The sequence below is a fragment of the Marinobacter sp. V34 genome, assembly GCF_055524115.1.
The window spans coordinates 1-57671 of the sequence record NZ_JBUPZY010000016.1; the positions used below are offsets into that span (position 1 = coordinate 1).

Annotated in this window: 53 protein-coding genes, 1 other RNA gene and 1 pseudogene (1 of these 55 running past the window's edge); 12 read left to right on the forward strand and 43 right to left on the reverse strand. The window is 56.9% G+C overall.

Translation table 11 applies throughout. The features are described from left to right. The 3 genes and pseudogenes from AC0B60_RS19295 to AC0B60_RS19305 all read left to right on the forward strand — a co-directional run. The coding region (locus AC0B60_RS19295; RefSeq protein ID WP_465087513.1) for an alpha/beta fold hydrolase at window positions 1-440 on the forward strand (440 nt) is incomplete at its 5' end. An 802-nt stretch (window positions 441-1242) separates the two neighbouring features. After that, the gene (locus AC0B60_RS19300) at window positions 1243-2220 is read left to right on the forward strand and encodes an MBL fold metallo-hydrolase (protein WP_465087514.1); all 978 of its coding nucleotides are present in this window, start codon (window positions 1243-1245) and stop codon (window positions 2218-2220) included. Window positions 2221-2412: 192 nt separating this feature from the next. Continuing rightward, window positions 2413-2679: pseudogene (locus tag AC0B60_RS19305) on the forward strand (ISNCY-like element ISMaq5 family transposase); the annotation flags it as partial. Window positions 2680-3442: 763 nt separating this feature from the next. Here the strand turns inward: AC0B60_RS19305 and AC0B60_RS19310 are convergent. Next, window positions 3443-4231 carry a thioesterase family protein gene (locus AC0B60_RS19310; RefSeq protein WP_273064815.1) on the reverse strand — a complete coding sequence of 263 codons (789 nt, stop codon included), beginning with the start codon at window positions 4229-4231 and terminating at the stop codon, window positions 3443-3445. A gap of 197 nt (window positions 4232-4428) precedes the next feature. On the opposite strand from AC0B60_RS19310, the gene AC0B60_RS19315 reads away from it, so the two are divergent. Next, entirely contained in the window at window positions 4429-5940 is a 1512-nt protein-coding gene (locus tag AC0B60_RS19315) for a DEAD/DEAH box helicase (RefSeq protein WP_465087515.1), read from the forward strand. 17 nt (window positions 5941-5957) lie between these two features. On the opposite strand, the gene AC0B60_RS19320 is transcribed toward AC0B60_RS19315, so the two are convergent. The 4 genes from AC0B60_RS19320 to AC0B60_RS19335 form a co-directional block, all read right to left on the reverse strand. Then, window positions 5958-6473, reverse strand: a complete 516-nt coding sequence (locus tag AC0B60_RS19320) for a dihydrofolate reductase (protein WP_465087516.1) — start codon at window positions 6471-6473, stop codon at window positions 5958-5960. Window positions 6474-6910: 437 nt separating this feature from the next. Continuing rightward, entirely contained in the window at window positions 6911-7750 is an 840-nt protein-coding gene (locus tag AC0B60_RS19325; RefSeq protein ID WP_465087517.1) for a thymidylate synthase, read from the reverse strand. Further along, entirely contained in the window at window positions 7747-8535 is a 789-nt protein-coding gene (gene lgt, locus AC0B60_RS19330) for a prolipoprotein diacylglyceryl transferase (protein WP_465087518.1), read from the reverse strand. Before lgt ends, AC0B60_RS19325 begins: the two co-directional genes overlap by 4 nt. A 15-nt stretch (window positions 8536-8550) precedes the next feature. Then, window positions 8551-9345 (reverse strand): sulfite exporter TauE/SafE family protein, encoded by a 795-nt coding sequence (locus AC0B60_RS19335; RefSeq protein ID WP_465087519.1) that lies wholly within the window; start codon window positions 9343-9345, stop codon window positions 8551-8553. Between the two features lie 86 nt (window positions 9346-9431). Between AC0B60_RS19335 and AC0B60_RS19340 the strand changes: the two genes are divergently transcribed. The 4 genes from AC0B60_RS19340 to dxs all read left to right on the forward strand — a co-directional run bounded on the left by AC0B60_RS19340 (window position 9432) and on the right by dxs (window position 13491). Beyond that, window positions 9432-10217, forward strand: coding sequence for an NRDE family protein (locus AC0B60_RS19340; protein ID WP_465087520.1), 786 nt, complete (start codon window positions 9432-9434; stop codon window positions 10215-10217). 48 nt (window positions 10218-10265) lie between these two features. Continuing rightward, the gene (locus AC0B60_RS19345; protein WP_036203780.1) at window positions 10266-10520 is read left to right on the forward strand and encodes an exodeoxyribonuclease VII small subunit; all 255 of its coding nucleotides are present in this window, start codon (window positions 10266-10268) and stop codon (window positions 10518-10520) included. Beyond that, on the forward strand, window positions 10520-11419 hold the full coding sequence (locus AC0B60_RS19350) for a polyprenyl synthetase family protein (protein ID WP_465087521.1): 900 nt from the start codon (window positions 10520-10522) through the stop codon (window positions 11417-11419). The genes AC0B60_RS19345 and AC0B60_RS19350 overlap by 1 nt, the downstream gene beginning before the upstream one ends. Before the next feature lie 137 nt (window positions 11420-11556). Continuing rightward, window positions 11557-13491 carry a 1-deoxy-D-xylulose-5-phosphate synthase gene (dxs, locus tag AC0B60_RS19355; protein ID WP_075194906.1) on the forward strand — a complete coding sequence of 645 codons (1935 nt, stop codon included), beginning with the start codon at window positions 11557-11559 and terminating at the stop codon, window positions 13489-13491. 18 nt (window positions 13492-13509) lie between these two features. On the opposite strand, the gene ribA is transcribed toward dxs, so the two are convergent. The 6 genes from ribA to AC0B60_RS19385 all read right to left on the reverse strand — a co-directional run bounded on the left by ribA (window position 13510) and on the right by AC0B60_RS19385 (window position 20967). Beyond that, window positions 13510-14124, reverse strand: coding sequence for a GTP cyclohydrolase II (gene ribA, locus AC0B60_RS19360; protein WP_007154564.1), 615 nt, complete (start codon window positions 14122-14124; stop codon window positions 13510-13512). An 83-nt stretch (window positions 14125-14207) separates the two neighbouring features. After that, window positions 14208-14696: a cyclic pyranopterin monophosphate synthase MoaC gene (gene moaC, locus AC0B60_RS19365; RefSeq protein ID WP_465087522.1), complete on the reverse strand. Its 489-nt coding sequence runs from the start codon at window positions 14694-14696 to the stop codon at window positions 14208-14210. An 83-nt stretch (window positions 14697-14779) separates the two neighbouring features. Next, on the reverse strand, window positions 14780-15739 hold the full coding sequence (locus AC0B60_RS19370) for a Nudix family hydrolase (protein ID WP_465087523.1): 960 nt from the start codon (window positions 15737-15739) through the stop codon (window positions 14780-14782). A 2-nt stretch (window positions 15740-15741) separates the two neighbouring features. After that, entirely contained in the window at window positions 15742-16959 is a 1218-nt protein-coding gene (argJ, locus tag AC0B60_RS19375; RefSeq protein WP_465087524.1) for a bifunctional glutamate N-acetyltransferase/amino-acid acetyltransferase ArgJ, read from the reverse strand. Window positions 16960-17086: 127 nt separating this feature from the next. Continuing rightward, on the reverse strand, window positions 17087-19837 hold the full coding sequence (secA, locus tag AC0B60_RS19380; RefSeq protein WP_465087525.1) for a preprotein translocase subunit SecA: 2751 nt from the start codon (window positions 19835-19837) through the stop codon (window positions 17087-17089). 176 nt (window positions 19838-20013) lie between these two features. After that, window positions 20014-20967 carry a M23 family metallopeptidase gene (locus tag AC0B60_RS19385; protein ID WP_465087526.1) on the reverse strand — a complete coding sequence of 318 codons (954 nt, stop codon included), beginning with the start codon at window positions 20965-20967 and terminating at the stop codon, window positions 20014-20016. A gap of 293 nt (window positions 20968-21260) precedes the next feature. Between AC0B60_RS19385 and AC0B60_RS19390 the strand changes: the two genes are divergently transcribed. After that, window positions 21261-21707 (forward strand): DciA family protein, encoded by a 447-nt coding sequence (locus tag AC0B60_RS19390; protein WP_286748534.1) that lies wholly within the window; start codon window positions 21261-21263, stop codon window positions 21705-21707. Between the two features lie 11 nt (window positions 21708-21718). On the opposite strand, the gene lpxC is transcribed toward AC0B60_RS19390, so the two are convergent. From lpxC to rsmI, 18 genes are all read right to left on the reverse strand, one after another. Further along, window positions 21719-22633 carry a UDP-3-O-acyl-N-acetylglucosamine deacetylase gene (gene lpxC / locus AC0B60_RS19395; protein WP_007154571.1) on the reverse strand — a complete coding sequence of 305 codons (915 nt, stop codon included), beginning with the start codon at window positions 22631-22633 and terminating at the stop codon, window positions 21719-21721. 196 nt (window positions 22634-22829) lie between these two features. Continuing rightward, window positions 22830-23987: a cell division protein FtsZ gene (gene ftsZ, locus AC0B60_RS19400; RefSeq protein ID WP_465087527.1), complete on the reverse strand. Its 1158-nt coding sequence runs from the start codon at window positions 23985-23987 to the stop codon at window positions 22830-22832. A 100-nt stretch (window positions 23988-24087) separates the two neighbouring features. Further along, window positions 24088-25323 carry a cell division protein FtsA gene (ftsA, locus tag AC0B60_RS19405; RefSeq protein ID WP_465087528.1) on the reverse strand — a complete coding sequence of 412 codons (1236 nt, stop codon included), beginning with the start codon at window positions 25321-25323 and terminating at the stop codon, window positions 24088-24090. Window positions 25324-25359: 36 nt separating this feature from the next. After that, window positions 25360-26199 carry a cell division protein FtsQ/DivIB gene (locus AC0B60_RS19410; RefSeq protein WP_465087529.1) on the reverse strand — a complete coding sequence of 280 codons (840 nt, stop codon included), beginning with the start codon at window positions 26197-26199 and terminating at the stop codon, window positions 25360-25362. Beyond that, the gene (locus tag AC0B60_RS19415; RefSeq protein ID WP_465087530.1) at window positions 26192-27169 is read right to left on the reverse strand and encodes a D-alanine--D-alanine ligase; all 978 of its coding nucleotides are present in this window, start codon (window positions 27167-27169) and stop codon (window positions 26192-26194) included. The genes AC0B60_RS19410 and AC0B60_RS19415 overlap by 8 nt, the downstream gene beginning before the upstream one ends. Beyond that, entirely contained in the window at window positions 27162-28607 is a 1446-nt protein-coding gene (gene murC, locus AC0B60_RS19420) for a UDP-N-acetylmuramate--L-alanine ligase (protein WP_465087531.1), read from the reverse strand. The genes AC0B60_RS19415 and murC overlap by 8 nt, the downstream gene beginning before the upstream one ends. Beyond that, on the reverse strand, window positions 28600-29685 hold the full coding sequence (murG, locus tag AC0B60_RS19425) for an undecaprenyldiphospho-muramoylpentapeptide beta-N-acetylglucosaminyltransferase (RefSeq protein ID WP_465087532.1): 1086 nt from the start codon (window positions 29683-29685) through the stop codon (window positions 28600-28602). Before murG ends, murC begins: the two co-directional genes overlap by 8 nt. Next, window positions 29678-30880 carry a putative lipid II flippase FtsW gene (ftsW, locus tag AC0B60_RS19430; RefSeq protein ID WP_465087533.1) on the reverse strand — a complete coding sequence of 401 codons (1203 nt, stop codon included), beginning with the start codon at window positions 30878-30880 and terminating at the stop codon, window positions 29678-29680. The genes murG and ftsW overlap by 8 nt, the downstream gene beginning before the upstream one ends. Then, on the reverse strand, window positions 30880-32220 hold the full coding sequence (gene murD, locus AC0B60_RS19435) for a UDP-N-acetylmuramoyl-L-alanine--D-glutamate ligase (RefSeq protein ID WP_465087534.1): 1341 nt from the start codon (window positions 32218-32220) through the stop codon (window positions 30880-30882). Before murD ends, ftsW begins: the two co-directional genes overlap by 1 nt. A 14-nt stretch (window positions 32221-32234) precedes the next feature. Further along, a complete protein-coding gene (gene mraY, locus AC0B60_RS19440) occupies window positions 32235-33320 on the reverse strand; it encodes a phospho-N-acetylmuramoyl-pentapeptide-transferase (RefSeq protein ID WP_007154581.1) in 1086 nt (361 codons plus the stop codon). Next, entirely contained in the window at window positions 33305-34696 is a 1392-nt protein-coding gene (locus AC0B60_RS19445; RefSeq protein ID WP_465087535.1) for a UDP-N-acetylmuramoyl-tripeptide--D-alanyl-D-alanine ligase, read from the reverse strand. Before AC0B60_RS19445 ends, mraY begins: the two co-directional genes overlap by 16 nt. After that, on the reverse strand, window positions 34693-36177 hold the full coding sequence (locus tag AC0B60_RS19450) for a UDP-N-acetylmuramoyl-L-alanyl-D-glutamate--2,6-diaminopimelate ligase (RefSeq protein ID WP_465087536.1): 1485 nt from the start codon (window positions 36175-36177) through the stop codon (window positions 34693-34695). Before AC0B60_RS19450 ends, AC0B60_RS19445 begins: the two co-directional genes overlap by 4 nt. Before the next feature lie 4 nt (window positions 36178-36181). Further along, entirely contained in the window at window positions 36182-37921 is a 1740-nt protein-coding gene (locus AC0B60_RS19455) for a peptidoglycan D,D-transpeptidase FtsI family protein (RefSeq protein WP_465087537.1), read from the reverse strand. 30 nt (window positions 37922-37951) lie between these two features. Next, window positions 37952-38359: a cell division protein FtsL gene (gene ftsL, locus AC0B60_RS19460; RefSeq protein ID WP_465087538.1), complete on the reverse strand. Its 408-nt coding sequence runs from the start codon at window positions 38357-38359 to the stop codon at window positions 37952-37954. A gap of 2 nt (window positions 38360-38361) precedes the next feature. Then, window positions 38362-39342, reverse strand: coding sequence for a 16S rRNA (cytosine(1402)-N(4))-methyltransferase RsmH (gene rsmH / locus AC0B60_RS19465; protein ID WP_465087539.1), 981 nt, complete (start codon window positions 39340-39342; stop codon window positions 38362-38364). After that, the gene (mraZ, locus tag AC0B60_RS19470; RefSeq protein WP_007154587.1) at window positions 39339-39791 is read right to left on the reverse strand and encodes a division/cell wall cluster transcriptional repressor MraZ; all 453 of its coding nucleotides are present in this window, start codon (window positions 39789-39791) and stop codon (window positions 39339-39341) included. Before mraZ ends, rsmH begins: the two co-directional genes overlap by 4 nt. Before the next feature lie 306 nt (window positions 39792-40097). Further along, window positions 40098-40459: RNase P RNA component class A (gene rnpB, locus AC0B60_RS19475), an RNA gene on the reverse strand. A 65-nt stretch (window positions 40460-40524) separates the two neighbouring features. Further along, complete coding sequence (gene rsmI, locus AC0B60_RS19480; protein WP_465087553.1) at window positions 40525-41415, reverse strand: 16S rRNA (cytidine(1402)-2'-O)-methyltransferase; 891 nt, start codon at window positions 41413-41415, stop codon at window positions 40525-40527. A 102-nt stretch (window positions 41416-41517) separates the two neighbouring features. Between rsmI and AC0B60_RS19485 the strand changes: the two genes are divergently transcribed. Genes AC0B60_RS19485 through AC0B60_RS19495 form a run of 3 tightly spaced genes read left to right on the forward strand, consistent with a single transcriptional unit; the run spans window position 41518 to window position 44434 of the window. After that, entirely contained in the window at window positions 41518-43446 is a 1929-nt protein-coding gene (locus tag AC0B60_RS19485; RefSeq protein ID WP_465087540.1) for a penicillin-binding protein activator, read from the forward strand. A 20-nt stretch (window positions 43447-43466) separates the two neighbouring features. Further along, entirely contained in the window at window positions 43467-43841 is a 375-nt protein-coding gene (locus AC0B60_RS19490; RefSeq protein WP_465087541.1) for a YraN family protein, read from the forward strand. Between the two features lie 2 nt (window positions 43842-43843). Further along, a complete protein-coding gene (locus AC0B60_RS19495; RefSeq protein ID WP_465087542.1) occupies window positions 43844-44434 on the forward strand; it encodes an SIS domain-containing protein in 591 nt (196 codons plus the stop codon). Between the two features lie 68 nt (window positions 44435-44502). Here AC0B60_RS19495 and AC0B60_RS19500 read toward each other — a convergent pair whose 3' ends face one another. The 14 genes from AC0B60_RS19500 to AC0B60_RS19565 form a co-directional block, all read right to left on the reverse strand. Continuing rightward, entirely contained in the window at window positions 44503-44925 is a 423-nt protein-coding gene (locus AC0B60_RS19500; RefSeq protein WP_465087554.1) for a ClpXP protease specificity-enhancing factor, read from the reverse strand. 56 nt (window positions 44926-44981) lie between these two features. Further along, the gene (locus AC0B60_RS19505) at window positions 44982-45611 is read right to left on the reverse strand and encodes a glutathione S-transferase N-terminal domain-containing protein (protein WP_465087543.1); all 630 of its coding nucleotides are present in this window, start codon (window positions 45609-45611) and stop codon (window positions 44982-44984) included. Between the two features lie 108 nt (window positions 45612-45719). Continuing rightward, entirely contained in the window at window positions 45720-46475 is a 756-nt protein-coding gene (locus tag AC0B60_RS19510) for a cytochrome c1 (RefSeq protein WP_465087544.1), read from the reverse strand. After that, window positions 46475-47707: a cytochrome b gene (locus AC0B60_RS19515; RefSeq protein ID WP_465087545.1), complete on the reverse strand. Its 1233-nt coding sequence runs from the start codon at window positions 47705-47707 to the stop codon at window positions 46475-46477. Before AC0B60_RS19515 ends, AC0B60_RS19510 begins: the two co-directional genes overlap by 1 nt. Then, window positions 47707-48303 (reverse strand): ubiquinol-cytochrome c reductase iron-sulfur subunit, encoded by a 597-nt coding sequence (gene petA / locus AC0B60_RS19520; RefSeq protein ID WP_286748554.1) that lies wholly within the window; start codon window positions 48301-48303, stop codon window positions 47707-47709. The genes AC0B60_RS19515 and petA overlap by 1 nt, the downstream gene beginning before the upstream one ends. 241 nt (window positions 48304-48544) lie before the next feature. Further along, window positions 48545-48937 carry a 30S ribosomal protein S9 gene (rpsI, locus tag AC0B60_RS19525; protein ID WP_007154597.1) on the reverse strand — a complete coding sequence of 131 codons (393 nt, stop codon included), beginning with the start codon at window positions 48935-48937 and terminating at the stop codon, window positions 48545-48547. 12 nt (window positions 48938-48949) lie between these two features. After that, window positions 48950-49378, reverse strand: a complete 429-nt coding sequence (rplM, locus tag AC0B60_RS19530) for a 50S ribosomal protein L13 (RefSeq protein ID WP_007154598.1) — start codon at window positions 49376-49378, stop codon at window positions 48950-48952. Window positions 49379-49661: 283 nt separating this feature from the next. Continuing rightward, complete coding sequence (locus AC0B60_RS19535; protein ID WP_465087546.1) at window positions 49662-50450, reverse strand: TatD family hydrolase; 789 nt, start codon at window positions 50448-50450, stop codon at window positions 49662-49664. Between the two features lie 29 nt (window positions 50451-50479). After that, a complete protein-coding gene (gene prfC / locus AC0B60_RS19540) occupies window positions 50480-52060 on the reverse strand; it encodes a peptide chain release factor 3 (RefSeq protein ID WP_465087547.1) in 1581 nt (526 codons plus the stop codon). Window positions 52061-52160: 100 nt separating this feature from the next. Further along, window positions 52161-52664, reverse strand: a complete 504-nt coding sequence (gene rimI / locus AC0B60_RS19545; protein ID WP_465087548.1) for a ribosomal protein S18-alanine N-acetyltransferase — start codon at window positions 52662-52664, stop codon at window positions 52161-52163. A gap of 3 nt (window positions 52665-52667) precedes the next feature. Continuing rightward, window positions 52668-53471 (reverse strand): hypothetical protein, encoded by an 804-nt coding sequence (locus AC0B60_RS19550; protein WP_465087549.1) that lies wholly within the window; start codon window positions 53469-53471, stop codon window positions 52668-52670. A 27-nt stretch (window positions 53472-53498) separates the two neighbouring features. Next, entirely contained in the window at window positions 53499-55049 is a 1551-nt protein-coding gene (locus AC0B60_RS19555) for a 2-isopropylmalate synthase (RefSeq protein WP_465087550.1), read from the reverse strand. Between the two features lie 82 nt (window positions 55050-55131). Next, the gene (locus AC0B60_RS19560; RefSeq protein ID WP_465087551.1) at window positions 55132-56847 is read right to left on the reverse strand and encodes a protein kinase domain-containing protein; all 1716 of its coding nucleotides are present in this window, start codon (window positions 56845-56847) and stop codon (window positions 55132-55134) included. Next, window positions 56844-57671, reverse strand: the 3' portion of a protein-coding gene (locus tag AC0B60_RS19565; RefSeq protein ID WP_465087552.1) for an MFS transporter. It continues 642 nt past the right edge of the window; the window shows 828 of its 1470 coding nt (coding positions 643-1470); its start codon lies off the right edge, out of view — the gene reads right to left on this strand; it ends in the stop codon at window positions 56844-56846. The genes AC0B60_RS19560 and AC0B60_RS19565 overlap by 4 nt, the downstream gene beginning before the upstream one ends.

The window sequence follows — 57671 nt, forward strand, 5'->3', positions numbered from 1 at the left end:
GTTTTGCGCTGGCGGCCGGCGCAGCACGTCGGCGCAGTGTATTCGAGTCGCACGCTATGGCCCTGAGCAATTATCGTGGCCGCGGCGGCTTCAAGACCTGGCCCGAGGCATGGCTTGAAGCCTACGTCCAGCATGCCTTCGTGCCACAGGACGATCAGGTCCGCCTGGCCTGTTCACCGGACTGGGAAAGCGCCATTTTCGCCAATACCGAACACAACCCCTGGCCCGGTATTCGCAGTGTGAAGTGTCCGGTTATTGCGCTGGCTGCAGAACGCCAGTCAACCTTTTCGCCAGCAGCGCGCAAACGCTTTCGCACCTTGCAGCCTTCAGCCGACGTGAGCGTTCTTTCCGGAACAACCCACTTCCTGCCGATGGAGCGACCGGATGCGGTTTGCGATGCCGTTTTGCAGGTTTTGTCGCCCCAATACCATCCGGTTTAACCGTTTTTGTTCAACCAGATGGGAGTTTTTGTCAATGCGTACTAACGTTCGTGGCCTATAATAACGACTCGGTTCTACATCTCGCAGTTTTTCACAAAGTATAGGTGATTTGTTATGACAACCCATAACCTGCCTTGGTTTTCTGAGGAACCAAATTTGCGAAATCGAATGCTCGACAACTATGGCTTGTTCGTTTTCGAAGAAAACCGGCGCATCAAGTTTGACTTCCCACCGGTCAACCGTGAGCGAGGTCATCAAAGTAATGCGGGAAATTGCTGAGGGTAAGAATATAAAAGTTCAGCCTATCAATGTGGCACAAACCGCCCTGACGTGGCTGTTGCACCAGAAGTCTGTAATCAGTGTCATCATTGGTGCCAAGCGGCCTCATCACCTAGCTCCAAGACAATATCCGGGCGGCTCAGATCCGATTTTTCGAAGACGAACTCTCAGGCCTAGACGATGCTAGCCCCTTGTCAGAAGAGAGCCAAGGTTGGATGATGAAAATGATGGCAGGGTATCGTGATCATATGAAGAAATGAAGGCTCAAGCTTGCCTTGGCATAAACGCTTATTGCCGTTAAAGAAATGGCCATTGACAGCGGGCTACGACGTTCAGCAATATGTGTTATTCAGCCACGCCGACACCTGCGATCTTCAGCAACTCCAGAGTGGTTGATCAACACTCGCACTATTCATCCATTGGTCGATCCCCCGAAGCGGCGTGATCAGAATGAAGACCTTCAACGAAGATTAGCCCCACACCCAAACATTCAGTCTGTTTACAACACGAAAAGGGATTACGTATGTGTACCATGCTGACTCGCATTACCGGCCTGACCGCAGGTATTCTGTTCTCGGTCGCTGCCCAAGCAGAAGCCCCGATGGTAAAAGAGCAGGCCCCAGGCTATTACCGCACAATGCTCGGTAACTTCGAAATCACCGCCCTTTCTGATGGCACCGTCAAGCTGCCGGTGGACAAGCTGTTGCTGAACACCACCGAAGAACACGTGCATAACACCCTGGCGGATAACTTCCTCTCTACGCCGCTCGACACGTCTGTTAACGGTTATCTGATTAACACCGGCAACCATCTGGTACTGGTGGACACGGGCGCTGGCAGTCTGTTTGGACCGACACTCGGGAAACTGGTTGAGCATCTGAAAGCGTCCGGTTACGAGCCTGCAGATGTCGATGAAATCTACATCACGCACATGCACCCGGACCATATTGGCGGCCTGGTGTCTGACGGCGAGATTGTGTTTCCCAACGCCATCGTTCGCGCCAGCGTGGAAGACCAGAATTTCTGGCTTAACGAAGACAACCTGAAGGCTGCTGATGAGGATTCCAGGGGGTTTTTCAAAGGCGCCATGACCTCCCTCAATCCCTATGTCGAGTCCGGTCAGTTCAAGCCATTCGACAAAGACCAGGAGTTGGTACCTGGTATTTCCGCGGTGTCCGCCAGCGGCCACACACCAGGTCACAGCCTTTACATGGTAGAAAGCGGTGACAACACGCTGATGCTTTGGGGCGACCTGATTCACGTAGCAGCAGTTCAGTTCCCGCAGCCGGACATTGCCATCCGGCTCGATGTGGACAGTGAACAAGCAACTGAGTCCCGAGCCACGGCCTTTTCCGATGCCCAGGAAACGGGTTACTGGGTAGGCTCCGCCCATCTGTCTTTTCCCGGCCTGGGCCATCTGAAAAGCGCAGAACAGGGCTACGAGTTTATTCCTGCCAACTATCAGGGTGGCGTCGGTTCTGCCGAAGCTAGCAAACAATGAATCAAGCCTGACCGTAAAAAGTCGGAGAGAGCCTCCGGCTTTTCTCATTCTGCTATCCCAAATCACCTAGAGCCCATCCCGAAACTAATAAGCATCTGATTTTATAAGAAAATCTATGATAATGGATACTCCCCTGACTCTGGTAAGTCTAAAATGCAAACCCAAAACATCCAACAACCAAGGAGATCCAGCATGCGAGAAACCCACAATGCTCAGACCAGTATATTCGAACATTACTCAAATCATGGGCATGGCATCCAACTCCAGGAGCTCTCGAAGGTTCTGGACAGGCACCCGGAGATCCTGGATCTGGTGGCTGAGGATCTGATTAATACTTAGATATCGGCCGTGGAGAGAACCGGCCTCAGTGCAGAGAGCATATTGCGTTGCTTGCTGTTGAAGCAGCAACTGAGTTTGAGCTATGAGCAACTGACCTTTCATTTGTCGGAAAAGTCGACCAAGGACGCGCTTTTCCCTGCGTTTCTGAAGCTTGCACAATTGGTATTGAGGCAAGCGGATCACGCCCGACAGCAGGTCACTGAAGGGGCCCAAGCGTCCCTATCCTGCCAAAAATGGCAGAACGATTTGACACGCCACCATCTTGGGGTCGGAGTTGAAAAGTGCCTTCGGGGCCGAAAAAACGGCGTGGAAAGGTCACGATGGCTTCAAAGCGTTTGTCTGGGCCTCGGCTCTAATATAACCTGGCGCGGCTGGCACGCCTCGGTCCGGGTTAGTCTGCAGGTCCGACCTGGAAAACGACTAGAATGACACATGGAAAACCCATGCAATGCACGCCCGTGGCCGGAACTTGGGCAGATCGATCAGAAGACGGTTAAACAGGTCATTATTTCGGCGTCTTCCATTAGTCGATAGCTCGCAGTTCAATCCCTATTGCCGAAAATCAACTAAACTGGCTAAAAATGGGGGGGGCTCTATGGACACTAGTTAGTACAGCCCCACCTTTAGCCCGAAATTGCTGATCCGGGTAACCAGCAAAGCGCCGGTCAAGTAGCCAGCGCAATTAACCGTTGCCGGCGTGCCCAATACGGAGGTGCTCAGACCAAGCGCGAACCATCTCGGGAATCATTGGCATATACGAGAGCCAGGCGATACCCACTATGATCACAACCGCAATCACACTAGCAGCCAGCACTTCCATCGTTTCGATTGGCTTTACGAGGATTCCTTACTTCAAAGAAAGGGATGACCGTTGGCACTATCGTTATCCAAACACCGTAACCGTTTGCCGGCTCAACGCCACAAGCTCTCCACTAGCGGTCCAGATACCCGCCTGGGTATGACCGTATCCCGCGCCTGCCTTATCAATCTCTGCCTTGTACAACAGCCAGTCACCCGGCGCCAGAACTGGCCTGGGGTGCACAATTTCAAGGGCCCAGCTTAAGGAACTTGTTCTTACCTGCTGCTTCACATATGGCAAAACAGCAGGCGGCCACGCATCAACCAGAGCGACAATGTGGGCATCCGAAAAGGTTTCTGGCGTTTGCCGGAATTGCATCCAGCCGCCAAGCTCTCGACCACCTTTACCACTGAACGGAAGATTGCCAAAAGCCCAGCGCATCTCAATGTGCTGAATGAACTCCGGTGTAACGCCTTCAATGTAATCCAGGCCGAAGCATTGCTCCACCGGCTTCGCCTCGGGCGCCGGCTCGGCATCTACCGAAACGTCAGACTCCCGGTCGCCGCCAAAACTCGCCAATGCCACCAACTTCAGCTCTCCCCCCTGGACAATTCTGCCCATGACCTGACTGACGGCCTTACCCTCTCTCAGAATCTCCGCCTCAACCGTCGCAGGTTCATCAGGTGTTACAGGCCCCACGAACGACACCTGCATGGACCGCATCGGCCTATCGGATGAAACAACGTCAGCCATTCGGTTAAACACCAAAGCCGCAACCGCCCCTCCAAAAGAGGCGCGCCCCTGAGCCCAGGTCGAAGGGACAACCACATCATCACCGCTGCACCCTATCTTCATTAATTCATCAAAATTCATACACACGCCTGTTAGCATCCTATTTAAAATAATCCGCAGATTGCCCAATATCGTCCCGCCGCGCAACCGTTCCCGCCGGCAACTACCTACAGCGCCTACAGCATTTGCCGTGTTAAAGACACAACAAACCAGTTATAATCCCCGCCACAACACGCATTGCATTGCAATGCCCTACCCTCCGAATTCTGAGTACATTAATGTCTGATTTGTCTTTTGCCGACCTCGGCCTGGATCCAGCTGTCCTTGAAGCAGTTGCTGCCGTTGGCTATGAAAAGCCCTCTCCCATACAGGCCCAGACGATCCCTGCGCTGTTGGCTGGTAAGCACTTGCTGGGTGTTGCCCAGACCGGTACCGGTAAAACCGCTGCCTTTGCGCTGCCATTACTGAGCCGGATAGACGCGTCTGTTATGGAACCGCAAATCCTGGTTCTGGCACCCACGCGGGAACTGGCCATCCAGGTGGCCGAGGCGTTTACCACCTATGCCTCCAAGTTCCGCAACTTTCATGTACTGCCTATCTATGGCGGCCAAGACTTCTTCCCGCAGATCAAGGGCCTGCGTCGCGGTGCCCAAGTAATTGTGGGCACCCCTGGCCGCATGCTGGATCATCTGCGCAAGGGCACCCTGAAGCTGGGCAGCCTCAAAGCCCTGGTTCTGGACGAAGCTGACGAGATGCTTCGCATGGGCTTTATCGATGACGTGGAAGCCATCCTGGCGAAGACCCCGGAAAACTGCCAACGCGCACTGTTCTCAGCGACCATGCCACCGCAGATCAAGAAGGTCGCCCAGACCTATCTGCGCGACGCCACGGAAGTGAAAATCGAGAGCGAGACCCGTACGGTTGAACGCATTTCGCAGTTTGTGCTGCCAGTGTATGCCGAACGCAAACTGGACGCCTTGACCCGTATTCTGGAAGTGGAACCGCTCGACGCCGCCATTATTTTTGTGCGGACGAAAGCGGAAACCACGTTGCTGGCTGAAAAACTATCCGCACGCGGCCATGCCGTAGCGCCGCTGAACGGTGACCTAAACCAGCGCCAGCGTGAGCAAACGGTAGAAGACCTCAAACGCGGCAAGAAAGATATTATCGTGGCAACCGATGTTGCGGCCCGCGGCCTTGATGTCCCCCGCATTACTCACGTAATCAACTACGACGTGCCTTACGACACCGAAGCCTACATTCACCGGGTTGGCCGCACCGGCCGTGCCGGTCGTGATGGCAAGGCGATTCTGCTGGTCACGCCTCGTGAGCGCAGCTGGCTGCGCACGCTTGAGCGCGCCACCAATTCGCCGATGGAATCCTATGAGCTGCCCTCGCCCAACGCTCTGAAGAAGATGCGCGAAGAGCAGTTTGAGTCACAGCTTCTGGGCTTTGCCGAAGATGGCAAACTGGGCAAGGCGATGGCGTTGCTCGATGAAATTGCCGAACGCAACGACATGGACATTGCGATGGTTGCCGGTGCGCTGGCTTGCTATCTGGAGGCATCCCAGCCGGGCTCACTGCCCCTGGAACAGCCGGAAGCACTGCCGGTGGTTTCTGCCACCGCACCGCCACGTCGTGACCGTAAAGGTGGCCGTCCGGGCGGCAAGCCAGGATTCAAACCCGGCTTCAAGAAGGGCCCCAAGGGTCGCGGCGGCCCAGGCCCGAAGGGCAAGCCTCCCGGCAAGGGTGGCAAGCCTTCTGGTAAACGCCCACCCCGTCAGGGCTGATCTGCTGACTTAGGCGCTCAAGGCTGACTTGGGCGCTGGTAGACGACGAAGCTGTAGTCGTAAGGGTTATTATCGGACGCGGAGAAATCCTCCCGTCCGAGTTCTTCCCACTCATCCCAGTTCACTTTCGGAAAGAATGCGTCTCCCTCCACCTCGGCGTGCACCTGGGTGACGTAGATCCGGTCCACCATCGGCAAGGCTTCGTCGTAGATCTGGCCGCCACCGATGATCATCACTTCGTCCCCGCCTTCAATCTCAGCCTGAACTTCGGCTTTGACCAACGCGTCTTCCAGTGATTTCGCTGCAACCGTTCCGGTGGGCGCTTCCCATTCCGGGTTTCGGGAAATTACCACGTTCATCCGTCCGGGTAACGGCCTGCCAATGGAGTCCCAGGTTTTCCGGCCCATGATGATGGGTTTTCCCATGGTGGCCTGTTTGAAGTACCTGAGGTCGCCCGGCAAGTACCAGGGTAACTTGTTATTTCGGCCTATCACCCGGTTGCGGGACATAGCCACTATTAAAGCTTTTCTCATTGTTTGTCCTCTTGCTTGGGAGTCCGAATTCCAGGGCCTTTGGCTTTGGGAGCTGCAAGAGGGCGGGATAACCTGTCCAAAAAACGCCTCAAGGCATCCCTGCGCGGCTTGGGCTCCGCCATCCATGGCTCCGCACATTTTTAGACAGGTTATCCTGCCCTCTTGCGATTCGGCCATACAGATGGTCGATCCACAATTACTTCAATGCAGAGCAGTAGTAAATCTTGAATCATCGCGCCCCCCCCAACCAAACCAACCCTTTCAGATAATCGAACTCTGCTATTCGGTCGCAGGGCAGCGTGTAGGGACTTTCGAAAATGTGCGGAGCCATGGATGGCGGAGCCCAAGCCGCACACGGACGTCTCGAGGCGTTTTTCGAAAGTCCCCACACGCTGTTCTGCAGGCACCAAAATAAAAGGGCCAGGCCCAGCTAGAGATCAAATAGCAATAGGCGCCTTAATCCCAGGATGAGGCTCGTAACCGTCAAACTCAAAGTCCTCCAACTCGTACTCAAAGATCGATGAAGGCTTCCGTTTGATCACCAGTTTGGGCACACCCCGTGGCTCCCGCTTCAACTGCTCGAACACGATATCGTCGGTCAGATGGTTCTGGTACAGATGACAATCACCAAAGGTATGGACGAACTCCCCCACACCCAGATCGCACTGCTGGGCGATCATGTGGGTCAGCAGCGCATAGGATGCAATATTGAACGGCACCCCGAGGAACAAGTCGGCGCTGCGCTGGTAAAGCTGGCAGGAGAGTTTGCCATCGGCGACGTAGAACTGGAACAGACAATGGCACGGAGCCAAGGCCATGCGGCCCTGGCGGACGTTGTCCTGGGGGCCGATGGATTCGTCCGGGAGCTCAGCCGGGTTCCAGGCGGAGACGATCAACCGGCGGGAGTTCGGCTTGTGGCGGATCTGGTCAATCACTTCGCTGATCTGGTCCACCGTACTGCCGTCCGGGCAGTGCCAACTGCGCCACTGCTTACCGTAAATCGGCCCCAGGTCGCCGTTTTCCAGGGCCCACTCGTTCCAGATCGACACGTTGCGCTCTTTCAGCCAGTTGTTGTCGGTAGAGCCCTGCAGGAACCACAGCAACTCCTGGATAATGCTGCGCAGGTGGACTTTCTTGGTGGTCACCAGCGGGAAGCCGTCCTGCAGGTTGAAACGAATCTGGCGGCCGAAGACCGAGCGGGTGCCGACGCCGGTGCGGTCACCGCGGTCCATGCCGTTGTCCACCACGTCTTTCATCAGGTCGAGATAGGCTTTCATTCAGCGTTTCTCCGGTAAGCAATAACGATCAGAACGGCGCCCGCCAGGATCATCGGGAACGACAACACCTGCCCCATGGTCAGCCAGTCGAAGGCCAGGTATCCCAGCTGGGGGTCCGGCTGGCGAACAAACTCCACCAGGAATCGAAAGATGCCGTAACACGCCAGGAACAGGCCTGAGACCGCCATGCGGGGCCTTGGTTTGGATGAAAACCACCACAAGATGATAAACAGCAGGACACCTTCCAGAGCGAACTGGTAGAGCTGGGACGGGTGGCGGGCCAAGCTGTCTGGAGCCGTGCGGAAAACCATGCCCCAGGCAACATCCGTGGGCTTGCCCCAGAGTTCGCCGTTGATGAAATTGCCTATGCGACCAGCACCCAGGCCAACCGGCACCAATGGTGCGACGAAATCCGCAATCTGCCAGAAGGTGCAATCCACCTTGCGGCCAAACCACCACATGGCGAAAATCACGCCAAGCAGGCCACCATGGAAAGACATCCCCCCTTCCCAGACCCGCAGCAACATTAACGGGTCGGCCGCGAAGGCGCTGAAATTGTAGAAGATCACATAGCCAAAGCGGCCGCCCAATATCACGCCAAGGGCAATATAGAACAGCATGTCGCCCATCTGCTCTTCAGTGATGGGCGACCAGGGCTTGCGGGCGCGAAGGCGGCCCAGCCACCAGCCCACAAGAAATCCGACCAGGTAGGTCAAGCCATACCAGTGTATTTTCAAAGGCCCGATGGCAATGGCCACCGGATCGATTTGCGGATGCTGGAGCATCAATAACCCCTCAGGTCACAACAGAAAACGGATACCTACGACAATCAGAAAGATGGCGAAGATCTTTTTCAACAGGGCCGCGTCCAGGCGATGAGCCAGGTTGGCTCCAACCCGGGCGAACAACACACTGGTCAGGACGATACCCACAAACGCTGGCAGGTAGATAAACCCGACACTGAGTTCGGGCAGAGCTGGATTCTGCCAACCGGTGCCAATGTTTGCCAGCGCGCCGGCCACAGCGATGGGCAGTCCGCAGGCGGCGGAGGTGCCCACCGCTTGCTGCATTCGCACATTGCACCAGCTCAGGAACGGAACCGTCAGTGTGCCACCGCCGATGCCAAAAATAGCGGATGCCCAACCAATACCAGCGCCGGCGCTACCCAACCCCACGGAACCGGGCACATCGCGGCCGGGTTTCGGATTGGCTCCGAAGAGCATTTTCAGGGCCACAAGAATGACAAACACACCAATAACAAGTTCCAGGGCCTCACCACTGAGCATGGATGCGGTCCAGGCACCCAGCACGGCTCCAAGAACAATACCAACCGCCATCGGGCGGAAGATTCCCCAGCGGACAGCGCCATGGAGATGGTGGGACCGTATTGAACTGATCGAGGTGAAGACGATAGTGGCCAACGAGGTGCCCACAGCCAGGTGAGCAGCAATCTCGCCACTGACACCCTGTAGGTTAAAACTGAAAATAAGCACCGGAACAATAACCAGCCCGCCACCAATTCCGAACAGGCCGGCCATGGTGCCCGCCAGGGCGCCCAGCGCAAGGTACAGGCCAACAACAGCAAAAAGGGTCATACTCAGCCACACGCAGACAGCAAATCAGGCTGGTATGATACACATCGAATCCCTTTTGTTCACTCGCGACTGATGAGCCCGCCACCATGTGCCTGATTGTTTTTAGCGTTCAGCAGCATCCTGCCTTTCCATTGGTAGTGGCAGCAAATCGTGATGAGTTCTTTCGCCGGCCCACAGCGGCCATGGACTGGTGGCACAGCGAAACCGCCGGACGTGACGTCCTGGCGGGACGGGATTTGCTGTCAGGCGGCACCTGGCTCGCAATTGATCAGGATGGAAGTGTTGCCGCCGTGACCAATGTGCGGGAAGGCTCCCAGGTACCCGGAGCCCACTCCCGTGGCGAATTGCCGCTGAAGGCGCTGGCAGACAACAGCGATGCACTCGCGGCACGGCTGCAGACACGAAAAAGCGATTACTCAGGATTCAATCTGGTCAGGTTGGACGAGTACGCAGGATGGTACTACAGCAACCGCGACGCCCACCCCGGGCGTCATGTTCATCGCGGCACCTACGGCTTGAGCAACCACCTTCTGCAGACCCCCTGGCCAAAACTGCTGAGATTGAGAAACTCGGTGACCGATTTGCTTGAAGGTGCGTCGGAGGACCGCACTGATGACCTCCATCATAATCTTATCGAACGCCTGCAGGACACCACGCCGGCGCCCGACCATGAACTACCGGATACTGGTGTTGGCAAGGACACCGAGCGCTTTCTGTCTTCGCCGTTCATTGTCGGCAGTGACTACGGCACCCGTGCCACAACAGTGGTCACGGTCAGCGCCGTCGGTGAAGTCCGGGTGACGGAGCAGTGCTGGGGACCGGAGGGAAAAAAGGAAGGCACAAGGCATTTCTGCTGGCAGCGGTCGGCCTGAAGCTTTGGTATAATCCGCCAAATTCCGCGAAGCAACCGGAGGCCCTTTATGGCCGGTGAGAAAAGCGCGGCGTCCATCGCCGACTTCGAAAAATCCCTGGATGAGCTGGAAAAACTGGTCCATGATCTGGAGCAGGGCGAACTCTCCCTGGAGCAGTCTCTTACTGCATTCGAGCGCGGCGTAAAGCTGACTCGCGAGTGCCAGCAAGCGCTCAAGACGGCGGAACAGCGGGTAGAACAACTGGTGGAAAACAGCGATGGCACACTGGAAACACGTCCTTTTAGCCCGGACGAACCTGCCTGATGTCAACTCCGAACACCCGCCTGGCGGCTTTCCTGGAGCAATGCCGCAATCAGATTGATGCCCAACTTGAGCACCAGCTTTGTGCATCCGGCCACGGCTCTGAACGCCTGCAACAGGCCATGCGATACAGCGTTCTGGGCGGCGGCAAGCGCATCCGGCCGGCGCTTTGCCTGGCGGCAGCCACGGCGCTTGGCCAACCTCAGGAAAGTGCGATCGTTCCCGCCTGTTCGCTGGAACTGATTCATGCCTACTCGCTGATTCACGATGACCTGCCCGCCATGGACAACGATGATCTGCGCCGGGGCCGCGCCACCACGCACATCGCCTTTGACGAAGCCACCGCCATATTGGCAGGCGATGCGCTGCAGACCCTTGCGTTCGGCTGGCTGGCCGAAGCACCGGGACTGGATGATCAGGTGCTCCTTGCAATGATACGTGAATTGGCGACCGCCAGCGGCCACCAGGGTATGGCGGGCGGACAGGCGATTGACCTGGAGTCCGTCGGCAAGCAGCTGACCGTTGAGCAGTTGGAAAATATGCACCGCCACAAAACCGGTGCACTCATTGCGGCCAGCGTCCGGATGGGTGCCCTCACCGCACCCGAGGTGAACGAAGACCAGTTGGCGGCCCTCACGGTTTATTCGCAAACCCTCGGTCTCGCCTTCCAGGTGCAGGATGACTTGCTGGATATCGAGGGCGATACGACTGTGATCGGCAAACCCCAGGGCTCGGATCTGGCCCGATCCAAGCCAACCTATCCCTCGCTGATGGGCGCTGACGGCGCCCGAAACTACCTGTCACAGCTGCTCGAGTCCGCACTGGCCAGCATCGAGATGTTTGGCGAGGAAGGCGACCTGCTCCGGGACATGGCCGGTTACGTAGTGGAACGCACCCATTGATCATCAACGGCTCAGGCATGCACACTGACTAATGAAGGACTGGAGGGGCCCGGCTGGCCCAATCAGTATGAAACCGGGTGCCTTCATCCCCTATAATAGAACCCACATTTTGAATCACCCGGAAAAGACCCGAGCAGATGCAGGATACATATACTTTTAAGGAAATCCCGTCCCAACGGCCCAACACGCCGCTTCTGGACAGGATTGACACTCCCGGGCAACTGCGCGAGCTGGCAGCAGAGCAACTGACCCAGCTCGCCAGGGAGCTACGTGCCTTCCTGCTATGGTCGGTGGGACAGACAGGCGGCCACTTCGGCGCCGGCCTGGGTGTCCTGGAACTGACCGTTGCCCTGCATTACGTCTTCAATACCCCGGAAGACCGCCTGGTCTGGGATGTGGGCCACCAGGCCTATCCCCACAAAATCCTGACCGGGCGCCGGGAGCGCATGAACAGCATCCGCCGAAAGGATGGCCTGGCCGGCTTCCCGAAACGTGCGGAGAGCGAATATGATACCTTCGGCGTTGGTCACTCCAGCACCTCCATCAGCGCCGCCCTGGGTATGGCCATCGCCTCCCGCATGCAGGGCACTGGTCGCAAGAGCATTGCCGTCATCGGTGACGGTGCCATGACGGCCGGCATGGCATTCGAGGCCCTCAACCATGCCGGGCACCTGGACGCCAACATGCTGGTGATCCTCAACGACAACGATATGTCTATTTCCCGCAATGTGGGCGGGTTGTCGAACTATTTTGCCAAACTGCTGGCCAGCCGCACCTATAATCAGGTGCGGGACAGCGGTAAACGGGTGTTGCAAGGCACCCCGCAACTGATGGCGCTTGCTCGCAAGACCGAGGAACATTTCAAGGGCATGATCTCCCCGGGCACGCTGTTTGAGGAACTGGGCTTCAACTACATCGGCCCCATCGACGGCCACGACCTGCCCCTGCTGCTGGAAACCCTGGAGAACATCCGCGAACTGGACGGACCGCAATTCCTCCACGTGGTCACCACCAAGGGCAAGGGTTTCGCCCCGGCCGAAGCCGATCCAATCGGCTACCATGCCATCAACAAGATCGAACCGGTGCCGCCCAGCAAGCCAGAGCCGGTTGCCCCGAAGCCGTCGAAGCTGAAGTACGCCAATGTATTTGGCCAATGGCTCTGCGACGCCGCCGAAGCGGACGACCGCATTGTGGGTATCACCCCCGCCATGTGTGAAGGCTCCGATCTTCTGGCGTTCTCCCAGCGCTTCCCGGACCGGTATTTCGACGTCGCCATTGCTGAGCAGCATTCCGTCACCCTGGCTGCAGGCCTTGCCTGTGACGGCGCCAAACCCGTAGTGGCGATCTATTCGACGTTTCTGCAGCGTGCCTACGATCAGCTGATCCATGACGTGGCCATACAGAACCTGGACGTCCTGTTCGCGATTGACCGCGCCGGGCTGGTTGGCGAAGACGGCCCCACTCACGCAGGCGCGTTTGACATCAGCTACTTGCGCTGTGTCCCAAACATGATCGTGATGACTCCCTCTGACGAAAACGAAACCCGGCAACTGCTGCACACAGGTATGCTGTTTGAGGGGCCGGCGGCAGTGCGCTACCCGCGGGGCACAGGCCCGGGTGCAGAGATGGTCCGCGAACTGGCTCCCCTACCGATCGGCAAAGGCCAGCTTGTGAAAGAAGGCTCAGGGGTTGCCATACTCAACTTCGGCACCCTGCTTACGCCTGCCCTGGAGGCTGCCAAGTCTCTGGGCGCCACTGTCGCCGACATGCGCTTTGTAAAACCGTTGGATGAAGAGCTCATCCTGGCATTGGCGGAAAAGCATGACCTGCTGGTTACGATTGAAGAGAACGCCATTGCCGGCGGAGCGGGCAGCGCGGTGACGGAATTCCTGAACAGCCGGGATGTCAGCCAGCCGGTGCTCCAGATCGGCCTGCCAGACACCTTCATTGATCACGGTAAGCACGGCGAGTTGCTGTCTTCCTGTGGACTGGATGCCGAAGGTATCAGGCACACTATTGAAACCCGCCTGGAGCGAATGAAGTACAACCAGTCGCTAAAGGCGGTTCAATAAGCACGCGAAGAGATCACATCAGACGGCGGGATCGTCGTCCTGGTGGGTCTCGAACCAGTGTCCGAGCTTGCTCTGCTTGGTATTGAGGTAATGCTCATTGTGGGGGTTGCGCCCCACATGCAGAGGGACGCGCTCCGCTATTTCTATACCCAGATCGGTCAAAGCATCTACCTTGCGGGGGTTATTGGTCATCAGCCTCAGGCTACGAATGCCCAGGTGCGCCAACATATCCCGGCACATGCTGTAGTCCCGCAAGTCAGCCGCAAAGCCGAGCTGTTCGTTGGCTTCCACGGTATCCGCACCCTGATCCTGCAGGTTGTAGGCACGAATCTTGTTCAGCAGCCCAATACCCCGGCCTTCCTGGCGCAGATACATAAGAATGCCCCGACCTTCGCGGGCAATACTGCGCAAGGCTTCTTCCAACTGATAACCACAGTCACAGCGCATGCTGTACAGGGCATCACCGGTCAGGCACTCGGAGTGGGTCCGCGCCAGCATCGGCTCCGGACTGTTGAGGTCACCCAGCGTAAGCGCCACGTGCTCCTTTCCGGTGTCCGGCTCTTCAAAGCCGTGCATGTCGAAAACGCCGAAAGGGGTTGGCAGCCGGCAAGTCTGGATGTAACGAACAGCCACAGTGTTTCCTCGTGGTTCAGTCAATCGAGCGGCGCATTCTATCACGAGGCCAGCGCCCTGGCGTAGTCTCTGTATGGTGGATCCTACGAACCGGAGTCAGAAGCAGACCAGTGGCCACTACGCCCACCCTTTTTCTCCAACAGGCGGACATTGTCCACGACCATACCGCGATCAACGGCCTTGCACATATCGTAGAGGGTCAGTGCCGCCACGCTGGCGGCCGTCAGGGCCTCCATCTCAACACCGGTCTGGCCGGAGAGCTTGCAGCGAGTGGCAATGTGAATCGAAGCACCGTCCTTGCCCGGCGTCAGCTCTACTTTTACCGAGGTCAGGTTCAACGCGTGGCACAGAGGAATCAGTTCGTGGGTCTTCTTGGCCGCCATGATACCGGCAACCCGCGCCACCGCCAGCACATCCCCCTTGGGATGCTGCCCTTCCACAATCATTGCCAGAGTATCCGGCGCCATTCGGATCAGCGCCTCAGCCCTGGCCTCACGCTCGGTAACAGCCTTGGACGTAACGTCCACCATGCGCGCGGCGCCGTTGTCGTCGAGATGCGTCAGTTTGCTCACGGTGTCTCCCGAAATCGTTGATAAAAGACGGTCTTAGCAGGCCTATCATACCAGAGCGTACAGGCCCAGCAGCAGGTTAAACATCAGTTTCCTGGCCACCAGAAACCAATACCTGCAATACCCTGAGCGCCAGCCTGGCGTGCCATTCGGGCATCATCAGCGCTAAGCCCACCAAGGGCGTAGACAGGAATTGCTGCGCCTGCGGCCAGCACCTGGAAACGCTCCCACCCAATTCCAGTCACACCGGGATGGGAAGACGTAGGCTTTACCGGGCCCACGGTAATGAAGTCCGCCTGGAGCTGTTCAGCATGGGCAATTTCCTCTTCATCGTGACAGGAGATTGCCAATAGGTACCCCTCGGGTATCGGCCGAGCTGAAAGCTGCCTGGCTTCCCGCCACGGCAGGTGCAAACCGGCGGCCTGGGGCAGACGCTCAAGCAGCAACGGGGCGCCATGAAGCATCAACACGGACTCGCTGGCGCGAGCGGCCTCCAGTGACCAGCCCGCCAATCGCTCGTACATTTCGTCACTTAATTCCGGCGCCCTGAACAGGCACAACTGTGGGCGTGTTTCAAACAAGCACTGGCGAAGTCGTTCAGGGAATGCCGAGGAGTTGCCAGTAGAACCGGTAATAGCATAGCGACGAGGCAACTTCAGCGCGCGAATAATCGGACGGTTTGCGGCGGGGAAATCACTATCCGCCAGGTCTTCGACCTCCAGCCATTGTATCGCCTGCCCTTCACGGCCCTCGGGAGTGCCTTCAGCGGAAGAGGCTTCCCAGACATCAAGAAACACCTGCTTGTCCCCGTAATCGTGGCGAATCTCAATGACCGGCTCAAGAACGTCCGGATCTATCCGCAACCCGGTCTCTTCCCGAATTTCCCTGACCAGTGCCTGCTGGACCGTTTCACCAGCCTCAACCTTGCCCCCCGGAAACTCAAGTAAACCACCCTGGTGAACGTGGCCTGGCCGACGGGCGATCAATACCTTCCCATCACGAAAGACAACGCCCACCGCAACGTGTATTTCCCGAACTGGCGTCATAATCAGGTGCGATACTCAGCATTGATGGTGACGTAGTCATGGGAAAAGTCGCAGGTCCACACCCGTTCACTGACATTCCCCCGCCCGAGATCAATGTGGATGGTAATTTCCTCACCGTCCATCACGGCCTGCCCGCGGGACTCGCTGTAATCCGCAGCACGGCCGCCATTGCGAACCAGGCACACATCTCCCAGCCAGATCTCGAGGGCGTTCAGGTCCAGCCCGTCGACACCAGCACGCCCTACGGCAGCCAGTATCCGCCCCCAGTTGGGATCGGATGCAAACAGTGCAGTTTTGACCAGTGGTGAGTGAGCGACCGTATAGGCAACGTCCAGCGCCTCCTGTACCGATGTCGCGCGGCTCACTTCAATGGTGACAAACTTGGTGGCACCTTCGCCGTCGCGAACAATCGCGTGCGCCAGCTCGAGGAACACCTCGCGCAGCGCTTCCCTGAGCTTTGGCAGGGACGGGCTATCGGCCGAGATCTCAGGGCCGCCAGATTGACCGCTGGCAATCAGCATGCAGGCATCGTTGGTGGACGTGTCACCGTCGATGGTAATCCGATTGAACGACGTCTCTCCTAATTCTGACGCAAGGCTCGCCAACACATCCGGTGCGATATTCGCGTCGGTGGCAATGAAGCCCAGCATGGTAGCCATGTTGGGGCGGATCATGCCCGCCCCCTTACTGATACCGGATATGGATACCGTTTGGCCATCCAGATCGATCTGGCGCGAGGCACCCTTGGGACGAGTGTCGGTGGTCATGATCCCCGACGCTGCTTCAGCCCAGTGGGACTCGGAGACATCCGCCAGTGCCTGCGGTAACGCGCTGACAACTTTACCAACCGGTAGTGGCTCCCCGATAACCCCTGTCGAAAACGGCAGCACGCTACCAGCGGGGACACCGGCGTGATCCGCCAACGCCTGACAACAGGCCTGGGCATCCTTCATGCCTTGTTCGCCGGTGCCGGCATTGGCATTGCCGGTGTTGATCAGCAGGTAGCGCGGTGCATCGCTTGCCAGATGGCTTCGCGTGACGTGAACAGGGGCCGCGCAAAACTGATTACGGGTGAAAATACCGGCCACTCGGCTACCCGGCGCCAACTCTATAACCACCAGATCTTTCTTGCCTGGTTTCTTGATACCGGCACTGCCGATACCCAGCCTGACGCCGGCCACCGGAAAAAACGTCGGCAAGGTTCCTGGACCAACTGCCATCTTCACTCTCCTTTCGTCATGATCGGCTTCTACCCGGCAACCCGGCCGGAACACCGGTTACCAAACGAAAAACCCGCAGCCTGTCGATCAGGGTGCGGGCCTTAGTTCGCTCACTCAGCGGCGGAAATCAGTTGACCTTTCCACAACACTGCTTGTACTTCTTGCCAGACCCGCATGGACAAGGCTCGTTTCGCCCTACCTTTCGGTCCTGTCGCACAAAGGTCTCCGGCGTGCCCTGAGGCTGCTGGGCACCAGACTCACCGGCGCTATCGTCCTGTCTGTGTTGAGCGGTAGCACTGGTTTCATCGTGGCGCAGTCGCGCCTGGGCAAGCTCCCGCTCCAGCTCCTCTTTGCGGCGACGTTCCACCTCTTCCATTTCTTCGCGGCTCTGAACACGGACATGGGACAACACCCGGACCACATCACGCTTCATGGTCTCCAACATGCTTTCGAACAGGTTAAAGGCCTCGCGCTTGTACTCCTGCTTGGGATTCTTCTGGGCATAGCCACGCAGGTGGATACCACGGCGCAGGTGGTCCATGTTTGAAAGATGCTCTTTCCAGAGCGTGTCGAGCACTTGCAGGAATACCTGCTTCTCGAACTTGCGCATGGGCTCGGAGCCAGCCAGTTCCTCTTTGGCTTTATACGCTGCAACAATCTCGTCCAGAATACGCTGACGCAGATTCTCTTCGTAGAGCTTGCTGTCCTCATCCAGCCACGCCTGGATGGGCAGGTTGATGGCCATTTCCGATTGCAGCTGGCTCTCCAGGCCAGCAACATCCCACTGTTCCGGCATGCTCTGCGGTGGAATGAACTCACTAACCAGCGAATCCACCACATCCTCACGGATGGTATCAATCATCTCGGAAACATCTTCCGACGACATAACCTCGTTACGCTGATCATAGATCACCGTACGCTGATCGTTGGCAACGTCATCATACTCCAGCAGAGTTTTCCGCATATCAAAGTTGCGGCCTTCTACCTTGCGCTGAGATTTTTCAATGGCGTTGGTGACCATTCGATGCTCGATGGCCTCGCCTTTTTTCATGCCCATGGCCTGCATCAGGCTTTTCACGCGATCAGGCGCGAATATTCGCATCAGGTTATCTTCCAGCGACAGGAAGAACCGTGATGAACCAGGGTCACCCTGACGACCGGCACGGCCTCGAAGCTGATTGTCTATGCGGCGGGATTCGTGACGCTCGGTACCAATGATGTGCAGCCCGCCAGCCTCTAGCACCTGGTTGTGACGCTCCGTCCACTCGGCCTTGATGCGTGCAACTTCCTCTTCTGTGGGGGTTTCCATGCCCGCCACCTCAAATTCCCAGTTACCACCCAGCACGATGTCCGTACCACGGCCAGCCATGTTGGTGGCAATGGTCACCGCACCCGGACGACCTGCCTGCGCAATGATCTGAGCCTCACTCTCGTGCTGTTTGGCGTTAAGGATCTTGTGATCAATTCGCGCCTTCTTGAGCAGCATGGACAGAAGCTCTGAGGCCTCAATTGAGGCCGTCCCCACCAGGATTGGTCGGCCCTCAGTAGTCACGTCCTTAATCTCATCGATAATGGCGTGAAATTTCTCGTCCTGGGTCAGGTAGATCAGGTCGTTGTAGTCGATTCGCTGGATAGGCTTGTTAGGAGGAATAACAACAACGTCCAGGCCGTAAATCTGGCGAAACTCAAACGCCTCAGTGTCAGCGGTACCGGTCATGCCGGCGAGCTTATCGTATAGACGGAAATAATTCTGGAAGGTGGTAGAAGCCAGGGTCTGGCTCTCTGCCTGAATGCGAACCCCTTCCTTGGCCTCAATAGATTGGTGCAGGCCTTCACTCCAACGGCGGCCCGGCATGGTTCGACCTGTATGCTCGTCAACGATCACAACCTGATCGCCCTGGACAATGTAATCCACGTCTTTCTGGAACAGATGATGAGCCCTGAGGGCCGAGTGGACGTGATGCAACAGGCTAAGGTTGGCGGCGGAATACAGGCTTTCACCTTCCTTAAGCAGGCCCCGTTCCAACAACAACTCTTCCACCTTTTCATGACCGGTTTCGGTCAGTTCCACCTGACGGGATTTCTCATCGATGGTGAAATCGCCACTGGGCTCACCTTCTTCACTGACTTCGCCCAACTCAAGGCTTGGCACAAGCTCGTTGATCGCCAGGTAGAGTTTTGAACTGTCTTCCGCCGCGCCCGAGATGATCAACGGGGTACGGGCTTCGTCAATCAGGATGGAGTCCACTTCGTCCACGATGGCAAAGTGGAGGCCACGCTGCACCTTGTCCTCGGTGCTGAAAGCCATGTTATCGCGAAGATAGTCGAAGCCGAACTCGTTGTTCGTACCATAAGTAATATCCGCCTGATAGGCAGCCCGCTTCTCTTCAGGGGGCTGACCGGCCGCTACAACACCTACCTGCAGACCCAGGAAGCGATACAATTTTCCCATCCACTCGGCATCGCGGCGGGCCAGGTAGTCGTTCACGGTAACCAGATGCACGCCCTTGCCAGTCAACGCATTCAGGTATACGGCCAGCGTCGCTACCAGCGTTTTACCTTCACCGGTTTTCATCTCGGAAATACGGCCTTCGTGAAGCGTGATACCGCCGATCATCTGCACGTCGTAATGGCGCATCCCCATGACTCGACGACTCGCCTCACGAGTGGTGGCAAACGCTTCCGGAAGCAATGCGTCAAGGCCCTCGCCTTCGTCATAGCGGCGACGAAATTCCGCAGTCTTACCTTGCAACTCGGTGTCGGACAAATTGCCATACTGCTCTTCAAGCTCATTAATACGCGATACGGTTTTGCGCATCCGCTTGATTTCTCTGGCGTTCTTACTGCCGAACATCTTGGTTGCAAGCTTTGTGAACATAGACCACTGCTTCTTTGATTAAACGGAGGAAGCCGGCATTCTAACCTTATTTCGCAGCAGTACAAAAGTCAGGCCTCACAGAAGCCTGTCACAACGCTGAAAAGATTGAAAAAAGAGTGCCGGACGGGGACAACGGGAAGAAATCAGACGCCCTTACAGGCGCCTCTATCAAGCGGCTAGCGGCTAGCCCGCTTGATGTAGGTTTCCGGATTCTCGGATTTACCGTTGCGGATAACTTCAAAATGCACATGAGGTCCGGTGGAACGGCCTGTGCTGCCCATCAGCGCCAGCACCTGACCCTTTTGGACAACATCTCCCACCTTTACCTTGATGGTCTTGGCATGGGCGTAACGGGTTACCAGGCCATCACCGTGGTCCACCTCAACGAGGTTGCCATAGCCGTAGCGCTCGTCGGCATAGGTGACCACGCCACCAGCTACGGAAATGATGTCGCTACCGTCCTTGCCAGCCAAGTCCACACCTGCGTGCCAGGTACGCTTGCCAGTAAAAGGGTCGGAACGATAGCCGTATTTTGAGGACAGCCAGCCCCAGGTAATAGGACGGCCCTCCACAAAAAGCTCTTTTTCGAGCTTTTGGCGGGAGGTGACCATGTCCAGCATGCGCAATTGCTGTTCCCGATCCTCAATGCGGCGGGCAAGCTGATCAATCATGCTGGTCAACTCTGGCGCTGTGAAAGAGTCGCCATCAAGACTTTCCTCAGGGCCACCAACAGCCGCTGGCTGGTCAAAGTCGAACTCGTCGCTGGCCACCAGCCCCGACTCCAGGAAGCGCTGCCCGAGAGCATCAAGCCTGAGAAGACGCCCCTGCATCTCACCCAGCCGCAGCGTCAAGGCATCAACCTGCTGCTGGACGTTCCGCTCGATCCGGGCCAGCTCGGTCTTTTGTTCGCTCAGCCGGGTCTGCCACTGCGCTACCAACTCCGATTCCGCAGGCTCGGCCGGCTCAATCTGGCTCACCGCCACCTTATAACCAGACCAACCCGCCAGTATCAACAGTGCGACCACGACAAAGACCAGTCCTGCCAGGGCAGGGGCATTTATCGAAACCGTACGGGATTTCCCATGGCGCTTGCCAACGAGGATAATATTCATATCGTCTTCTGGTTTCATGGGGACGCAACCTGATCCTGTAGTGTTGCATCCAGAGTGTTCTGACTGGACCTGCCTGGGCATCCTTTGCCAGATTGCGGATTTCCTATCCGACTACTCAATCCTGGGCAGCATAAATCGCGCCTGAAAACGCACGTGCTATCCATTGCAACGACTACGTTTAATAAAATAGCAGTCGCCCGTGGACATACACACACCAGACAATGTAAAACGAGTGTAATACAGGCTCTGCCTATTAACCGTGCCGAAGTGTAACCAATCGTTACCGTTGTCGTCGAGAACTACTGATTGCCATGAAAAAGAAAACCGACCTCGAATTGACTCCGGACAGCTTCTCCAGAGCTTCAACCCTGCGTGAACTGATGGCGAAAGCCCAGCATCACACTCAGGCAGAACAACTCGTTATCGCTGCGCTTCCGGAAAGCCTGGCGAAAGGCACGCGGTTTGTGAGTTGCCGTGACGGGGAGCTGATTTTGTCGGCTACGGCAGCCACCACCGCCAGCCAGATTCGTTTCCGCCAGCATGAAATCATGGAAGAGCTTCGCAAGCAGGAGCTATTCCGCTTTGTCTGGAAACTGAAGGTCAAAGTCGCTCCACCGCGATTCAGCGAGCGGCCGAAAGCAAAAATGACGCCCCTCAGTAACGAAAATGCCCGACTCCTCAAAGAGGAAGCCGGGCACACGAAGGACAAACAATTACGCGAGGTTCTCGAAAAACTCGCAAGCCACGTCCGGGATTAAGGCGTCCTGCCTCAGCCCGCCGCCAGCACAGGTTTCATGTAGGAAATCGGGGCAGCAGCCTCGTCGTCGAAGGTCACCACTTCCCACGCATCCTCTTCCGCCCTGAGCTTGCGCAGCAGCTTGTTGTTCAGGTCGTGGCCGGATTTAATACCACGGAACTCGCCAATCAGGCTGTTGCCCAACTGGTAGAGGTCACCGATTGCATCCAGCAGCTTGTGCTTGACGAATTCATCGTCGTAACGCAGACCGTCTTCGTTGAGGATTTTGTAATCGTCAACAACGATGGCATTGTCAACGCTTCCGCCTAACGCCAGATTCATCGCACGCAACTTCTCGATATCACGCATGAACCCAAACGTTCGTGCACGACTGACTTCCTTCACGAACGACGTGCTGGAAAAATCAACGGTGGCGGTCTGGGCGCGCCCTTTGAAAACAGGGTGGTCGAAGTCGATACCGAAGCTGACCTTGAAGCCTTCGAAAGGCAGCAGAGTCGCCTTCTTGTCACCTTCTTCAACCGTCACTTCGCGCTTGATGCGAATGAAACGCTTGGCGGCGTCCTGCTCGGCAATACCGGCGGACTGCAGAAGAAACACAAACGGACCGGCAGAGCCGTCCATAATGGGCACTTCCGCGGCGCTGAGCTCGACGAAACAGTTATCAATCCCGAGACCAGCCATGGCTGACAACAAATGCTCCACTGTTGCAACCCGGACACCGTCTTTCAGCAGTGTCGTGGAAAGCATGGTCTCACCAACGTTTTCCGCGCAGGCACGGATTTCAACCACAGGGTCGAGATCGGTACGGCGAAAAACGATCCCCGAGTCCACCGGAGCGGGCTTCAGGGTAAGATACACTTTTTCCCCCGAGTGCAAGCCAACGCCGGTGGCGCGGATGGTGTTCTTAAGTGTCCGTTGTCTGATCATCGGTACATATTTCCGTCACAAAAATGCGATATAGTCTGGGCATAATTCTGCCCGGAGAATACCAGAAAGTAAGACTGAATACCATTTAACCAATCGTTAACCTTTGATTGGCCTCCCGGCACAAGTCCGGACTGATAGACAGCACACGTAATTCGGTTACAAAGGTTCCATTACCGAATACATTTGCAACAGATTATCAGTCAGCCTGACGGCGAAGGAATGCGGGAATATCGAGATAGTCGACTCCCTGTTCTTCGCTGTCCTTGCTCTGATCAATCGCCACATTACCGTGAGCCACGGCACGGCGACGCAGAACGGCAGGACGGTCAAGCTGGTTGTAATCCGTTGTGCCATCCAGGCTGCGGGTGTTGTCCACCACCTTGGTTGGCTTCTCGCGGTCGCCGCCCAGGCCGGTTGCAACCACCGTCACCTTGAGTTCGTCGGTCATTTCCGGATCAATCACGGTACCCACAACCACCGTGGCAGAATCCGAGGCGAATTCGCGAACGATATCACCAACCTCTGAGAACTCGCCCAGGTTGAGATCCATACCGGCAGTGATGTTGACCAGGATACCCTTGGCGCCCTGCAGGTTGATGTCTTCCAGAAGCGGACTGCGTACAGCGGCTTCTGCAGCTTCGCGGGCCCGGTTCTCGCCTGTGGCACGCGCGGTACCCATCATGGCATTGCCCATCTCGGACATGACGGTTTTTACGTCCGCAAAGTCCACGTTGATCATACCGTTGCGGGTAATCAGATCAGCAATACCCTGAACGGCACCCAGCAGAACGTCGTTGGCAGAGCCAAAGGCGTCCAGCAAGCTGGTCTTCTTACCCATGACCGCCAGCAACTTTTCGTTGGGAATGGTGATCAGGGAGTCAACGGTTTCTTCCAGTTCCTGTAGGCCGGCTTCCGCCACACTCATGCGTTTGCCGCCTTCAAACATGAACGGCTTGGTCACCACGGCAACGGTAAGGATGCCCATCTCACGGGCCACTTCCGCCACCACAGGCGCTGCACCGGTACCAGTACCACCACCCATGCCGGCGGTAATGAACACCATGTCGGCGCCTTTCAGCGACTCGGCGATGCGATCACGGTCTTCCAGAGCAGATTGACGCCCTACTTCCGGGTTGGCACCGGCACCCAGCCCTTTGGTGATGTTGCCACCAAGCTGAATGATCTGACGTGCATCCAGGTCCGTCAGGGCCTGAGCGTCGGTATTGGCGCATATAAATTCCACGCCTTCGATATCACTGTTGAGCATGTGGCGTACGGCGTTACCACCACCACCGCCAACACCCACTACTTTAATGACAGCGTTTTGCTGGACATTATCGACGAGTTCAAACATTCCCCTACTCCTTCGTGCTGTTTATCAGCCTTTTCCAGACTGATTTTTCGAGATTATGATTTTCGAGATACCTTCGTGTATGTCTTCTCCCGGCTCACCGTCAGAAATGACCGGTAAACCAGGCTTTCATGCGCTCAAACAGCGTGGGTGCATCTTCACCCTTAAGCGCCGGCGCCCGCCCCAGATCCATCTGGCGGAAGCCATGGATCAACAACCCAACGCCCGTGGCGTAGATGGGGTTGTTGACTACCTCCGTCATCCCGGAGACCGCCTGCGGACAGGCCAGCCTTACCGGCATGTGGAAGATCTCTTCCGCCAGTTCCACTACGCCTTCCATGGTGGAGGAACCGCCGGTAATCACGATGCCGGCCGGGATCAGGTCTTCGAATCCCGAACGGCGAAGCTCAGACTGCACCAGGGTAAACAGCTCTTCGTAACGCGGCTCCACCACCTCGGCGAGCGCCTGGCGGGACAGATCCCGCGGCGCCCGGTCGCCCACACTGGGCACCTTGATGGTTTCATCCGCGCCGGCCAGCTGAGTCAAGGCGCAGGCGTACTTGATCTTGATTTCCTCGGCATTCTGCGTCGGTGTCCGCAACGCCATGGCGATGTCGTTGGTCACCTGGTCACCGGCAATGGGAATCACTGCTGTATGGCGGATCGCGCCACCGGTGAACACTGCGATATCAGTGGTTCCGCCGCCAATATCCACCACGCAGACACCCAGTTCCTTTTCATCTTCCGTGAGGATGGCGTGGCTGGACGCCAACTGCTCCAGGATGATGTCGTCGACTTCCAGTCCGCAGCGTTTGACACACTTATCGATGTTCTGAGCGGCGTTCACTGCACAGGTCACCAGATGTACTTTGGCTTCCAGACGCACACCGGACATGCCCATCGGCTCCTTGATGCCTTCCTGGCTGTCGATAACGAACTCCTGGGGCAGAATGTGGAGGATCTTCTGGTCCGCCGGGATCGCAACCGCCTGAGCTGCATCAATGACACGATCTATGTCCGCCTGAGTTACTTCCCTGTCACGGATCGCCACAATGCCATGAGAGTTAAGACTCTTGATGTGGCTTCCGGCGATACCCGCATAGACGGAGTGAATACGGCAGCCCGCCATCAGCTCAGCTTCTTCCACCGCGCGCTGAATGGCCTGGACCGTGGTTTCGATGTTGACCACCACTCCACGCTTGAGCCCACGGGATGGGTTGGAGCCGATGCCCACCACCTCAATGGTCCCGTCCATTTTACGTTTGCCGACAATCGCAACCACTTTCGAGGTTCCGATATCGAGGCCGACAATCATGTTTTCCGTTTCATCCGATGACATGTATTCCACCAAACCGTAGGTCTGAATTTAGCGTTGCTATGATTTTGTCCGCGAGGCCGTCTCTGCCGGCTTCCACTGAACCGCCACCCCATTGCTGTAGCGGGCATCCACCCGTCTGACTTCGTCTGAGCGCGATGCCAGCCGTTCCTGATAAACCGTGACAAAGCGTTCAAAACGCGCCTCAACCTGATCTCTGCCCAGAACCACTTCAATGCCGTTGGCAAGGGTCAGTGTCCAGGCACCGCGCTGCTCAAGGCTCAGCCCGGCAAATCCGAGATTGTGGCCTGTGAGCGTATCCGACATGATCCTTGCCATATTGATCACTTCCTTCACGCGCTCGTCCGGTCCGGCCAACCGAGGCAGTCGGCCGGCTACTTCGGGGTTGGGCGGAGTAAACAACTCCCCGTTACGGCTCACCAGCCGATTGCTGTTCCAATACGCCAGCGGCTTTTTCTCACGAATCTCGATCTGAAGACGGTCGGGCCAGGCGCGCTTGACCGCTGCCGACTCCACCCACGGGCGCTGTTCCAGGCTTTCCTTGATGTCAGAAAGATCCGTGGCAAAAAAACTCCGGCCAATCCACTTGCCGGCACTACGCTCCAGAGCCGTCCGGTTCTCACCTACCAACGAGCCCTTCACATCGATAGCCATTACCTGGCGATCCATGGCACCCAACACCTCACTGGTTCCCCAGGGCACCAATGCCGCTAACAGGACAATACCCGCGCCCATCACTGCCTGCCCCCAAGGTACAGCAGCCAACACGGCCTTCAGCAAACCAAACCGGTCCCTATCCGGCCCAAGAGAGGTCGCTCCCCTGCGCTTCGGTGGGTCGGACGGTACCGCCCGGCTCCGGATCAGCAGCTTTTCAAGCATCGCCTGCCTCCAACGTGTCCATGAGGATCCTCACCACCAGTTCCTCGAAGCTGATACCGGCCGCCCGAGCCGACATGGGCACCAGGCTGTGGTCCGTCATTCCCGGGACCGTGTTCACTTCCAGAATCCAGAACTCACCCTGGCGGTCCTGCATAATGTCTACCCGGCCCCAGGTTCGGCAGCCCAGCACCCGGAACGCATCCAGCGCCAGATGCTGGAGCTTCAGCTCGCTGTCCGGGTCCAGCCCACAGGGGATCTGGTAGCGGGTGTCGTCGGCCAGGTACTTGGCGTCGTAGTCGTAGAAAACGTGATCCGTGCTCAAACCAATGGCCGGCAGCGCCTGATCCTGCAAAAGGCTGACGGTAAATTCCGGGCCTTCAATCCATTCTTCGACAAGTACCAGAGGGTCCAGTGCGGCCGCCTGCGTATAGGCTTCAACCAACTCCTGCTCACTGTTCACCTTGCGAATGCCAATGCTGGAGCCTTCCCGCGAGGGTTTTACGCTCAACGGTAACGACAGCGACTGTAATAGGCTGTCGGCTTCCTCCACGGAACCCATGGCACGGAACTTCGGGGTTGGCAGGCCACAGCCCTCGAACACGTATTTGCTACGCAGCTTGTCCATGGCCAGTGCAGAGGCCAGCACATCACTTCCCGTAAAGGGAATACCAGCCTGAGACAGGATGGCCTGAATCGTGCCGTCTTCCCCGCCGCGCCCGTGCAGGGCAATAAAAACCCGGTCAAACTCTGGCTCTTCCACGGTTTTCAGCAAACAACCGCGCACATCCACGGCATAGGCATCGACTCCGGCGGATACCAGCGCCGACAGTACGGCCTGCCCGCTTTTCAGTGACACTTCACGCTCGGCGGAATCACCGCCCATGAGGACCGCCACCCGCCCCAATGCCTTCAGCGTCTCCGGATCGGCCTGATACCCTTGTGAATCCACAGTCTTGGCCATCTCACTCATCCGCAATCACTCCCGCGGCTGCCAGTCGCGCAGCCACTCCGCCTATATCACCCGCGCCCTGTGTAATCAGCAGATCGCCGTCCTGTAACGTGTTGGCAAGCAGGGCTTCGACCTCTCCGTTTTCTTCCACAAAAAGCGGCTCCACGCTGCCTCGCTGCCGCAGGCTGCGACACAATGCACGGCCATCCGCACCCGGTATCGCCGGCTCACCCGCCGAATACACGTCCATCAGCAAGAGTCCATCCACGTCCGAAAGTACCCTGACAAAGTCCTCGTAGAGATCCCGGGTTCGGGTGTAGCGGTGAGGCTGATAAAGCATGACCAATCGGCGATCAGGCCAGGCATCACGGGCAGCTCGAATAACGGCCTCCACCTCCGTGGGGTGGTGCCCATAGTCATCGATCAGGGTGACAACGCCCTTGCGGGTGTTGTAATCGCCGTAGACCTGGAAACGACGTCCCACCCCTGCAAAACCTGCGAGACCACTACAGATGGCGGCATCGTCCACACCTTCGTCGGTGGCCACGGCAATGGCCGCCAGGGCATTGAGTACGTTGTGGCGGCCCGGCATTTTCAGTTCCACATCCAGATCACTGCGACCACCCGGGCGGCGAACGACAAATCGTGTCCGCAGGCCATCGGATTCGATGTTTTCGGCCCGATAGTCAGAGTCCGGATTGTCGATGCCATAGGTAATGATGGCGCGAGAGATTCTCGGGATGATTTCCTGCACGAAGTCGTCATCCACACACATCACCGCAACGCCGTAAAATGGCAAATTGTGGAGGAAGTCCACGAACGTCTGCTTCAGACGCCCAACATCGCCGCCATAGGTGTCCATATGGTCGGCTTCAATGTTGGTCACCACCGAGATCACCGGCGTCAGGTGCAGGAAAGAGGCATCGCTTTCGTCGGCCTCGGCTACCAGGTAGCGGGAACCACCAAGTTGCGCGTTGGTTCCGGCGCTATTGAGCTTGCCACCAATCACAAACGTGGGATCCAGGCCAGCCTCACCCAAAACCGATGCAATGAGGCTGGTGGTGGTTGTTTTGCCGTGAGTGCCTGCCACAGCAATGCCATGGCGATAGCGCATGATTTCCGCCAGCATTTCTGCACGGGGCACGATCGGCACCCGTCGGTTACGGGCCGCCGATACTTCTGGGTTATCACTTGTTACCGCAGACGACACCACAACAACGTCAGCACTGGCGCTGTTTTCCTCACGATGGCCGATGAATACCTCAACACCCATGCCGGTAAGCCGGTCGGTAACCGCACTCTCACGAATGTCAGAGCCCGACACATCGTAGCCCTGGTTCTTCAGTACCTCGGCAATACCGCTCATGCCAGCGCCACCGATCCCCACAAAATGAATATTGCGGATACGGCGCATCTCGGGCACCTGATAGACCAGCGGGGGATTTGTGGATTCAGCCATTTGCGGCCTCCAAACAGTAGTTCACGACTCTCTCCGTTGCATCGGGGCGAGCCAGCGTCTTCGCGGCCTTCGCCATGTCCAAAATCCGGCAGCGGTCCTTGCCGAGATCGGTCAGGGTTTCCGCCAGTAGATCAGCCGACAGCTTTGGTTGCGGGATCAGTATGGCGCCTTTCGCGTTAACCATTTGCTGTGCGTTCCGGGTCTGGTGGTCGTCCACCGCATGGGGAAACGGCACCAGAACAGCGCCTATGCCGGCGACACACAACTCAGAAACGGTGAGTGCTCCAGACCGGCAGAGCACAATGTCAGCCCAGCCATAGGCCTCTGCCATATCCTTGATAAACGGCTCCACCGATGCGTCCACACTGTGGTCACGGTAGGCATCACCGGCTTCCTCAATATTCCTCTCGCCACATTGGTGGCGTACCGTCGGCCGTTCGGCCTCCGGCATCTGAGCCAACGCCGCTGGCAGCGTGCGATTAAACACCTGGGCACCAAGGCTGCCACCTACCACAAGCAACCGCAGTGCGCCCGCCCGACCGGACATCCTCTGATCGGGTTCGGCGAGCTCGGCCAGGTCCTGCCTGACCGGGTTGCCAGTACAGCGGGTGACCACATTTGTGCCGTAGCTCCCGGGAAAAGCCTCCAACACGGTATGGGCAAAGCGCACCAGGATGCGGTTGGTCATTCCAGCAATGGCATTCTGTTCGTGGATCACCAGCGGCACCCGGTTCAGCCAGGCAGACAAGCCGCCGGGGCCAGTCACAAAGCCGCCCATGCCAATAACACAATGTGGACGGATGGCACGAACGATCGTAAAGGCCTGCCCCAGAGCACGCATCAGCCGGAATGGTGCCGTCAACAAAGCCAGACGACCCTTGCCCCGAAGCCCGGAGACCTGGATCAGCGACAGCGGTATATCGGTTTCGCCGATCAATCGCTCTTCCATACCACCACGAGAACCCAGCCAGAAAACCTCATGGCCTTTGTCCTGCAGTTGTCTCGCCGTCGCCAGCGCAGGGAAAACATGGCCACCCGTACCACCAGCCATCATTAGAAAGCGCCGCTTATCAGTCATAAACCGCACCTCCCCTGGCCGCCGGTTTACGGGTCTTCTCGCTGGCCAGCTTTTCGCGGTCCAGCCGTTCCATCTCCACCCGTGCCAGAACACCAATGCAGACAGCGGTAATCATCAGGCTTGAACCGCCATAGCTTACAAGCGGCAAGGTCAATCCCTTGGTGGGTAGAAGGCCGGTACTGACCGCCATGTTGATACCTGCCTGCAAACCAATCAGCAGAGTAATGCCGTAGGAGAAACACGCAGCGAATGGCATGTCCGCTTTCTCGGCCCTTCTGGCAATCACGAACCCTGTCACCACCAGCACGGTGAACAGACCCAACACCATCAGCGACCCCAACAACCCGAACTCTTCAGCAATGATCGCGAAGATAAAGTCAGTGTGAGCTTCCGGCAGATAGAACAGTTTCTGTACCGAATTACCCAGCCCGGTGCCTGCCCAGTCTCCACGACCGAACGCAATCAACGACTGGGTAAGCTGGTAACCGGTATCAAACTGGTCTTTCCAGGGGTCGAGATAGCTCACAACCCGCTTCAAGCGATAGGGTTGAGTAAGTATCAGCGCCGCTCCCATCACCACCAATACGCCGATCAGCGGCATAAAGCGGCTAAGCCGAACGCCACTGAGGAAAATCATGCCGGCTGATGCGGCGACAAGAACCACCGTGGCACCAAAATCCGGTTCGATAACCAACAACACCGAGGCAATACCAAGTACGCCCAGGGGCTTGAGAAATCCGGGCCAGGTGTTCAACAACTCATCCCGACGACGCACCACGTATCCGGCCAGGTAGGCAATCAGGCAGAGCTTGGCAATTTCCGACACCTGGACATTGAACAAACCGAACGAAATCCAGCGGGTGGAGCCATTCACGGTACGCCCGAGTGGCGTCAGCACCAGAAGCAGGGACAGCAAACCGACCCCGAGCAGCAACCACCCGCTACGCTCCCACCAGGAAATCGGCACGTTGACGGCGATAAGCGCAAGCACGCAGCCAATACCGGCGAAAATAAGCTGACGGATCACATAGTGGTAACTGTTGCCCATGGTTTCCGCCGCCATGTCCATGGACGCGGAGGAGATCATCACAATCCCCATGACCAGCAACGCAGCGGAACTGATAATCAGTAGTGGCAGCGGGCGCAGGTCGCGAAACAGGCCGTGATGGCTGGTTAGGGACAGATCAGCGTGCATCACAGCCCCTCCACCTGTTTACGAAAACGATCGCCACGATCTTCATAGTCACGGAACATGTCAAAACTGGCACAGGCTGGCGATAACAGTACCCGGTCACCCGGCTGGGCCAGACTATTCGCCTTCTGGACAGCGTCTGCGATGTCAGCGGCATTGATCGTCTCAACCCGATTACCCAGGGCCGCAGCGATGATTCCGGCATCGGCGCCGATCAGTACAACCGCGCGACAATGAGTTGACACGGGTTCAGAGAGCAAGGAGAAATCAGCGCCCTTGCCTTCACCACCGGCAATCAACACGATCTTCCCACCCGCTGGCACCAGACTTTCAATGGCGGCGGCCGTCGCTCCCACATTGGTGCCCTTGGAGTCGTTGATGTAGTCGACATCACTCACCCGCCGAACGAATTCGCACCGGTGCGGCAGCCCCTTGAAACGCTTGGCAGTTTCCAGCATTACGTCCATCGGTAATCCGGCAGCGTGTCCAAGTGCCAATGCCGCCATCACATTGCTGATATTGTGCTGGCCCATCAGGCCCAATTCCTCGGCCAACAGCAGGTTGTCAAAACCGAAGGTAATCCAGGTGCCTTCGTCGTCATCTCGAGTACTGAACGTATCCGGGTTAACACGGTGAAAACCGAAACACAGGAACCGGAGGTTGTCCCTCGCCATGGGCGTGCTCAGGGCATCGTCCAGATTGACCACGGCGTTCTGACAGCCGTTGAAAATCCGTTGTTTGGCCTGGAAATAGGCCATTTTGTCCGGATAGCGATCCATGTGATCATCGCTGACGTTCAGCACCGTGGCCGCCAGGGCATTCAGTTCCCGGGTGGTTTCGAGCTGGAAGCTCGATAACTCCAAAACATAGAGATCGGCACCGCGACCCAGCAGCTCCAGCGCCGGAGTGCCGATATTGCCGCCGACTTCCACGCGGCGGCCAGCGGCCCTGGCCATCTCTCCGGCCAGCGTGGTCACCGTGGTCTTGCCATTGGAACCGGTAATGGCAATGATCGGCGCATCCGCAGCTTCGGAAAACAGATCAATGTCACCGCGAATGACCGCCCCTTTATCGGCCGCACCGCGAATAGCAGGTTCGGCAACGCTGATCCCGGGGCTGACCACCAGTTCGTTAAAACCAGCAAACAGCTCTACATCAAACTCACCCAGGTAAACGGGCAGGTCCGGCCATTTCGCCCTGAGCTGGTCCAGGCCAGGCGGTGACAGGCGGCTGTCAGCCACGGCAACGTCGCGGCCTTTTTCGCACAGATAGCGCACGCAGGAGAGCCCGGTTTTACCGAGCCCTACAACCAGCGTTCGACGATCTGAAACGATGACACCCATGGTGCTTTACTTCCCTATCTCAGTTTCAGGCTGGCCAGGCCAACCAGTACCAGAACGACAGTGACAACCCAGAAGCGCACGATAACGCGCGGCTCCGGCCAGCCCTTCAGTTCAAAATGATGATGCAGCGGCGCCATGCGGAATATCCGCCGGCCGGTAAGCCGGAAGGACGCCACCTGCAGAATCACGGAGACGGTTTCCATAACAAACACGCCGCCCATGATGAACAATACGATTTCCTGCCGTACGATCACCGCCACAACACCCAGCGCCGCGCCAAGAGCAAGCGCGCCCACATCGCCCATGAACACCTGGGCGGGATAGGTGTTGAACCAAAGAAACCCCAGCCCCGCACCCACCAGCGCGCCACAGAACACAATCAACTCACCGGTTCCAGGCAAATGAGGAATCAACAGGTAATCGGCGAACTGCGCATGGCCAGACACGTAAGCAAAGATGCCCAGGGCCGCTGCTACCATGACCGTTGGCATAATAGCCAGGCCGTCGAGTCCATCGGTCAGATTCACCGCATTGCTGCTACCCACAATCACGAAGTAACTCAACAAAATGAACAACACTGGCCCCAGGGTCAGCGACACATTCTTGAAAAATGGCACGTAGAGCGACGTTTCCTGAGGCAGTGCGGAACTCATGAACAGCACTACCGCCGCTGTCGCTCCGATCACTGACTGCCAGAAATATTTCCAGCGAGCGGGTAGCCCCCTAGGATTGCGCTCTACCACTTTGCGATAGTCGTCCACCCAGCCAATCGCACCGAACAAAAGCGTGACCAGAATCGCCACCCAGACATACCGATTGCTCAGGTCCGCCCACAACAATGAGCTGACCCCCACAGCCACCAGAATGAGCGCGCCACCCATGGTCGGCGTGCCGGCTTTGCTCAGGTGCGTTTGCGGGCCATCGTCACGAACCGCCTGGCCAATCTGATACTGGCTGAGTTTACGAATCATCACCGGGCCAATCAGCAGGGAGATCAGCAGTGCAGTCAACACACCAAAGATCCCCCTGACGGTCAGGTACTGGAAAACCGTCAGCGCGGAAAAGTACTGTGAAAGAGCCTCTGTCAGCCAGAGCAGCATGCGTTACCCACCTTTTCTTTTATTCCCTCCACCACGCGATCCATGGCGGAACTGCGAGAACCCTTGACCAGTACCGTCTGCGATTCGGCAGGCCCCTCAAACAGACGACGTACCGCGTCGTCGTGGCTCGCACACACCTCAGCGGCGTCTCCGAAACCTTCAACATATCCTTCACAACCAGCACCCACGGCGAGGAGTCTTTCGATGCCCCTCGCCCTGGCGAACTCACCAACCTCTCGGTGCAGCGCCAGATTGTCCTGCCCTAATTCAGCCATCGCCCCCAATACCGCCACACGGCTGGCAGAGCGTGCCGCCAACACATCCAAAGCAGCTTTCATGGAGGCTGGGTTGGCGTTATAGCTATCGTCGATGACAGTCAGTTGCGGTGTCAGCGCCATCATTTGCAGGCGCCCCTTTACCGGTTTCAGAGCCGCCAGCCCCGCCTTTATCGCCTCATTATCGGCACCCAGCTCGCGCGCAGCGGCAATCGCCAGTAATGCATTGGCAATATTGTGCTCACCCTGCAGGGAAAGCCTGATGTCACACGACCAACCGTCCGGCCCCTGTGCGCGAAACATCCGGACATCGCCATCGCTGCGTATATCTTTGGGGACGTAATCAGCCCCCTCACTTGCCCGGCCACTGACACCTGCGACCCGACGCTGGCCCGCCCGCTGACGCCATTGATCGAAGGCCGGATCGTCACGATTCAGAATCACAAGACCGGTTTCTGGCGCGCCATCAATAATTTCACCCTTCGCACGCACCACGTTGTCATAGCCGCCAAACCCTTCCAGGTGCGCCTGCCCGGCATTGGTGAGGATGACAACCTCCGGCCGAACAATGTTGACGGTGTGGGCAATTTCCCCCAGAGCGCTGGCGCCAAGCTCTATCGCGCCCAACTGGTGCTCCGGCGACAGCCTGAACAGTGTCAGGGGAACGCCAATATGGTTATTGAGGTTGCCTTCGGTGGCGAGGGTATTGCCCACCTGCGAAAGAATGGCAGCCACCATTTCACGCACCGTGGTCTTGCCACTGCTGCCGGTGATCGCCACAAAACGTGCGGTGCTGGCATTTCGGTTGGCCAGTGCCAAGTCTGCCAATGCACCTATTGTGTCCGAAACCCGTACCTGCGGAAGGGCCAGATTCGGGTCTGCCTGGTCTACAACGGCAGCCACAGCTCCAGCCTGCTCTGCCACGGCCAGATAATCATGCCCGTCGAAGTTTTCACCTCGAAGGGCCACGAACACGTCTCCGCTGGCGATTCGGCGCGTGTCGGTCGAGACACCCTGAAACATCACGCCGTCCAGATCACCAACGGCCAAAGTGCCGCCAAGCCAGTTGACGGCCTCGGCCAGCGCGAAGGGCCGCATCATGCGACACCTCCATTCAGCGACAGCGCATGCCGAACCTGCTCAGCATCGCTGAACGGAAATCTTTGGCCCGCCACTTCCTGCCACGCCTCATGGCCCTTTCCGGCAATCAGTACAATGTCCCCGGCCACGGCAGAATGAATGGCCTGGCGAATTGCCTCTGCGCGATCATGGATAACCGCAACCTGGTCCGGATACTCAAACCCAGCGATGATGTCGGAGGTAATGGCATCCGGATTTTCACTGCGCGGATTGTCGTCCGTCACGATCACGACATCGGCCCCTTTCTCCGCTTCCCTGGCCATCTCCGGACGCTTGCCGGTGTCGCGGTCGCCGCCACAGCCGAATACACAGAAGAGCCGCCCGCCAACATGAGGACGCAAGGCGGCAAGTGCACTGTTCAGGGCGTCCGGGGTATGGGCGTAATCCACAACAACACGCACATCGTTACTGCCCGCGAAGGGCTCCAGCCGTCCCGGTGGGGGCGACAACCGCTCAACCGCTTGCTGAACCCGCTCTACCGGCACACCCAGGCTGAGCACGGCCGCCATGGCTGCAAGAATATTGCTGACGTTAAAGCTCCCCAACACCCGGGCGGATATGTCAAGCCTCCCCCAAAGCCCGTCCACACTAGCGCTGAACCCGTCAATGGAGGGTGCAAACTCTGTCAGCCAGAGCTCGGTCTGGGCCTCATGAAGGCTATAGCGGACACGGTCGCATTTGCCGTCAAGTTGCTCATAGAGTTGCCTGCCAAACGGATCATCGAAATTGATAACGGCAAAATGCAGCTCCTCACTATGAAAAAGACGGGCCTTTGCGGCTCCATAAGCTTCCATGGAACCGTGGTAGTCCAGATGATCCCGGGTAAGGTTGGTGAACACTGCACCGGTCATGGTCAGGTTATCGACCCGCCCCTGCTCGAGAGCATGTGAAGAGACTTCCATCGCTGCTGCGCGTCCGCTTTGGGCAATGATTTTTGACAGCACTCGATTTACCTGCACGACATCCGGCGTGGTGTGTGCACCTTCCTGCAGCGCACCGGGCATGCCATAGCCGAGGGTGCCGATAACGCCGCAAGGGGTACCGGTCTCCTGTAGCAATGTCGCCAAGTAGTGGCTTACCGAGGTTTTGCCATTGGTTCCAGTAACGCCAATCAGACGCAATCGCTGGGAGGGATGCTCGAAAAACCGATCCGCGATCTTCCCGAGGTGCGCACGCAACGTCGTCACCGGCACGATAAGAACACCGTCATGCTCGTAGCATTCATCTGGCTGCGCTGACTCCAGCAGAATTACCGTCGCACCCGCACCGATCGCCTGTTCGATGTAGTGGTCGGCGGGCGTTCGGGCACCGGCCAGGGCAACAAATGCATCGCCCGCCCTAACGTCACGGCTGTTGGTCTTCAGGCCGTGGATTGTGACATCAAACACCGACGGTACCGGTGCGATTCCCTGCAACAATGTGCTGAGTGATGTAATACACATAACCCTAACCCCGCTCCCCGGATGCCTGACGCGGCGCTTTTGCCTCGCCCAGTTCCAGTTCCGGCTTTACGTTCAGCAGCCGCAATGCATCCCCCATTACTCGGGCGAATACGGGCGCGGCCACTTCGCCACCGTAGTATTCACCGGACTGGGGGGCATCGACAGCCACAACCGTGACAATCCGCGGATTGTCGATAGGAGCCATACCGGCAAATATTGCCTTGTACTGGCTGTCTTCATATCCGTTCTTGCCCACCAGGTGCACCGTCCCGGTTTTGCCGCCGGCAGAATAGAACCCTGGTTGAGCGCGCTTTCCAGTACCGTTCTCGACCACCTCTCGCAACATTTCCCTGATCTGGAATGAGACTTCTTCGGAAAGAACTCGTTCCCCAACGGGTTTTTCATCGGCCTTCAACAGACTCAGCGGGTAGCGGATTCCGCCATTGGCCAGGACCATGTATGCCTGCGCCAGTTGAAGCGCGTTAACGCTCATGCCATACCCATAAGACAGGGTTGCTTCTTCGACAGCGCGCCACTTTGGTGGTGCTGGCAGCACGCCAACGGCTTCACCGGGGAACCCGATACCGGTTGGCTGGCCAAGCCCCAGGCGGGCATAAAGATCGCGGATCGTGTCACCCCCCAATTCGGTGGCAATCTTGCTGATGCCGACGTTGCTCGATTTTGCAATCACGTCAGTCAGGCTGATCACTCCATAATTCCGGTGATCACGAATCGTGAAACGACCAAAGCGCCGGTATCCAGGCGCCGTGTCTATAGTGCTGGAAGCCTTGAACTTCCCCGACTCCAGCGCTGCCGCCATGGAAACGGGTTTCATCGTGGAACCCGGCTCAAACAGATCGGTAATGGCCTTGTTCCGTAAACGGTCGGGGCTCAGCTGGCTGCGGTCGTTGGGGTTATAGGAGCCCTGGTTCACCATGGCCAACACCTCACCGGTGTCCACGTCCAGCATCACCAGAGTGCCGCCCCTGGCATCGTGCGCGCCGACCACAGCTTTCAACTCCCGATAGGCCAGATACTGGAGCCGCAAATCAATGCTGAGTTCCAGGTTGCGACCAGGCTTCGCGTCCCGGATCAACGTCAGATCCTTGATCACACGACCACGGTTATCCTTGAGCACCCGCTTGCGACCGCTTTCACCGCTTAGCCACTGGTTGTAGGCCAGCTCGATGCCTTCCTGACCATTCTCATCAATGTTCGTGAACCCGACCACGTGAGCCGTCACCTCACCAGCAGGATAGTAGCGACGATACTCTTGGCGGCTGTACACGCCCGGAACGCCCATTGCCAGCACTTGTCGTGCAATCTCTGGCTGAAGCTTACGGCGCAAGTAAATGAACTCCCTGCCTGAATACTTACGCAACCGTTCCCGAAGCCTGGCCTCTTGTAGCCCCAACAGACGTGCGACGTTAATCAGTCGCGGCTCATCTGCGTCGATTTCGGATGGATTCGCCCAGATGGTCTGGACTGGCGTACTCACTGCCAGCGACTCGCCGTGCCGGTCCGTCACCACGCCACGATGGGCATCGATGCTTTCCACCCGAATGGTGCGCACATCGCCCTGCTTACGCAGAAACTCGTTGTCCACCACATGCAGATCCACCAACCGCCAGGCAAGGGCACCGACGACCAGCAGAAAAACACCCAACACGGTGCCGTACCGCCAGGCTTCAAGCCCGGCAGCCAGTCGCTGGCCCCATGTTGCTGTCTTTCCCCGGTCCGACACTGTCTTCACCTTGCGGTTTGTTGTTTTCGCTTAACGCGACCCGACGAGCGGCGCCATCAAAGGCACCAGAACGATATCCTGCTTGCCCGGCACGACCATCCCGAAGCGCTCGGAGGCCAACTGTTCTACCCGTCCGTGGGCGCTCAGAGCACTCTGCTCCAGCAGCAACTGACTCCATTCACGCTGGTAGTTGTCCCGCTGCTCCTGCAGTTGAGACAAGGAGTTAAACAATTCACGGTTCTCATGGGCACTGACAACAACGCCCAACGAGGACACAATCAACAGCATCACCAGACCCACGGTGATCAACACGCGCTTCTGCTGAAGTGCGGCAAAGACCTGGTGCGACAATCTGACCGCAGTGGCGACACCGTCCCTGACTCGCCTTCTATTCAGTCGCGCTGTTTTTGTTGGCTGTTCAATAGCTACCGCGCCCATGACTACGCGCTCCCTGACTTGTGTTGTTCCGGTATCCGTTCAAGTACACGCATAACCGCGCTCCTCGCCCGCACGTTGTCGCTCACTTCTTCTGTATCAGCCTTATTCGCCTTGCCGATCAACCGGAATGCCGATGCTTCCTGCTCCGCCGTCACCGGCACACCTTTAGGCAGCCTCGGCCCACGAGCCAGATCCCGCATGAAGCGCTTGACCAGCCGGTCCTCTAACGAATGGAAGCTTATGACCACCAGCCTTCCACCGGGCATCAGCTTTTCAACCGCCGCTTTAAGCCCGACCTCCAGGTCTTCCAGCTCCCGGTTAATGAAAATCCGGATTGCCTGGAACGTCCGGGTAGCCGGATGCTTGTGTTTCTCTTTTTTAGGCACCGCCTCACTGACCAGTGACGCCAGCTGATGCGTGGTTTCCAGGGGCGCTTCCTTGCGTCGCTCCACAACAAGACGAGCGATACGGCGGGAAAACTTCTCCTCGCCGTATCGCCAGATGACATTCGCGATGTCTTTTTCGTCCGCCTCGGCCAACCATTGCGCCGCACTTGGCGCCTGCCCGGGGTCCATTCTCATATCCAACGGCCCATCGCGCATAAAGCTGAACCCCCTGGCGGCATCGTCCAGCTGCGGGGATGAAACACCAAGATCCAGCAAAACACCATTAACCTTCATCCACCCCTGGGCTTCAGCGGCGACACCCAGTTCGGCAAACGAACCGTGAAACGGCTGGAACCGAGCATCGCTCGCCGACAGGTCACGGGCCACCTGAATTGCGTCCGGATCCTTGTCGATGCCCAGAACCTTTCCGCCCTGCCCGAGCCGCCCCAGAATCAGCCGGCTGTGACCTCCGCGACCAAAGGTGCCATCGACATAAACGCCATCTGGATCGTTGACCAACAAGTCCACCGCCGAGTCCAGGAGCACGGAACGATGCCGGTACTGACCGGCAGGCTCATGCCCGCGGCCGGTTGTCATAGCGACAACGCCTCCATCTCCGGCGGCATCTCGTCTTCATCCGATGACTCGTCAAGCCAAGCAAACCAGCGCTCTTCGCTCCACAACTCCAACTTCTTGCCCTGACCAATCAGCATCAATTTCTTCTCCAGGCGCGCATAACTGCGCAGCGTGGGTGGCACAAGGATGCGCCCCGCCGAGTCCAGCTCCAAAGGCGTGGCATGACCCAACAGCAGTCGCTGCAACCTGCGGGCAGCCTTATTCATATTGGGAAGCGCTTCAATTTGTGGCCTTAATGCCTCCCACTGCGGTTCCGGATACATCAGCAAACAGCGCTCTTCATCGGCGTTGGCCGTCAATACAATGCGACCACTGCAGGCGTGTGCGAGCTCTTCGCGCACCCTGGCGGGGATCGCCAAGCGACCCTTCGCATCCATATTGATGGCATGACTGCCAAGAAAATTGCTCATTTGCATCAATTCCGGGGTTTAGAAACCACAAATAACCACTAGAAACCACTTTTTCCCACTTGTGCACACTATAGAAACACGCAATACACAATGCAAGCGCCGCGAACAGCGCCACACCCGTAAAAGTTCCTTTTACGACAAGAGGTTACAGAACAAGATTGGCTAAAAGCTGGAGATTACGGAAAAGAAAAACCTAAAAATCAATCACCTGCAGTCAGTTCTGAAGATGGCAAGTGAACTCTAAGATTTTTTGGCTATAAAAGCTTGCTGGTGAGAATGACAAATGTCACATCAAGCGGAGAAATAAAAATGAGCTCGCCGGTAAGCCGGGTTCTGTCTGGGACAGTCATTCATCTAGGGCCTGCGTCACCGCAGGCCTCAAGCGACCTACCCGAATCCAGCGCGGGCCGCGCCATAGGATTCCTATTTGGTCTTGCTCCAGGTGGGGTTTACCATCGCCGTGAACTGTTGCCAGTCACGCGGTGCGCTCTTACCGCACCGTTTCACCCTTACCGGTGCCCGCGAACATGTCACGGCCACTTAGGCGGTATACTTTCTGTTGCACTTTCCGTCGGCTCGCGCCGCCCAGGCGTTACCTGGCACCTTGCCCTGTGGAGCCCGGACTTTCCTCCCCCGGTAAAACCGGCGGCGACTGTCTGGCGAGCTCGGGCGAGACCATACTCCAGCCTGCAGCGGCAGGCAAGAAAAACCGCGAACCAGCGACTTCCTGAGATCAGGCCTTCAGAGACAACGCTCGCTGATACAGCTCATTCTTGGAGATTCCGGTTAACTCAGATGCCAACTTCGCCGCCTTTTTCACCGGCAACTCTGTCAGCAGCAACGCCAACACCCGGTCCGCCTCTGCCGACCCCACCGACAACTCCTCTGCGCTAGCGCCACGCACCATCACCACGAATTCGCCACGACTGCCATGGGGGTCCGCCTCCAGAGTTTGCCTGACATGGGCCGCCGCCCCTGCGTAGAAAGTCTCGAACGTTTTGGTCAGCTCCCGGGCCAGCACGAGCTCTCGCTCTGCTCCCATCACCTCCGCAATATCCCCCACCGTATCGACAATACGGTGGGGCGACTCGTAAAACACCAATGTAGCGGATTCCCTCGCCAGGCGGTCCAGGGCAGCCCTGCGCGCTCCGGACTTGGAGGGCAGAAAACCCTCGAACAAAAACCGATCCGTCGGCAGCCCTGCCGCGCTCAACGCCGAAATAAGCGCACAGGCACCAGGCACCGGAGTAATCCGATAACCCCGAGCCCGAGCCTCCCTTACCAGCACAAAACCCGGATCAGAGATCAGCGGAGTCCCCGCATCGGAAATCAGAGCCACGTCCTGGCCTGCTGCAAGCTTGTCCAGAACCTGGCCAGCCCTGTCCCTCTCGTTATGTTCGTGCAAGGCCATCATTGGCTTGCTGATACCCAGATGCTGCAGAAGCCGACCACTGTGCCGGGTATCCTCGGCGGCGATCACCGCCACCCGCGACAAAACAGCCACAGCCCTGGGAGACAGATCGTCCAGGTTGCCAATCGGTGTGGCAACGATATACAGGGTGCCAGCCTGTTCTGGCAGCTCGCTTTCTGATTTCACACATTCCTCTCTTCGCCCCCTGCGCATGACACCAACGTCATGTGAATTCACGCGGGAGCTGTTAAACTTGCGGCCTGATAAATCAAACCATTATTGGGAAGCCCGGCGGGCACCAGGGCTCCCGGCATCATGCCGCCGATTACCCGGCGCCACAAGCGTAATAACCCGGAGTATTGTGAGCCAGCCATGACCAAAGACTGCCAGAATCTGAAAACCGTCACCATCCTCCTGGCCATGACGGTGCTGTTTGCGGGTTGCGCAAGCGTGAACCTTGAATCATACGTTGCCAAAACCGCCGGAGAAGCCCTTGAAGTCGCTGCCAGCGAAACCAATCAGCAGAATGCACAGGCTTACCTGTTGAAAGCGGCGGACAGATTCCAGGGCCAAAACGATCACCGGGCTGCCAGAAAGCTGCTTCAGAGCGAGCAGTTCTCGCCTGCCACGGAGGCCACAGAAAACCAACGGCTTCTGCTGGCCATGGCCAGCGCCACTGCGCTCGAGGACGGAGGTTGGGCGAAAAACATTGTTTCAGACATTGAGCCAGATCATTTCCTTAATTATGAAAGAAGCCTGATCAACCGCGCTGCAAGACTGCAGGAACAAACCTATCGGCTAGCCGGGGACAACCTCGCGGCAGCCATTACCCTGATCCTGCTGTCCGGAGCAGACACGAATGCCAATACACAAACGGTCCATGACGACATCTGGAAGAACCTGAAACAGGCCTCCGACACCCAGCTCGCCGACAGGGAAGGCCGCGCCATTGGCTATGAAGCCCAGGGCTGGCTTGAACTGGCCGGCATTCTGCGGCAGCCGGGCGTCAATCTGGACGAACAGGGAAGGATGATCCGCAGCTGGCGAAATAACTGGCCCGACCACCCCGCCGCCGGTGTTTTACCTGCTGAACTGAAATTGATTGCAAGCCTCGCAGAAAGCCGGCCCGAAAGAATCACCCTGGCATTGCCCCTCAGCGGACCATTATCGAGTGCGGGCGCAGCCATCCGCGATGGTTTCTTCGCCGCATACTACGAGGACAAATCGGCGGAGCGCGGAAAAATCAGCATTCGAGTCGTCGACACCTCGGATCAGAACTTTCGCTCGCTTTATGACGAACTGACTAAAGAGGAACAGGATCTGATCGTCGGCCCCCTGGAAAAAGAGTCCCTGGCAGCACTCACAGACATGTCGACTCTGCCTGTACCGGTTCTGGGCCTAAACTATCTGCCACGGGATGCCACCGCCCCCGATGGACTCTACCAATTCGGGCTTTCGGCAGAAGACGAAGCCAGGCAGATTGCCAATCGCCTTGACGCAGAAGGTATCGACCAGATTCTTGTGCTAATCCCCACGGGCAACTGGGGAGACCGACTGGAAAACGCCCTACTTGACCAACTGGCACAAAACGGAGGCATCGCCCTCGATATTGAACGCTATTTCCGCGAGGACAATCTCCGCGACGTCACCGCCGACCTGCTTGGCATCAAAGTATCCCGCGACCGGGCCATAGATGTTGAACGCACTGCCGGCATTAACGTTGAATTCGAACCCCGGCGGCGCCAGGATGCCGACGGCATCGTTATGGTCGCTGAGCCAACCATCGCACGGCAGTTCAAACCATTATTCGCCTTCTATTTTGGCGGCGAGCTGCCGGTATACTCACCCTCCATGGTCTACGAGGGTAATCCGGATCCGTCACGGGACCGGGACTTGAACGGAGTCATCTTTACCGACACGCCTTGGGTTCTTGAGAAGAAGAACCGCTTTCGCGATATCGTCAAGGAAGCCATGCCCGATGTCCGGGGTCAGCTCGGCCGCCTGTTCGCCATGGGGGCGGACGCCTGGAATCTGAGCAAACGACTACCACTGCTGAGACAGGTTGATGGCGCCACGATAGACGGCCAGACCGGGGTATTGACCATGGACCCCCAAGGCAGCATTCACCGGGAACAACTCTGGGCCCGATTCAGCGAAGGAACGCCAGAGCAACTGCCACCACTGGAACCCGAAGAGAGAGAACTGGACGCCTCAGGCACAGGAAGCCCCTCCAACCCGAATTAACAATCAGGACACCTTATGCCATGGATGGCAGCACAGGAACACGAAAAGCCACCGGGGATCATGCCGAAGGAGTTGCCGCGCGCTACCTCCAGACCAGGGGCGTCACCATACTGGCACGCAACGTATTCAGTCGCGGAGGCGAAATCGACCTCATCGGCAGGGACAATGATGTACTGGTTTTCTTCGAGGTGCGGTACCGCGGAAGTGGCAGCCTGACCGGTGCGGCCGAATCCGTCACCACCACCAAGCAAAGGCGCATTGTCCGCGCCGCTTCGTTCTACCTCCACAAGCATGGACTGTGGAATGCAAACGCAAGAATTGACGTAATCGCAATCGCACCGGGCGAACGCAAAAAATACCGGATACAATGGATTAAAAACGCCATTCAGGTCTGACTATGACGGATACCGAACAACAGATAAACCAGTGGTTTGCCAACCATATGGAACACACGGCCCACGCCGCCAGCCTAACGGCGCCTGCGATCGAAAGGGCCTCGGACGCACTGGTCAACACGCTACTGAATGATGGCAAAATCATTACCTGCGCCAACGGCAACGCCAACGTACTGACACAATACTTCTGCACGGCTCTGCTCAACCGCTTTGAACATGACCGACCGGCACTGCCCGCCATCAATCTGGGAGCGGATGCGACCACCTACTCAGCAATCTGTCGCGACAATCGCTTCAATGACACCTTCTCAAGACAGGTTCGCGCTATTGGCAAAGCCAGCGATCTGCTCCTGGTCATTGTGGACGATGGCCACAAGGCCAACCTGATCCAGGCCATACAGGCAGCGCACGACAGGGAAATGAATGTGGTTGTACTGAGCGCCAAGGAAAAAACAGACATCACCTCGCTGCTTCATCCGGAGGACCATGAAATAGCCCTGGATAACCTTTCCCCAACGGCAGCAACGCCTATCCTGCTGGTGATTATTAACGCCTTGTGCGGGCTGATCGACGAAAAACTGTTCGGCGGATAAACAAAAAAGCCAGCTGTTAGGAACAGCTGGCTTTTTTGACGCCCTGAAACCTCCCTCTCACGACAATGCTACTTCACGACCTTAAGAGTTGGCCGACCACTTGGCCGATCTCCACCTTGACCGCTATCACCACTGCCATTCTCGGAGTCCTTGCCGCCAGGTCCTTCCGGATCAGGAGAGCCCGGTTCGCTACCGAAGACCATACCCTCACCGTTCTCCTTTGCGTAAACCGCCATGACAGCCTGCAGAGGGATAAAGACCTGCATGGGCACACCGCCAAAACGCGCACTGAACTCCAGGGCACCATTACCAATCACCAGACCACGTACGGCCCCAGGACTGATATTGAGCACGATCTGCCCATTGGCAACATGCTCAGTCGGAACCTGAACGCCCTGCACCCCCGCGTCCACCACGATGTACGGCGTGCAGTCATTGTCGAGGATCCACTCGTTGAATGCCCGAACGAGGTAGGGACGGCTTGATGTCATCGTTATCTTACTATCAGGCACTGCCTTTCTCCTGAACCGGTTTCAGGCGCTGCATATCAGTTACGAATATCTTCTTCCAGGTCCGATAGGCTCGCCTTAAAGCCTTCACGACTGAATATGCTTTCCATGTACTTTTGAAGCGGCTTCGCCTGCTTTTCATTCAGTTCAATGCCCAGCGACGGCAAGCGCCACAGAATCGGAGCAATGCAGCAGTCCACAATTGTGAACTCTTCTGACAGGAAAAAGGGCATTTCACCGAACAACGGTGCCGTGGCCAGCAAACTTTCGCGAAGCTCTTTTCGAGCTGCTTCCGATGCCTTCGCGTTGGGCTGAGCCAGAATCTGATCCACCAACCCACACCAGTCTTTCTGGATGCGGTGGATCATCAGGCGACTGTTCGCCCGTGCCACAGGATACACTGGAAGCAATGGCGGATGCGGAAAACGCTCGTCCAGATACTCCATCATGATATTTGGCTCGTAGAGCACAAGGTCACGATCCACCAACGTCGGCAGGGCATTGTACGGATTCAGGTCAGCCAACTCTCCAGGCGGGTTATCCGGATCAACGTTCACGACGTCAACCGTTACCCCCTTCTCTGCCAGCACAATGCGGACTCTGTGGCTGTAATGACTGGCCGGGTCCGAGAAAAACGTCATTGATGACCGCTTGGTCACAACGCCCATAGAACTACCTCACGATTTGACTAACCGAATTGATCCTGAAAAACGCAAAAATCCAGCGGGCCGGCTATTGCCCGCTGGAACTCAGGGACAGGAATTATACCTGAAATCTCAGTGTACGTCCTTCCAGTACTCGCGATTAAGCAGGTAGGCAAAGATAAAGAAAATCGCCACGAAGATCAGTACGAACATACCCAGCCTTTCACGCTCAACCTTTACCGGGTCACCCATGTAAGACATGAAATTGGTCAGGTCGTACATAGCCCGGTTGAACTCCGCTGGGTCCATGGACCCTTCGGTTTCCCATTCCGGGCAAACGTCGGCATTGCGAACATCGCCGCTGAGAGGATCAACACTCGCACCCTCACCGATTCTCGGCTCAACCGCACACAACCCCTGCATACCGATCAACACATGGGGCATACCAACATTTTCAAAGACCACGTTATTCACACCCAGCGGACGACTTTCATCCTTATAAAAGCCACGAAGATAGGAATAGATCCAGTCTTCACCGCGAAGACGCGACTCCAGCGTAAGGTCTGGTGGCGGAGCACCGAACCAACTCGCAGCCATTTCCTTGCTCATGGAATTCTTCATGAGCTCACCGATCTTTGCACCAGTGAAAATCAGATTTTCCTCGTAAAGCTCGGCGGGAATACCCAGATCATCCGATACACGTTTATATCGCGCATACTCCATGGAGTGACACCCCATGCAGTAGTTGGTGAAAAGGGCCGCACCGCGCTGGAGCGACGCATTGTTGGTATGGTCCGGCTCCATGGTATCAAGCGGCACGGACGCCCCCGCTGCCAGCCCGAGAGCCGGCAGGATCGCTATGAAAAGACCAACTATCAGCTTTCTCATCATCCTGTCACCCTCTCTGGAACTGGCTTTGTTTTCTCCATGCGCGTGTAGAACGGCATGAGAATAAAATAGAGGAAGTAGAACGTTGTCAGGATCTGGGCAACCGTCGTGCGGCCTTCAGTGGCCGGAACAATGCCGAGATATCCCAGGACAATGAAGCTGATGGCGAAAATCGTCAGAGCGATCTTGCTCAACCAGCCTTTGTAGCGCATTGAGCGCACCGGACTTCTATCCAGCCAGGGCAAAACAAACAGAATGGCGATAGCCGCGCCCATCACAACAACACCCCAGAACTTCGCGTCCAGGCCGAAGAGATCAATGGTCACCGCCCGCAACATGGCGTAGAACGGCGTGAAGTACCATACCGGCGCTATGTGGTCGGGCGTCTTGAGGGCGTTGGCCGGCTCAAAATTCGGCTTTTCAATGAACAACCCCCCCATCTCGGGGAAGAAGAAGACCACAATAAAGAAGATGAAGAAGAAAACACCCACACCCAAAAGATCATGCACCGTGTAATAGGGATGGAACGGTATACCATCTTTGGGAATGCCGTTTTCGTCCTTATTCTTCTTGATATCGATACCGTCGGGGTTATTGGACCCCACTTCGTGCAGAGCGAGAATGTGCAGCACCACCAAACCAAGTAGAACGATTGGTAATGCGACCACGTGCAATGCGAAGAATCGGTTCAGGGTAATACCAGAGATCAGATAGTCACCACGGATCCACAGCGACAGATCATCACCAATCACCGGAATTGCACCAAACAGGTTTACGATAACCTGTGCACCCCAGTAGGACATCTGGCCCCAGGGCAGCAGATAGCCCATAAATGCTTCGGCCATCAGAACCAGGTAAATCAGCATACCGAAGATCCAGATCAGCTCGCGCGGCTTTTGATAAGAGCCGTACATCAAGCCACGGAACATGTGGAGATAAACCACCACGAAGAACGCAGAAGCGCCGGTGGAATGCAGGTATCGAAGCAACCACCCCCACTCAACATCGCGCATGATGTATTCAACCGACGCGAAGGCACCTTCTGCCGTGGGGTTATAGCTCATGGTCAGCCAGATGCCGGTCACAAGCTGGTTTACCAGCACAAGCATCGCCAGCGAACCAAAGAAATACCACATGTTGAAGTTCTTGGGCGCGTAATACTTGCCAACGTGCTTGTTCCACGCATCGACAATTGGAAGACGCTCGTCTACCCAGTTCACTAACTTGTTCATTATGCGGCCCCCTCAGGATCCAGACCGACGGTCAGGGTGTTCTCGTCGTCAAAGCGATAGGGAGGCACCTGAAGATTCGCGGGTGCCGGCATATTCGGATAGACACGCCCGGCAAGATCGTAACGGGAGCCGTGACACGCGCAATAGAAGCCGCCGAGCCAGTTTTCCCCGAGATCGGCTGGAGCAACTTCTGGCCTAAATTGGGGAGAGCAACCCAGATGGGTACAGATACCAACGAGAACAGCGTATTCGTCCTTGATTGCCCGGAGCTCGCCTTCGATGTAGGCAGGTTGATCCGCTTCCTTGGAAAGAGGATCCTTCACCTGATCATTCAGCTCGAGAATGTTTTCGTTCATCTCTTCGGTGCGGCGAACAACCCACACCGGCTTACCGCGCCATTTGACGGTCATTTGCTGACCTGGCTCCAGTTTACTGACATTGACGGTGACCGGTGCACCGGCTGCTTCCGCTTTGGCACTGGGATTCCAGGATGCTACGAAAGGCACGGCCGCACCGACGACGCCGACACCACCCACCACAGACGTGGCACCGATCAGAAATCGGCGCCTGCCTTGGCTCACGTCGCCATTACTCATTATGGTTATCTCCCATCAGGCGACATACAGCCCTGCTTACAGGGAAACTGCACATCGAAAAGGACTTCTCTCAACCTAAAATTATAAGCGCTCAAATGGTAATGAAATTACCCTGTCCTTACAAGTCGGAAAGGCTTTGAGCCGGGCCATTACCTGACTCAGACCTGTTCTAAACTGACTTTCCAGACAACAAAAAACCCGGCCAACGGGCCGGGTTTTTTCGGATCTGCTCCAGCGGCTTTTAACGCTTGGAGAACTGAGGACGCTTACGCGCCTTCCGCAGACCAACTTTCTTACGCTCCACTTCACGAGCGTCACGGGTAACGTAACCCGCTTTGCGCAGCGCAGGGCGCAGCGTTTCATCGTAATCCATCAGGGCGCGAGTCAGGCCGTGACGAATAGCGCCCGCCTGCCCACTGATACCACCACCCTTAACAGTGATATTGATATCAAAACGATCCGTAGATTCAGCAACCACCAGGGGCTGACGAACAATCATTCGCAGAGTCTCGCGACCGAAAAACTGCTCAATGGAGCGACCGTTGATAGAGATGTTACCGCTTCCCGGCTTGATGAAAACCCGAGCCGTGGATGTCTTGCGGCGACCAGTACCGTAATTTTGTGCTACAGACATATCCGCCTTCCGTTAAATGTCGAGTTCTTTGGGCTGCTGGGCTGCATGAGGATGCTCAGCGCCGGCATAAATTTTCAGCTTCTTGAACATGGCACGGCCAAGCGGGCCATTCGGAAGCATGCCTTTAACAGACTTCTGGATGATTTGCTCAGGAGCCTTGTCGACCAGCTTCTCGAAGTTGATGGACTTGATTCCACCCGGAAAGCCGGTGTGACTGTAGTACATCTTGTCAAATGCTTTTTTGCCGGTAACCCGTACCTGACTGGCATTGATAACCACAATGTAATCACCAGTGTCGACGTGAGGGGTGTACTCAGGCTTATGCTTGCCCCGCAGACGACGGGCGATTTCAGTTGACAGACGACCCAGCGTCTTGCCGGCTGCGTCTACAACGTACCAGTCACGTGTTACTGTTTCTGGTTTCGCACTCAGAGTCTTCATTGATTCCGCCTTGAACGCTATATAAGAAACGTTAAAAACCACCACCGGTAAATGCTCGGCATCCGGAGGAGGTTCTTTACCTGTATGTTATGCGGCAGTGACATCATTCGGGGCTGAGATGATGGCATCGCCTTGAAAAGCCAGGGCGCGAAGTATATCCGAACCCAAAAAGAAAGCCAACCCTGAGAGTGGCAGTTTCGTTATTCACGTATCCCTATTGGCATAATGGCGCGGGGTCACCAACCAAGCCACCGGAACCACCCTGCGTGTCGTTTGCATGATTCTACCTCTCGGAAGCGCCGATTTCGTTCCAACCATACAGCCGCTGCACGTTGCAGAGCAGCGACTGGGCCAGACTTTCCGGTCCCGAACCCCGCAAACTTGCCAGGACGGCAAGTATCGCCGGCAGGAACGCAGGCGAATTATGGCCAGCCTCGACACCTGCCGGCGCCATATCAGGCGCGTCCGTCTCCAGAACCAGTGCATCAACGGGCAATCGGGCAATGGTATTCCGGGTCTTCCGGGCTCGCTGATGGGTAATTACACCACCAACACCAATAAAACAACCAAGATCAATCAGCTTGGAAGCCTGCTCGTAACTGCCCGAAAATCCGTGCACCAAAACCCGCCCTGAAAAGCGCTTGCGCCGCAACACCTCGTATACCTCGTCGTGGGTCTTAACCGAGTGAATAACCAGCGGCAAATGGAATTGCGCAGCGATATCAACCTGCCCCTCAAACCAGGCGTACTGATCTCGCATATCACCATGGAGCCGATCCAGGCCGCACTCCCCCAGGGCAACGCAGTGACCTGGGCGATCTTCGAGCAAGCCCTGCAAAGCGTAAAGATCGTCGGCGACATGCTCCGCCACATACCAGGGATGAATACCGAGACAGTAGTAGAGCCCATCGTGCTCCGATGCAATACGGCTCACCCGGCTCCAGTCAGGCCGACGAACGCCGGGAATAACAAGACTCGACAGGCCGCTGCTGCGAGCGTCCTCGAGCACTGCCTTCCGACGCCCATCAAACGCAGGGAAGTCAAAGTGGCAATGAGCATCAATGAGTCGCATTCACTCACTCCAGCACTATCTTAGTGTTCCTAGTGCTCCCGCGTTTTATGGAAGCTGATCTCGGGATAGCGTTCCTGAGCCAATTGCAGGTTGACCATCGTTGGTGCGATGTAGGCCAGTCGGTCGCTGCCGTCCAGAGCCAGGAAATCGTTAGCCTTGCGCTCGAACTCATCCAGTTTACGCTCATCAGAGGCCGTTACCCAGCGTGCCGTTGCGACATTTATCGGCTCATACACAGCCTCTACCTTATATTCACTCTTGAGTCGGCTGACCACCACATCAAACTGCAGGACACCCACCGCTCCCACGATCAAGTCGTTGTTTCGAAGTGGGCGAAAGACCTGTACCGCGCCCTCTTCCGCAAGCTGGATCAAGCCCTTTTGCAGCTGCTTGGACTTGAGCGGGTCCTTCAGGCGAATACGACGGAACAATTCCGGTGCGAAATTGGGGATGCCGGTAAATTTCATATCCTCACCGGCAGTGAAGGTATCCCCCAGCTGGATGGTGCCGTGGTTGTGAAGGCCGATAATATCGCCTGCGAACGCCTCCCCCGCATGCTCGCGATCGCCTGCCATGAAAGTCAGCGCATCGGAAAAACGAACCTCTTTGCCGATTCGCACATGACGCGCTTTCATGCCTTGATTGTAACGCCCTGACACGATCCTTAAAAAAGCCACACGATCCCGGTGTTGGGGGTCCATATTCGCCTGAATTTTGAACACGAAGCCTGAGAAGACATCTTCTTCCGGTTTCACCAACCGCTGATCAGTTTCACGCGGTTGCGGTGTGGGGGCCCACTCCACCAACCCATCAAGCATATGATCAACACCAAAATTGCCCAGTGCCGTACCGAAGAATACCGGCGTGAGCTCGCCCGCGAGAAAGGCCTCCAGGTCGAACTCATGGGACGCTCCTTTCACCAGCTCAATCTCGTCTCGGAGATCGCCAGCATAGCCGCCCAGGACCTCGTCCAGCTCGGGATTCTCCAGCCCCTGGATCACGCGTTTTTCCTGGATCGCATGGCCCTGGCCGGATTTATACAGGATCACTTCGTCCCGGGTAAGGTGATAGACACCCTTAAAATTCTTGCCCATACCGATGGGCCAGGTAATCGGTGCGCAGGCGATCTTGAGCACATCCTCAACCTCATCCATCAACTCCACGGGATCACGCGTATCACGGTCCAGCTTGTTCATGAAGGTCAGTATTGGCGTGTCCCGCAAGCGGGTTACTTCCATCAGCTTTATGGTGCGCTCCTCGACACCCTTGGCGCTGTCGATCACCATCAAGCATGAATCCACCGCCGTTAGCGTGCGGTAGGTATCTTCCGAGAAATCCTCGTGACCAGGCGTATCCAGGAGGTTGACCAGGCGTCCGCCATAGGGAAACTGCATCACCGAGGTGGTAACGGAAATACCACGCTCTTTCTCCATCTCCATCCAGTCGGATTTTGCGTGCTGCCCCGACTTTTTCCCCTTTACCGTGCCGGCTTTCTGTATGGCCTGCCCAAACAGCAGAACCTTCTCTGTAATGGTGGTTTTACCCGCATCCGGATGCGAGATAATCGCAAACGTGCGGCGCTGGGATACTTCGCTGGCAAGGCTGGTCATAATTGGTAACAACCTGATTCGGAGAGACTGAAAAACGGACGCCATTATAGGGATATTAGGTCACTGACGCGAACCCTCGTCCGCCGTGATCGTGCCCCATCTAGCCATGCATATCCGAGGGACCACCCCCCAGAGGTAATGCCATAACCAGTGCGTCTTCCCGATCGCGGCCTGCGGGGTAGTAGCCTTTCCTGCGACCAATCACGTCAAAACCTTCCGCCGCGTACAGATCAATTGCCGTGTGGTTGCTGGCTCGCACCTCCAACAAAACCTGGCTCATGCCATCCCGCGCAGCCTGCACTACTAGGTGTCGGAGCAAGCTGCGCCCTCCGCCATTGCCTTGCTTAGCCGGTGCCACGCACAGATTCAGCAAATGGGCCTCCCCGACCATATAAGCCACGACGGCGTATCCACTGAGCCGTTGCCCCCACTCGAGCGCCCAGAGCCGGTAGTCAGGCCGAAAGCATCCTAAAAAAACGGATTCGCTCCAGGGGAAGGAATAGCCCTGAGCTTCGATATTGAGGACCTCAGGCAGATCCTCTGGGTGCAACGCCCGGATCGTGAGGTCAGCACTTTCTATCTTGCGATATAGATCCTGACCCACAAGTCAGCCCCCGACGGTGGACTTCAGCTGCTGCCAAAGCTCACGCTTGTAAGCGGGCACGGCAGCCAGCTCGGCAAGAGTATGGGAGAAGTCGACAGCAGCGTCACCCAGCGCATCGTCAAGCAATACCGCTCTGTCTGACGGAGAATCGTCGGCCAACACTCCGAGCAACACCACCTTGCGGGCGCCGAAATCATTGGCCAGGGAATGAAGAGTATCGCGGAAATTGTCTGCACTGTTTCCAGGAACCCGCAGATTTCCAAACACCGGCCAGCGAAGCTCGCGCCCTTTCTCAATCCGGGTTTCACCGACCGCTGCCAGGATGTTTTTTGCCAATGTGTCTTGAAGCCGCTCGCTGGCCTGGTCGGATACACCACTGATCAGCACAAGCCGCTCTGAGAACCAGAACCCGAGATGGGCGTGAATCTGACGGGGCAAGTCCCCAACAGCGTTCAGTGTTTTGTCGGACGACACTCCGGCCGGCGCCTCCGGCTCAGCGGCAACCGGCTTTTCCGGAGTTTTTTCGGCCACTGGTACGTCAGTAGGTTCCGGCGTATTGTCGGCCATCAGCGCCTGGATGCCAGCAATTCGGTCCTTGCCAACACCATCAATCTTACGCTGTGGCACAGATGGACGCGCCGGAACGGGAGGCGGCACAATCGCAGCGGACTCCAGTTCGGTCTCATCATGCTCGGGAAAAGAGAATTCAGGGCTAGGAGCTGCGCCGGGTAGCGCTTTCCTGGCGTACCAGAGATGAATCCCCGCCTTGCCCAGATAAAATTGACGCTCGGCCTCTGGCATCATCATTGTGTTAGCCCCCTTTGCATACCCTGTTCAGACATCGGCGCCCTGCGGGTGCTGTCGTACCCCGCCTCGACTGATCAGATTCAGGGCTTCAATGTACGCCTTCGCGGAGGCAATAATGATATCGGTATCAGCGCCGATACCATTCACAATTCGACCGCCACGCTCCAGGCGCACCGTCACTTCCCCCTGGGCATCCGTACCGCTGGTAATGTTGTTCACGGAATAGAGCTGCAAGTTGCAGCCCGAGTCTACCAGGGACTCAATGGCTTTGAAGGTGGCATCAACCGGCCCGCTACCTTCCGCCTCGACCTTGTGCTCCCTGCCATCCACCAGAAGGGTCAAGTGAGCCCGGGGGATAACACCGGTCTCAGAGCACACCTGCATGGTAACAAGCCCATAGCGACCGTCTTCTTCCTTCTGCCGGGTGTCGCTGGCAATCGCTTGAAGATCTTCATCGAAAATTTCATGTTTGAGATCAGCCAGTGCCTTGAACCGGGTAAAAGCTTCATTAAGCTCTGTTTCGGTTTCAAACTGGATGCCAAGCTCCAACAGACGGGACCGGAAAGCGTTTCGACCAGAATGTTTGCCCAGTACCAGGCTGTTGGTGTGCCAGCCCACGTCCTGTGCCCGCATGATTTCGTAGGTTTCCCGATGCTTCAGGACGCCATCCTGATGAATACCCGATTCGTGGGCGAAGGCGTTTGCACCAACGATCGCCTTGTTAGGTTGTACCGGAAAACCGGTGATGGTCGACACCAGCCGGGAGGCAGGCACAATGTGCTGCGCATCTACCCGGGTGTCGATGGTGTACAGATCCTGACGAGTGCGAACCGCCATCACAAGCTCCTCAAGGGAGGCGTTCCCTGCACGCTCACCGAGCCCATTGATGGTACATTCAACCTGCCGGGCCCCACTGCTCACAGCCGCAAGGGAGTTTGCAACCGCAAGCCCAAGGTCGTTGTGACAGTGAACGGAGAACACAGCTTTGTCGGCATTTGGAACACGGTTCAACAACTGACGGATGGTCTCCCCAAACTGCTCCGGAATGGCATAGCCCACGGTATCCGGAATGTTGATTGTTGTTGCTCCGGCCTTGATTGCCGCTTCGATAATACGGCACAGGAAATCCAGCTCGGACCGCCCCGCGTCTTCACAGGAAAACTCAACATCGTCAACGTGACCGCGGGCACGCTTAACAGATCTGACGGCTTGCTCAACCACGTCTTCCGGCTGCATCTGCAGCTTGTACTGCATGTGAATCGGAGACGTCGCAATAAAGGTATGGATACGTCCGCGTTCGGCAGGCCTAATAGCCTCCGCAGCGCGATCGATATCCTTATCCAATGCCCTGGCAAGACTGCAAACGGTGGAGTCCTTGATGGACTCAGCAATCGACTTTACCGCCTCGAAATCACCCTGGCTGGCGATCGCAAAACCGGCCTCTATAACATCAACCCGCAGTTTCTCAAGGACCCTGGCAATGCGCAGCTTCTCTGCTTTTGTCATCGTAGCGCCGGGACTCTGCTCGCCGTCACGCAACGTTGTGTCGAAAATAACCAGGTGATCGTTTGCAGGCATGGCGCTCTCCATCAGGGCAACTGAAGATCTGTTTTTCGAAGAGTATATCACTGATTGCGCAACCGACGGGGCATGTATAGCGTTAGCCGCCGGTGCCCGTGCAGACAAGCCAGAACAGGAAACCGTTGAACACAAGGGAAAGAACCGCGATGAAACGCCAGTTTTCCAGTGGCACACGATCGACGAGTGGTCGCCATGCCGTGGGTGTCAGCGCCGGGTTGGGATGCTCGAGGTCCCGCAGGAATTCCGACAGTGAAGGGTATCGGGACTCCGGCTTCAAGGAAAGGGATCGTTGCAGACAGGCATCCAACCATGCCGGCAGGTCCGGGTTGAATGCACGCATGCTGCGATAGCGCAAACGTCGGCGGACAGAAGGCCTCGGCGATTTCGCATAAGGAAGCTGTCCAGTCAAAAGCTCATAGGCTATCACGGCCAGGGAATAGCGATCAGAAGCTGGCGTGGCCCGGTCACCCTCAAGGCACTCCGGCGCAGCGTAGCTCTCGGTTCCCAGGCACCCTTCCTGCCCCCACGGAACATCGATCTCCTCAACCCCACGAATTCGTACGGCTCCCAAATCAATGATTTTAACGGTCCCGTCTCTGGCAATCACTACGTTCTCTGGCTTGAGGTCCTGATGCACCATTTCAAGACGGTGCAGTGCCCGTAAACCGATGGCGATCTGCTGAATGAGATTCCTCACGTCGGCAGGCGTTGGACGCGGGTTGTCGTTCATCCATTCGCGTAGCGTTGGCCCCTGAACATACTCAGTGACACAATACAAACAGCGCCGATTCTGCGGCGGCTCAATAAAGCGGACAATATGAGGACTGTTTACACGACGCCCGACCCAGCACTCGTTCAGAAAACGGTCAATATAGGCTGGATCATCCACGAAGTTCGGCGACGGGGTTTTGATAACAACCGGCTCACCGCCGGCCTCCGGAGCAGCAAGGTAAACCTGGGTGCGACGACTAGCATGGATTTCCCTGACAATCCGATACCCGTCAAGCCTTTGCCCGGACTCCAATGGCGGCGGGAATGCCAGCGACGTCAGCCGCTCATAATGAGCCTCGACGTCTTCCACTGGCAGGTGCTCAATGTTAAGTACCTGAGCACTCAGGTTGTCCGGACTGCCAGCGGAATAGGCTGCATCCACCAACGCCATCGCGACATTGTCTGCGTCACCCTCCGCTGCAAGTCCGACCATCGCGCCTGGGTCAAGATACCCATGCACACCATCGGTGGTAAGCAATAAACAGTCACCGGGCTGGAGGTTCGTACGGGATACATCAATCTCAACGTTCAGTTCAGCACCCATGGCTTTTGTCAGCGCGCCCCTATCGACACCTACAACGGCATGATGATCCCTGGTCAGACATTCAAGTTCGCCGTTACGAAGAAGACATACCCGGCTATCACCCACATGAAATATATACGCTCGATTGTTCTTGATGACGACACCGCTAAAGGTGCAAACCATCGCATGAGCGTCTGCATGGCCGGCGTGACCACGACCGTGCAACCACCGATTCAAAGCCCCAAGGACACGACCGGCCGCGGTTTCAACGGCCCAGGAGTCCGGCGTACTGTAGTAGTCGTGCAGAAATCCTTTTACGCAGGTTTCAGCCGCCTCACGGCCTGCCGCCGACGCACTCACACCATCGGCAATAACAGCCGCAACGCCCTTCAGTACGAGCGCCTCGCCTTCTGGATACCGAATACCCAAGCTATCCTGATTTTCGGATTTCCGACCAGCGATACTGTATTGGCCGGCCTGCAACTGGAGGCGTCCACTCACGTTACGTCGATCATCCTGACTGAGCCATCCGGCATTACCTCGCTTGTTTGCGGAGCAGGCTCATCCATGAACATCATCACCAGCGCCATGATTACCAGAGCGATCGCCCCCAGCACCAGAAAGAACTGCTCCGTGGGCACCAGGGCCAGCACAACCAGGAAGACAACACCACCTACGTTGCCGTAGGCACCTGCCATTCCCGCAACTTGTCCAGTGAGACGACGCTTGATTAATGGCACCGAGGCATACACGGCGCCACACCCGCCCTGCACAAAAATCGAGCAGACCACAACCAGAGCAACAGCCAATGGCAGAGGCCAACTACTATCAATCCGTGCCATGAAGAAGTATCCGACCGCAATTCCAGCCAGCATCAGTATCACCATCAGTTTCCGACCATAACGGTCGGCAAGATAGCCGCCGCCAGGGCGACCAAACAGGTTCATAAGGGCAAAACTCCCGCCCAGCATTCCTGCCAACATGGGAGAGATATCAAACGTATCCAGGAAATACAGCGGTAACATGGAGACCACCGCGAGTTCAGACCCGAAGCTTGCCATATATACGAGGTTTAGAAGCGCTACCTGCTTGAAAGGGTAGCGATCAAATGCCGGCACAGCTCTTTGAAATACGTGACCGTTTATCTGCCAGATCCGCAACAACTGGAACGCCGCCATTACCCCTATCACACCATAAAAAAGATAGGTTGTCGGAGCCCCCAGCATACCGAGCTTATAGGGCCCCAACTGCCATACGATCAATGCCAAAGCAAAGAACAGCGGCAAGTTCATCACCACGTAAAGGATGAAATCCCCCTGGCTCGT

Coding starts and splice junctions, on each gene's coding strand:
- AC0B60_RS19300 (WP_465087514.1), top strand. CDS start 1,243: ATGTGTACCATGCTGACTCGCATTACCGGCCTGACCGCAGGTATTCTG.
- AC0B60_RS19310 (WP_273064815.1), bottom strand. CDS start 4,231: ATGAATTTTGATGAATTAATGAAGATAGGGTGCAGCGGTGATGATGTG.
- AC0B60_RS19315 (WP_465087515.1), top strand. CDS start 4,429: ATGTCTGATTTGTCTTTTGCCGACCTCGGCCTGGATCCAGCTGTCCTT.
- AC0B60_RS19320 (WP_465087516.1), bottom strand. CDS start 6,473: ATGAGAAAAGCTTTAATAGTGGCTATGTCCCGCAACCGGGTGATAGGC.
- AC0B60_RS19325 (WP_465087517.1), bottom strand. CDS start 7,750: ATGAAAGCCTATCTCGACCTGATGAAAGACGTGGTGGACAACGGCATG.
- lgt (WP_465087518.1), bottom strand. CDS start 8,535: ATGCTCCAGCATCCGCAAATCGATCCGGTGGCCATTGCCATCGGGCCT.
- AC0B60_RS19335 (WP_465087519.1), bottom strand. CDS start 9,345: ATGACCCTTTTTGCTGTTGTTGGCCTGTACCTTGCGCTGGGCGCCCTG.
- AC0B60_RS19340 (WP_465087520.1), top strand. CDS start 9,432: ATGTGCCTGATTGTTTTTAGCGTTCAGCAGCATCCTGCCTTTCCATTG.
- AC0B60_RS19345 (WP_036203780.1), top strand. CDS start 10,266: ATGGCCGGTGAGAAAAGCGCGGCGTCCATCGCCGACTTCGAAAAATCC.
- AC0B60_RS19350 (WP_465087521.1), top strand. CDS start 10,520: ATGTCAACTCCGAACACCCGCCTGGCGGCTTTCCTGGAGCAATGCCGC.
- dxs (WP_075194906.1), top strand. CDS start 11,557: ATGCAGGATACATATACTTTTAAGGAAATCCCGTCCCAACGGCCCAAC.
- AC0B60_RS19370 (WP_465087523.1), bottom strand. CDS start 15,739: ATGACGCCAGTTCGGGAAATACACGTTGCGGTGGGCGTTGTCTTTCGT.
- argJ (WP_465087524.1), bottom strand. CDS start 16,959: ATGGCAGTTGGTCCAGGAACCTTGCCGACGTTTTTTCCGGTGGCCGGC.
- secA (WP_465087525.1), bottom strand. CDS start 19,837: ATGTTCACAAAGCTTGCAACCAAGATGTTCGGCAGTAAGAACGCCAGA.
- AC0B60_RS19385 (WP_465087526.1), bottom strand. CDS start 20,967: ATGAAACCAGAAGACGATATGAATATTATCCTCGTTGGCAAGCGCCAT.
- AC0B60_RS19390 (WP_286748534.1), top strand. CDS start 21,261: ATGAAAAAGAAAACCGACCTCGAATTGACTCCGGACAGCTTCTCCAGA.
- lpxC (WP_007154571.1), bottom strand. CDS start 22,633: ATGATCAGACAACGGACACTTAAGAACACCATCCGCGCCACCGGCGTT.
- ftsZ (WP_465087527.1), bottom strand. CDS start 23,987: ATGTTTGAACTCGTCGATAATGTCCAGCAAAACGCTGTCATTAAAGTA.
- ftsA (WP_465087528.1), bottom strand. CDS start 25,323: ATGTCATCGGATGAAACGGAAAACATGATTGTCGGCCTCGATATCGGA.
- AC0B60_RS19410 (WP_465087529.1), bottom strand. CDS start 26,199: ATGCTTGAAAAGCTGCTGATCCGGAGCCGGGCGGTACCGTCCGACCCA.
- AC0B60_RS19415 (WP_465087530.1), bottom strand. CDS start 27,169: ATGAGTGAGATGGCCAAGACTGTGGATTCACAAGGGTATCAGGCCGAT.
- murC (WP_465087531.1), bottom strand. CDS start 28,607: ATGGCTGAATCCACAAATCCCCCGCTGGTCTATCAGGTGCCCGAGATG.
- murG (WP_465087532.1), bottom strand. CDS start 29,685: ATGACTGATAAGCGGCGCTTTCTAATGATGGCTGGTGGTACGGGTGGC.
- ftsW (WP_465087533.1), bottom strand. CDS start 30,880: ATGCACGCTGATCTGTCCCTAACCAGCCATCACGGCCTGTTTCGCGAC.
- murD (WP_465087534.1), bottom strand. CDS start 32,220: ATGGGTGTCATCGTTTCAGATCGTCGAACGCTGGTTGTAGGGCTCGGT.
- mraY (WP_007154581.1), bottom strand. CDS start 33,320: ATGCTGCTCTGGCTGACAGAGGCTCTTTCACAGTACTTTTCCGCGCTG.
- AC0B60_RS19445 (WP_465087535.1), bottom strand. CDS start 34,696: ATGATGCGGCCCTTCGCGCTGGCCGAGGCCGTCAACTGGCTTGGCGGC.
- AC0B60_RS19450 (WP_465087536.1), bottom strand. CDS start 36,177: ATGTGTATTACATCACTCAGCACATTGTTGCAGGGAATCGCACCGGTA.
- ftsL (WP_465087538.1), bottom strand. CDS start 38,359: ATGGGCGCGGTAGCTATTGAACAGCCAACAAAAACAGCGCGACTGAAT.
- rsmH (WP_465087539.1), bottom strand. CDS start 39,342: ATGACAACCGGCCGCGGGCATGAGCCTGCCGGTCAGTACCGGCATCGT.
- mraZ (WP_007154587.1), bottom strand. CDS start 39,791: ATGAGCAATTTTCTTGGCAGTCATGCCATCAATATGGATGCGAAGGGT.
- rsmI (WP_465087553.1), bottom strand. CDS start 41,415: ATGCGCAGGGGGCGAAGAGAGGAATGTGTGAAATCAGAAAGCGAGCTG.
- AC0B60_RS19485 (WP_465087540.1), top strand. CDS start 41,518: ATGCCGCCGATTACCCGGCGCCACAAGCGTAATAACCCGGAGTATTGT.
- AC0B60_RS19490 (WP_465087541.1), top strand. CDS start 43,467: ATGGATGGCAGCACAGGAACACGAAAAGCCACCGGGGATCATGCCGAA.
- AC0B60_RS19495 (WP_465087542.1), top strand. CDS start 43,844: ATGACGGATACCGAACAACAGATAAACCAGTGGTTTGCCAACCATATG.
- AC0B60_RS19500 (WP_465087554.1), bottom strand. CDS start 44,925: ATGACATCAAGCCGTCCCTACCTCGTTCGGGCATTCAACGAGTGGATC.
- AC0B60_RS19505 (WP_465087543.1), bottom strand. CDS start 45,611: ATGGGCGTTGTGACCAAGCGGTCATCAATGACGTTTTTCTCGGACCCG.
- AC0B60_RS19510 (WP_465087544.1), bottom strand. CDS start 46,475: ATGAGAAAGCTGATAGTTGGTCTTTTCATAGCGATCCTGCCGGCTCTC.
- AC0B60_RS19515 (WP_465087545.1), bottom strand. CDS start 47,707: ATGAACAAGTTAGTGAACTGGGTAGACGAGCGTCTTCCAATTGTCGAT.
- petA (WP_286748554.1), bottom strand. CDS start 48,303: ATGAGTAATGGCGACGTGAGCCAAGGCAGGCGCCGATTTCTGATCGGT.
- rpsI (WP_007154597.1), bottom strand. CDS start 48,937: ATGTCTGTAGCACAAAATTACGGTACTGGTCGCCGCAAGACATCCACG.
- rplM (WP_007154598.1), bottom strand. CDS start 49,378: ATGAAGACTCTGAGTGCGAAACCAGAAACAGTAACACGTGACTGGTAC.
- AC0B60_RS19535 (WP_465087546.1), bottom strand. CDS start 50,450: ATGCGACTCATTGATGCTCATTGCCACTTTGACTTCCCTGCGTTTGAT.
- prfC (WP_465087547.1), bottom strand. CDS start 52,060: ATGACCAGCCTTGCCAGCGAAGTATCCCAGCGCCGCACGTTTGCGATT.
- AC0B60_RS19550 (WP_465087549.1), bottom strand. CDS start 53,471: ATGATGATGCCAGAGGCCGAGCGTCAATTTTATCTGGGCAAGGCGGGG.
- AC0B60_RS19555 (WP_465087550.1), bottom strand. CDS start 55,049: ATGCCTGCAAACGATCACCTGGTTATTTTCGACACAACGTTGCGTGAC.